The sequence below is a fragment of the Labilibaculum filiforme genome, from assembly GCF_002843315.1.
Taxonomy (GTDB): Bacteria; Bacteroidota; Bacteroidia; order Bacteroidales; family Marinifilaceae; genus Labilibaculum; species Labilibaculum filiforme.
Genome location: NZ_MVDD01000006.1, coordinates 1 through 57,671 on the forward strand (window position 1 = coordinate 1; position 57,671 = coordinate 57,671).

48 protein-coding genes (1 of these 48 running past the window's edge) are annotated in these 57,671 nt (G+C 35.4%); 20 read left to right on the forward strand and 28 right to left on the reverse strand.

What is annotated here, in order from left to right; all coding sequences use genetic code 11:
- Positions 1-295: 295 nt before the first annotated feature.
- Entirely contained in the window at positions 296-523 is a 228-nt protein-coding gene (locus BZG02_RS09570) for a hypothetical protein (protein WP_101261214.1), read from the reverse strand.
- Positions 524-525: 2 nt separating this feature from the next.
- The gene (locus BZG02_RS09575) at positions 526-2,838 is read right to left on the reverse strand and encodes a PHP domain-containing protein (protein ID WP_101261215.1); all 2,313 of its coding nucleotides are present in this window, start codon (positions 2,836-2,838) and stop codon (positions 526-528) included.
- Between the two features lie 1,084 nt (positions 2,839-3,922).
- On the opposite strand from BZG02_RS09575, the gene BZG02_RS09580 reads away from it, so the two are divergent.
- Complete coding sequence (locus tag BZG02_RS09580) at positions 3,923-4,663, forward strand: DUF6261 family protein (protein WP_101261216.1); 741 nt, start codon at positions 3,923-3,925, stop codon at positions 4,661-4,663.
- Between the two features lie 128 nt (positions 4,664-4,791).
- Here BZG02_RS09580 and BZG02_RS09585 read toward each other — a convergent pair whose 3' ends face one another.
- From BZG02_RS09585 to BZG02_RS09620, 8 genes are all read right to left on the reverse strand, one after another.
- A complete protein-coding gene (locus BZG02_RS09585) occupies positions 4,792-5,352 on the reverse strand; it encodes a sugar O-acetyltransferase (protein ID WP_101261217.1) in 561 nt (186 codons plus the stop codon).
- Positions 5,353-5,366: 14 nt separating this feature from the next.
- A complete protein-coding gene (locus tag BZG02_RS09590; RefSeq protein ID WP_101261218.1) occupies positions 5,367-5,924 on the reverse strand; it encodes a DUF1349 domain-containing protein in 558 nt (185 codons plus the stop codon).
- A gap of 67 nt (positions 5,925-5,991) precedes the next feature.
- Entirely contained in the window at positions 5,992-6,642 is a 651-nt protein-coding gene (locus tag BZG02_RS09595; RefSeq protein WP_101261219.1) for an HD domain-containing protein, read from the reverse strand.
- 118 nt (positions 6,643-6,760) lie between these two features.
- Entirely contained in the window at positions 6,761-7,435 is a 675-nt protein-coding gene (locus BZG02_RS09600) for a GOLPH3/VPS74 family protein (protein WP_101261220.1), read from the reverse strand.
- A gap of 122 nt (positions 7,436-7,557) precedes the next feature.
- Positions 7,558-7,800 (reverse strand): hypothetical protein, encoded by a 243-nt coding sequence (locus tag BZG02_RS09605; protein WP_101261221.1) that lies wholly within the window; start codon positions 7,798-7,800, stop codon positions 7,558-7,560.
- A 223-nt stretch (positions 7,801-8,023) separates the two neighbouring features.
- Positions 8,024-9,052: an ATP-binding cassette domain-containing protein gene (locus BZG02_RS09610; protein ID WP_101261222.1), complete on the reverse strand. Its 1,029-nt coding sequence runs from the start codon at positions 9,050-9,052 to the stop codon at positions 8,024-8,026.
- Between the two features lie 170 nt (positions 9,053-9,222).
- The gene (locus tag BZG02_RS09615) at positions 9,223-9,930 is read right to left on the reverse strand and encodes a GTP-binding protein (RefSeq protein ID WP_101261223.1); all 708 of its coding nucleotides are present in this window, start codon (positions 9,928-9,930) and stop codon (positions 9,223-9,225) included.
- Between the two features lie 115 nt (positions 9,931-10,045).
- Positions 10,046-11,332 (reverse strand): ABC transporter substrate-binding protein, encoded by a 1,287-nt coding sequence (locus BZG02_RS09620; RefSeq protein WP_101261224.1) that lies wholly within the window; start codon positions 11,330-11,332, stop codon positions 10,046-10,048.
- A 270-nt stretch (positions 11,333-11,602) separates the two neighbouring features.
- On the opposite strand from BZG02_RS09620, the gene BZG02_RS09625 reads away from it, so the two are divergent.
- The 5 genes from BZG02_RS09625 (at position 11,603) to BZG02_RS09645 (ending at position 18,387) form a co-directional block, all read left to right on the forward strand.
- A complete protein-coding gene (locus BZG02_RS09625; RefSeq protein ID WP_101261225.1) occupies positions 11,603-13,891 on the forward strand; it encodes a T9SS type B sorting domain-containing protein in 2,289 nt (762 codons plus the stop codon).
- A gap of 75 nt (positions 13,892-13,966) precedes the next feature.
- Positions 13,967-14,893, forward strand: coding sequence for an ABC transporter ATP-binding protein (locus BZG02_RS09630; protein WP_101261226.1), 927 nt, complete (start codon positions 13,967-13,969; stop codon positions 14,891-14,893).
- 59 nt (positions 14,894-14,952) lie between these two features.
- Entirely contained in the window at positions 14,953-16,188 is a 1,236-nt protein-coding gene (locus tag BZG02_RS09635; RefSeq protein WP_101261227.1) for an ABC transporter permease, read from the forward strand.
- A gap of 120 nt (positions 16,189-16,308) precedes the next feature.
- Entirely contained in the window at positions 16,309-16,986 is a 678-nt protein-coding gene (locus BZG02_RS09640; RefSeq protein ID WP_101261228.1) for a Crp/Fnr family transcriptional regulator, read from the forward strand.
- A gap of 201 nt (positions 16,987-17,187) precedes the next feature.
- Positions 17,188-18,387: an FprA family A-type flavoprotein gene (locus BZG02_RS09645; RefSeq protein WP_101261229.1), complete on the forward strand. Its 1,200-nt coding sequence runs from the start codon at positions 17,188-17,190 to the stop codon at positions 18,385-18,387.
- Between the two features lie 625 nt (positions 18,388-19,012).
- On the opposite strand, the gene BZG02_RS09650 is transcribed toward BZG02_RS09645, so the two are convergent.
- Together BZG02_RS09650 and BZG02_RS09655 are read right to left on the reverse strand one after the other, a co-directional pair.
- Positions 19,013-19,630: a hypothetical protein gene (locus BZG02_RS09650; RefSeq protein ID WP_101261230.1), complete on the reverse strand. Its 618-nt coding sequence runs from the start codon at positions 19,628-19,630 to the stop codon at positions 19,013-19,015.
- A gap of 145 nt (positions 19,631-19,775) precedes the next feature.
- Entirely contained in the window at positions 19,776-20,969 is a 1,194-nt protein-coding gene (locus BZG02_RS09655; RefSeq protein ID WP_101261231.1) for a pyridoxal phosphate-dependent aminotransferase, read from the reverse strand.
- A gap of 186 nt (positions 20,970-21,155) precedes the next feature.
- Here BZG02_RS09655 and BZG02_RS09660 point away from each other — a divergent pair, with 186 nt between their 5' ends.
- From BZG02_RS09660 to BZG02_RS09705, 10 genes are all read left to right on the forward strand, one after another.
- Positions 21,156-21,680 (forward strand): DUF7935 family protein, encoded by a 525-nt coding sequence (locus tag BZG02_RS09660; RefSeq protein ID WP_101261232.1) that lies wholly within the window; start codon positions 21,156-21,158, stop codon positions 21,678-21,680.
- Between the two features lie 104 nt (positions 21,681-21,784).
- Complete coding sequence (locus BZG02_RS09665) at positions 21,785-23,113, forward strand: DEAD/DEAH box helicase (RefSeq protein WP_218972206.1); 1,329 nt, start codon at positions 21,785-21,787, stop codon at positions 23,111-23,113.
- Between the two features lie 664 nt (positions 23,114-23,777).
- Positions 23,778-24,278 carry a PAAR domain-containing protein gene (locus BZG02_RS09670; RefSeq protein WP_101261233.1) on the forward strand — a complete coding sequence of 167 codons (501 nt, stop codon included), beginning with the start codon at positions 23,778-23,780 and terminating at the stop codon, positions 24,276-24,278.
- Between the two features lie 14 nt (positions 24,279-24,292).
- Positions 24,293-27,355 (forward strand): TIGR02594 family protein, encoded by a 3,063-nt coding sequence (locus BZG02_RS09675; protein WP_101261234.1) that lies wholly within the window; start codon positions 24,293-24,295, stop codon positions 27,353-27,355.
- Positions 27,339-27,818 carry a hypothetical protein gene (locus tag BZG02_RS09680; protein WP_101261235.1) on the forward strand — a complete coding sequence of 160 codons (480 nt, stop codon included), beginning with the start codon at positions 27,339-27,341 and terminating at the stop codon, positions 27,816-27,818. Before BZG02_RS09675 ends, BZG02_RS09680 begins: the two co-directional genes overlap by 17 nt.
- Before the next feature lie 333 nt (positions 27,819-28,151).
- Entirely contained in the window at positions 28,152-28,931 is a 780-nt protein-coding gene (locus tag BZG02_RS09685) for a DUF5675 family protein (RefSeq protein ID WP_101261236.1), read from the forward strand.
- Complete coding sequence (locus tag BZG02_RS09690; RefSeq protein WP_101261237.1) at positions 28,918-29,628, forward strand: hypothetical protein; 711 nt, start codon at positions 28,918-28,920, stop codon at positions 29,626-29,628. Before BZG02_RS09685 ends, BZG02_RS09690 begins: the two co-directional genes overlap by 14 nt.
- Positions 29,629-29,823: 195 nt before the next feature.
- On the forward strand, positions 29,824-30,618 hold the full coding sequence (locus BZG02_RS09695) for a hypothetical protein (protein WP_101261238.1): 795 nt from the start codon (positions 29,824-29,826) through the stop codon (positions 30,616-30,618).
- Position 30,619: 1 nt separating this feature from the next.
- Complete coding sequence (locus tag BZG02_RS09700; protein WP_101261239.1) at positions 30,620-31,051, forward strand: hypothetical protein; 432 nt, start codon at positions 30,620-30,622, stop codon at positions 31,049-31,051.
- Positions 31,052-31,450: 399 nt separating this feature from the next.
- Positions 31,451-31,666: a hypothetical protein gene (locus BZG02_RS09705; protein WP_101261240.1), complete on the forward strand. Its 216-nt coding sequence runs from the start codon at positions 31,451-31,453 to the stop codon at positions 31,664-31,666.
- 89 nt (positions 31,667-31,755) lie between these two features.
- Here BZG02_RS09705 and BZG02_RS09710 read toward each other — a convergent pair whose 3' ends face one another.
- From BZG02_RS09710 to htpG, 6 genes are all read right to left on the reverse strand, one after another.
- Positions 31,756-32,517 (reverse strand): hypothetical protein, encoded by a 762-nt coding sequence (locus BZG02_RS09710; RefSeq protein ID WP_143470446.1) that lies wholly within the window; start codon positions 32,515-32,517, stop codon positions 31,756-31,758.
- 205 nt (positions 32,518-32,722) lie between these two features.
- Positions 32,723-33,502 carry a sulfite exporter TauE/SafE family protein gene (locus tag BZG02_RS09715; RefSeq protein WP_101261242.1) on the reverse strand — a complete coding sequence of 260 codons (780 nt, stop codon included), beginning with the start codon at positions 33,500-33,502 and terminating at the stop codon, positions 32,723-32,725.
- A 3-nt stretch (positions 33,503-33,505) separates the two neighbouring features.
- Positions 33,506-33,895, reverse strand: a complete 390-nt coding sequence (locus BZG02_RS09720; RefSeq protein ID WP_101261243.1) for a rhodanese-like domain-containing protein — start codon at positions 33,893-33,895, stop codon at positions 33,506-33,508.
- Positions 33,896-33,957: 62 nt separating this feature from the next.
- Positions 33,958-34,794 carry a C-GCAxxG-C-C family (seleno)protein gene (locus BZG02_RS09725; RefSeq protein WP_101261244.1) on the reverse strand — a complete coding sequence of 279 codons (837 nt, stop codon included), beginning with the start codon at positions 34,792-34,794 and terminating at the stop codon, positions 33,958-33,960.
- Positions 34,795-34,869: 75 nt separating this feature from the next.
- Positions 34,870-35,163 carry an ArsR/SmtB family transcription factor gene (locus tag BZG02_RS09730; protein WP_101261245.1) on the reverse strand — a complete coding sequence of 98 codons (294 nt, stop codon included), beginning with the start codon at positions 35,161-35,163 and terminating at the stop codon, positions 34,870-34,872.
- A gap of 903 nt (positions 35,164-36,066) precedes the next feature.
- Positions 36,067-38,118, reverse strand: a complete 2,052-nt coding sequence (gene htpG, locus BZG02_RS09735; protein WP_101261246.1) for a molecular chaperone HtpG — start codon at positions 38,116-38,118, stop codon at positions 36,067-36,069.
- A gap of 266 nt (positions 38,119-38,384) precedes the next feature.
- Here htpG and BZG02_RS09740 point away from each other — a divergent pair, with 266 nt between their 5' ends.
- From BZG02_RS09740 to BZG02_RS09750, 3 genes are all read left to right on the forward strand, one after another.
- The gene (locus tag BZG02_RS09740) at positions 38,385-39,182 is read left to right on the forward strand and encodes an ABC transporter ATP-binding protein (RefSeq protein ID WP_101261247.1); all 798 of its coding nucleotides are present in this window, start codon (positions 38,385-38,387) and stop codon (positions 39,180-39,182) included.
- A 12-nt stretch (positions 39,183-39,194) separates the two neighbouring features.
- Positions 39,195-40,841, forward strand: a complete 1,647-nt coding sequence (locus BZG02_RS09745; protein ID WP_101261248.1) for a hypothetical protein — start codon at positions 39,195-39,197, stop codon at positions 40,839-40,841.
- Positions 40,842-41,204: 363 nt separating this feature from the next.
- Positions 41,205-43,838, forward strand: coding sequence for a DUF5686 and carboxypeptidase regulatory-like domain-containing protein (locus tag BZG02_RS09750; protein ID WP_101261249.1), 2,634 nt, complete (start codon positions 41,205-41,207; stop codon positions 43,836-43,838).
- Positions 43,839-43,915: 77 nt separating this feature from the next.
- On the opposite strand, the gene BZG02_RS09755 is transcribed toward BZG02_RS09750, so the two are convergent.
- The 10 genes from BZG02_RS09755 to thrA form a co-directional block, all read right to left on the reverse strand.
- Complete coding sequence (locus tag BZG02_RS09755; protein WP_101261250.1) at positions 43,916-45,178, reverse strand: M28 family metallopeptidase; 1,263 nt, start codon at positions 45,176-45,178, stop codon at positions 43,916-43,918.
- A gap of 237 nt (positions 45,179-45,415) precedes the next feature.
- Entirely contained in the window at positions 45,416-47,380 is a 1,965-nt protein-coding gene (locus BZG02_RS09760; RefSeq protein ID WP_101261251.1) for a dipeptidyl-peptidase 3 family protein, read from the reverse strand.
- A gap of 95 nt (positions 47,381-47,475) precedes the next feature.
- On the reverse strand, positions 47,476-48,297 hold the full coding sequence (locus tag BZG02_RS09765; protein ID WP_101261252.1) for a hypothetical protein: 822 nt from the start codon (positions 48,295-48,297) through the stop codon (positions 47,476-47,478).
- A 48-nt stretch (positions 48,298-48,345) separates the two neighbouring features.
- A complete protein-coding gene (locus BZG02_RS09770; protein WP_245868076.1) occupies positions 48,346-49,539 on the reverse strand; it encodes an aspartate aminotransferase family protein in 1,194 nt (397 codons plus the stop codon).
- A gap of 54 nt (positions 49,540-49,593) precedes the next feature.
- On the reverse strand, positions 49,594-50,301 hold the full coding sequence (locus BZG02_RS09775; RefSeq protein ID WP_101261253.1) for a LytR/AlgR family response regulator transcription factor: 708 nt from the start codon (positions 50,299-50,301) through the stop codon (positions 49,594-49,596).
- 165 nt (positions 50,302-50,466) lie between these two features.
- Positions 50,467-51,150: a TrmH family RNA methyltransferase gene (locus BZG02_RS09780; protein ID WP_101261254.1), complete on the reverse strand. Its 684-nt coding sequence runs from the start codon at positions 51,148-51,150 to the stop codon at positions 50,467-50,469.
- 74 nt (positions 51,151-51,224) lie between these two features.
- Positions 51,225-51,497, reverse strand: coding sequence for an HU family DNA-binding protein (locus tag BZG02_RS09785; protein ID WP_101261255.1), 273 nt, complete (start codon positions 51,495-51,497; stop codon positions 51,225-51,227).
- Positions 51,498-51,968: 471 nt separating this feature from the next.
- Positions 51,969-53,264 carry a threonine synthase gene (thrC, locus tag BZG02_RS09790; protein ID WP_101261446.1) on the reverse strand — a complete coding sequence of 432 codons (1,296 nt, stop codon included), beginning with the start codon at positions 53,262-53,264 and terminating at the stop codon, positions 51,969-51,971.
- Between the two features lie 66 nt (positions 53,265-53,330).
- Entirely contained in the window at positions 53,331-54,257 is a 927-nt protein-coding gene (locus BZG02_RS09795; protein WP_101261256.1) for a homoserine kinase, read from the reverse strand.
- Between the two features lie 25 nt (positions 54,258-54,282).
- Positions 54,283-56,718: a bifunctional aspartate kinase/homoserine dehydrogenase I gene (gene thrA / locus BZG02_RS09800; RefSeq protein ID WP_101261257.1), complete on the reverse strand. Its 2,436-nt coding sequence runs from the start codon at positions 56,716-56,718 to the stop codon at positions 54,283-54,285.
- Positions 56,719-57,479: 761 nt separating this feature from the next.
- On the opposite strand from thrA, the gene BZG02_RS09805 reads away from it, so the two are divergent.
- Positions 57,480-57,671: the beginning of an HAD family hydrolase gene (locus tag BZG02_RS09805; protein ID WP_101261258.1), read on the forward strand. Its footprint extends 459 nt past the window's final position; only the first 192 of its 651 coding nucleotides appear in the window; its start codon is at positions 57,480-57,482; its stop codon lies beyond the right edge, outside the window.

Consider the following 57,671-nt stretch of genomic DNA (forward strand, 5'->3'; position numbering starts at 1 on the left):
CTTTAGGTGGTTTAATGCCTCATCCTGAAATGCGACATTGGTGGGTCTGCTTACAAATGCATCCACCATCTTATTTACAGCATGCAGAACTTTGTTTCGCCGATGTTCTGCTTCTCGGCACACTATGGTTTCGTAGCGGACTTAAAAGCGATAATATTCAAATTACACAATGAGCCAAATTTGCTTCCTTTAAAATAGTCAAATCGGCAGATTTGGCGGTGCCCAATATTAGCTACGATGTTTGGATTTACTATTAAACCGCTATGAACTATACATTTTGTTAGGGCATCGTACTTTATTCTTCAATATCATCAACAACTATTGAATCTTGAACCTTTTTTAGCATTTCATTTATTCTATCTTTCTCTTCGTCGCTAATATCGCCTTCAAAAGTAGAATCTTCAATTTTAGGGTCTGTTAATAATTCCTTTATCATATCAACATAAGTAAAATCAATAGTCGTAGTTCCTTTTATTAATTGAATTGATATATTATCGTTTTCTTTATTAAAAATTAGTTTCATAGCTATTCTTTAAAGTTTTTTAGGTTATACTTCTTTACTCTTTTCTTTATTGAGGGCTTACCACCATCAGTTATTTCAGCAATATAATCAACTATACTCCTAGAGTTCAATTCACCTTCTAACCTGTTGGATTTAATTTCTATTTTTTGGTCGTTATTAATACACAAAACAATATTTTGAGCATCACCTAGCATCGGAATTGTGGCATTGTGAGAAACTAAAATAATCTGTTTCTTGGATTTAATTTTCTTAATTGCGTTTACTAGACCTTCATTGATATAATTTGTTGCTAAGTTGTCTTCTGGTTGGTCAATAATAATCGGAGCTATATCACCTTCAAAACCTAATATTATATCTAAAAGTACAGATGTTCTCCAACCCGCACTTAGGTCTTCAAATTTCTTTCCATTCAAGGTAATTATTTTGTAGTTTCTTTTATTTAAAGACTCAAAATCTGTATAAATCCGTTTCTCAAAATCATCATAGCCTTTAACTTTAGGACTTTGTCCTTTATATTTTGATTTAAATAAAGATTCAGGACTAATATTATCAAAGGAAAGTATTTTGTCACCTGTCTTAAGTAGTTTGTTAATTACCTCAAGTAGTTTTGTTTTATTTAGTTCAAAATCGTTTTCAATGAAGAGTTTATGACCCATTGATTCCACAATCTCAGAATCACACTTTATCGAATACTTGGATACTTTTTCTAGTATTTTATAAAATTTAGAATAGTTTTGAGAATAAATCTTTACACACAAAATGAGTTTTTCAAAGTTTTGTCTTTTTGTTTGTTCCTCTGTATTAGCAGACTTTAAATCCATGTCATAACGTTCTTTTTCTGAATCAATGACCTTTTTTATATCTTCTGCAAAACTTGATGAATCAAAAGCCTTTACAATTTCCTTCTTAAGCTCTATTACAAGCTTCTCATCGTGGCTAACAAAAGGATTAGATTTCAACTTAGCATCAATTTCGTCTAAGAACTCATTGTGTTCTTTAAAATCATGAAGAGAATATTTAATTTTTCTTTTTTCCTCTTCAGTAGGTCGGAATTTATCTATAACGTTCTTTTGAATATCCTTCCTTGTAATTAAACGCGTTAAATATGGGATGTGACTCAATTCTTCAACTTGCTCTTCCAATATTTTCACACATCCAATTAAATCTGTTAAGTCAGTTTTTAAACTTAAAAGTCCTTTATTTACTGTTTGCTTAATCGTTTCATCACCAGGAAAAACCTTTCTAACAATCTCAATATTATCAATTTTGTCTTCTGTCGCATCACTAACCACCTGCATTATATAATTTTGAGATAAATAATGAGGTTTCACCATGGAAGGGTTATTTACATGTAGCTGTTCCACACCAAAAGGAATATACTTACTATCAGAAAAATCACCAATTATTTTATTATACAATGAATCAACAAAAAGAGTTTTCCCTGAAGATGAGCCTCCAATAACAACATTAAGACCTGACGTTAATTCTGCGTCAATATTTATTTTTTCATTATCTAACTTTACCGATTTAATATGTTCAGACCAAATTGAAGGTCTATCATGTGAGTAAACTAATCTTGAAGATTCAGACAACGATAACCTTAACCCACTAAACGTAGGTAAAGCAAACATCCAAGTTGGTATAAATGGTTCTGCTTTTTTTGCTTTTGCATTAGGATAACTATTAACACTATAATTATCCGTACAAGTTACCAAGTTTACAAATTCATTAATCCCGAGCCGTTTAAAGTAATCTTGTGTTATTTCAAGCTTCGTATTACCTCTTGCGGTAAAACCGTCAAACTGATTGTAGTAAATACTTCGCTCAATAGAATTATCAAATTTCACACCTTTTGGAATAGATTTAGGAAATGTTGAATGTGATTGACCCCCATGAGGTAAAATAAGAAAATCATAGCTGTCAAAAGTTTTTATAACTTCCTCCAAGGTTGGAATCTTATCGGCAGTACTAACCATTTTAATAGGATACAATATGTCAAGTTTTAGATTTAATTCATCAATAACATCTTCTGTAATTTCATCGAGATTAAAATAAATATGACAATGATATGGAGGGCATTCTGAGTAATTCCTAATGTGCAACTCAACTCCTAAAAGCAAATTCATCACCTTATTCTTTGCCTCTAGATAAGCCCTTTTGTTAATGATATTATGGTCTGTAAGTGATATTAGATAAGCTGAATCTTTTGAGACACTTTTAATTTTAGTAATCAATGTTTCAATATCATAATTGTCACTCAGGTTATTCGAATCTACTGAGGTGTGAATATGAAGGTCTAAATATATTGCTTCCATTCTTTCTATTTAAATAGTTCGTATTGCTCGTTTCGTATGTGCCCTAACTAGTTAGTAAGTGCTATGGGCTTTATTTCGTTTATATTTTTTTAAAAAGTGTATTTACCGACCCATATAGGGCAGTAATGAACACTTATTATATTCAATGAACGAATCTACAAAACAATAATATCCAATCAAAAGAATCAGGATGATTATTTCACATAGGTAGTATTACTATAAATATAGAGGATCACATTTCGTCGAGAGATTATTGGAGTGCCAAAAATGCCTTTACATTTCGTCGAGAGCTTATTCGAGCAACAAAAACGGCTTTACATTTCGTCGAGAGCTTATTCGAGCAACAAAAACGGCTTTACATTTCGTCGAGAGCTTATTCGAGCGCCAAAAACGCCTTTACATATTGTCGAGAGTTAATTTGAGCGTCAAAAATGGCATTACATTTCGTCGAGAGCTTATTGGAGTGCCAAAAATGCCTTTACATTTCGTCGAGAGCTTATTCGAGCAACAAAAACGGCTTTACATATTGTCGAGAGATCATTTTTACGGTCAAATAGGCCTTTACATATTGTCGAGAGCTTATTCGAGCGCCAAAAAGTTAATTTTCAAGTCGCGAGAGGTCATTCTAGCACCAAAAATGCCTTTACATATTGTCGAGAGACTATTTTAGTGCCAAAAACAGCTTTACACATTGTCGAGAGATCATTTTTACGGTCAAATAGGCCTTTACAAATTATTGGGCGATTGTTCGAGAATCGATATGACCATTTTCTATTGAGGGAAGCTTATTTTAGGCTGAAAAATGTCTTTGCATATTGTCGAGAGGTCATTTGGATGCCAAAAACAGCTTTACATTTTATCGGGAGGCATTTTCTAATATAATCTATTTCCGCAGATATTTATTTATTTTACACACTAAGCATAAAACTAAAACTGACACATTTATTAATAAACTCAAGCATCACACACTATAATCTTATTATCTGCACAATACACGAATACAAATTCTAACTAACTACCTATTGTATTTTACAGTAAATTCCGAACTATTTTATTTATCATCAAAATTAAATTGTAAAAAACAATGGAACAAATTTTAAGTGATTACACAAGCAAACAGGTAGAAAATATTGCCGAAAACATTTTATTTGAGTTTGCAAAAACCGATTGGAGCGCCGATCAATACCTAAGCGAAATTAGCTCGAGACTGTTAAAAAGCCACGGCATTCTTAAAAATTCAATTGGGAAGTTACGCGCTAGTGATTTTACCGAAGAACTATCGAAAAAAGATGCCATTTTCGATAGAGATATTATCTGTTTTAAAAAGTTTGTGGATGCAAACAGGTACATGAGAGATGAGAACAAAGTGGAGGCTGCGACTAAAATTTGGAAGCTTATTGATGCTCACAATCTTAATCTTTATCGCTTAAGTTACGAAGAGCAAACTTCGTCGGCCACCTCGCTATTTGCAGAATTAGACAGGCAGGATAACAAGCTTTTAATTGAAGCACTGATTGGAGCAAGTGAGGCTTTAATCTTGGCAAAAAATTCGAACGATGCTTTAATGAGCACTTATCGAGAAAGTAATGAGGCAAAAGCGACCAAAGAAGATCAAATTGCAGCATCGCTTCAGCGAAAGCAGGTTCGCGATATCATTAATTCAGACTTATTGCCCTATTTGGAGGTGATGATACGGGTAAATCCAGCTACTTACAAAGGAATTTACCAATCAATAATCAAGTATATCGAAGCGGTAAATACGAAAGTTCGCTCTAGATCGACAAAAAATGAATCGGAAACTACACTTGAGCTAGAACAAAACTAGTATCTATCGTACTGATTCCAATACAATTAAAGACGCAAAATTTGAAGTAACCTTCAAGTAATGCGTCTTATTTTTTTTAGAATGCGGGTTCGTCTCCCGAAAAAGCTTCTTTTATAGCAGAAAATGATTTATTGTTCCAGTTCCCGTATTATTCGGCATGGGTTGCCTGCAGCAAAAACATCCGATGGAATATTTTTTGTTACTACACTGCCCGCTCCTATTATGCTTCGGTCTCCGATTGTTACTCCCGGGCAAATTACTGCACTTCCTCCTATCCAAACATCTTCCCCAATTGTAATTGGCTTGGCAAATTCGAGTCCCGAGGCTCTTTCTTTATAATTAACCGGATGCGTGGCTGTATATATTTGCACATTGGGTCCCAGCAAAGTTCTACTGCCAATTGTTACTTTTGCTACGTCTAATATCACGCAATTAAAATTAAAAAACACATGGTCGCCCAAGCAAATATTCGAACCATAATCGCAGTAAAAAGGCACTTGTATATCTAAATTATCTCCGGCATTTGGCAATAATTGCTTCAGTATTTTGGTCCGTTTTTCGCCGGCATCCTCTCTCGAATCATTTAATTCTTTTACAAGTAATCGGGCTTGCAATCGTTCCTCGGCAAGTGCTGCATCGGCGGCATGATACAATTCTCCGGCAAGCATTTTTTGTTTCTCTGTTTTCATTTTAGCCCATCCTGTTAGTTGCCATTTCTAAAATTATCTACCGGTTGATTGCTAAGCGAAAATTCCTCGATAATTCCCTTGCAATTATCGCCTTTTGGCGATTGAATGCCAAATCCGACAGAAATGGATGCATTCATTTCCATTCCAAAGGCTCTTACGAATCTCCATTTTTTTCCATCCAGAGAATAATGCAATCCAAAAAAATTATTTTTTCTGCTTATTCGTAACCAACAACAATTTCCATCTAATAATTCACCATTAGCATCATCCGACCAAGGATCTGTAATCACCGAAACAACATTGTAGCTTTGGTCAACACCCAATTCAACAGCTAATTTTATCCATTTTCGCGTATCTTGCCTCACCATTAAAAATGCGGCATCGAATGCATTACCACCCATACTTGTAAGCTTAGCAAGCATGGTAAAATCTCCCTTTTTTGTTTGATAGTAAAAAGAGGCACTATCCTTCACATATTCTTCATACTTGCAAATAAAATCGGTATTAGCATTCGCATTCAGCTGAAATGAATTGTTTCCTTCGACGATACTGCAAGGATTTAGACTTTCCATATTATTGTAATTTTATAAGTTATTCGGTTCCCAATAAATTGCGACAGAGCGTTCGAAATTCTTTACTTTACTTCCCTTCCCACTCGCTGTAAAACTGATCGAGATACACTTGCATAAAAGCATGTCGTTTTTCGGCCATTGCTTTTCCTGCCTGGGTGTTCATCCGATCTTTTAGCAAGAGCAATTTTTCGTAAAAATGATTAATAGTTGGGGCATCGCTGTTTTTATATTCCTCTTTGCTCATGTTTAGGTTGGGAGGAATGGTAGGATTGTATATTTCGCGGTTTTTGTGACCGCCATAGTTAAAGGTTCTCGCAATGCCAATGGCACCAATGGCATCCATTCTATCGGCATCCTGCACCACATCCAATTCGGGCGATGTAAATTTTTGAGCTTCTTTGCCGCCTTTAAACGAAATGTTGTTGATGATATTCTCTACATGCAGAATGGTCTGCTCATCAACCGAAAGGGAAGAAAGAAATTCACGGGCCAAACGCGGACCAATTTCCTCATTGCCATCATGAAATTTAGAATCGGCTATGTCGTGCAGCAAAGCACCCAACTCCACCACAAATAGGTCTGCCTTTTCGCTTTTCGCCAACTCTTTTGCCGATTTCCATACCCGGTAAATGTGCCACCAATCGTGTCCGCCTTCGGCATCGGCAAGGGTTTTTTTTACGAATTCAACCGTGCTGCTAATAATATTTTCCTGATTCATTTTTATGCTTTTTTGGTATTACGCCCGTGAAGATAGATGTTTTTTGAAATCAGTTCCAAAATAAGCCTTCCCAGTTTAAAAGAGAAAGTAGAATGAGCTTGTAAAATAAAGCTTGTTTTTAATTATTTATGATTGTAGTCGTTGTCAGCATCATTACAATTACCACCATTAATGCTTCGTGAATTTCTTTCACCACATTTCCCACTTCAGAACTTAACTGTGCATTTTCAACGATTGTCTTTATTTTCTTTTCATATTTCTTGGCTCGCTCCTTTCCAAACACTTCTGTATTTAAAGAGCACATGTCTATTAAGCTAATCAGCATACTTTCCTTCATCTCCAAACTACGATCGTTTAAAAGAATCTCATTTAAGCGTTTTCTTAATTCGTTTTCGGGTTTTGCATTTAGGGTTGGGTACTTATCGTTTGAAAATACCCAAAGAATCTTTTCTTCTTTTTTGCTTAAGATACCATCAGCAATCAGTTTCTTTAGTGTTTCCTCTTTAATATAGGCTTCTTTGTTTCCGATTATCTCCACCCAAGCTTGCAGACCTCTTTTCTTTTTTGAGTTTCGTATTTCCTCCATAAAATGATCGAGCAGCATATCATTACAATTCTTATGCGATTTCACCTCTATATTTTTGTCTCGAATCTCAATTTTTTCCTGCAAAGAAAGTTCTAAAATGATAGCTCCAGCCATAGCGTATCCAAACGAAAACGAATCGGCAACAAAACTTCCCTTTTCATCGTCGAGTGCGAGAAGACATAATTGATCCACTAAATTTAAATTCATTGTATTTCCAGTTTTAAGATTAGACTCAATTTGCGAAAAATAACAAAAAAAATCCCAATAGAACAATTAGCTCTACTGGGATTATTTTATAAGATCCACGAGATAAATCTCATGGCAATTCATTAATAACCGATACCTGCAGCCATAATATTATTTGGATCGAATGCATGGCAAGGTGTTACCCCATGTACCATATCGCATTTCGGACAATGTCCTTCAAATTCTTCCATTGTGAAGGTTTCCTTGCAACCATGGCATTCAATATCCAAAGGCATTGGCATTAATTGCTCTGAAAAACCCATCATTCTAACTTTATCAACTACCTGTTGTCCGTTCTCGAAACTTCCTGCGCACCCGTCATGCATAATTTTATCCTCCCTTTAATTAGGTTTGAAATTGGAGATCTTAGAAATTATCCCATTTCAAAACCTGATTTTATAATTTGTATTAATTTCTAATAAAAACACCCCTCTGGCTATCGCCATCTCCCCTCAAAAAGGGAGAACTCTTATACTATCATTTGTTTCTTAAATAAGAAACAAATGCCATGCTATTTTTAATTACTAATTCGTAATTCATAATTACTAATTAGAACCCAATGTCTTCCTTTTTAATGATTTCTCCGTTACGAAGTCTTGTTCTCATGTTTTGAACCACAGCATCCATCCGTTCCAAATCCACCAATAGTTTTCTCTCTTCATCGCTGGTCACAATCACTTTGTGAATTCCGCCATTTTTAATTACGATTCGTTTATCGCCCATTAAAGCCAACATCGGATCGTGAGTTGCCATCAAAACAATCTTTTCTTCACCAATCAATAAATCAAGCGCTTTTTTACGATCGATACCTGCATTCTCAATCTCATCAATTAAAATTATCGGCGACTTACTTAAAATAGCAGTATCTGCAATCATTAATGCTCTCGATTGTCCCCCACTCAAACTTGTGATAGGAGTCGTTAATTCAAATTTTTCTCCGGCAAGCTTATTGGCTTCTTCAATTATCTTCGCAATTACTCCTTCAACATCCTCAACCAATCTACTTTGTGCGTGCAATTCCAGAAACTCATAAACAGTTAAATCCATTACAAAGTTCATATTCTGCGATAGCTGAGCTACTAATTTATGCCCTGAGCTCACCCTCCATTTCTTGTCTCCCATTTCTTCATTCACCAAAATGGTTCGTGAAGTTGGAGTGTCGTTTTGCGCAACCCATTCTATATCGCCCAACAATCTACTTTTACCCGATCCGGTTGGTCCAACAATACAAACAATCTCGCTTTTGCTGATTTTTAATTCCCCAAACTGCTCCGCCTCACCCGATTTATTGGTTCCGGGAAGAATAGTGATGCTATGAACGCCATCCTCCTCATCTTCGCCTAAAAACTCCAACATCTGAGAAATGTAAGTTGTCATCGAAAGCAACAACTGGTCTTTATCAATGGCTCTGTTCTCTACTTCCTCTTCATCATCCAAAAACTTCAGATAATCAATTAATTTTTCGTCAATCTGCCCATTAACCTGAAGCGTGTTCTCCTCAAAAAATCCTGGAAGAAAAGGGTATTGCTCGAATAATTCGGCAATAGTCTGGTTTTGTATATCTTGAACTGTAATCATGTTGTCGATTTTGTAACTGTTATATCGTATTCTAACACTCCTGGATCCCCTTGAAAAGGGAGAAAACCCTGATTTTCTTTTCGCATCTTCGAATCGATTTCTTCCCCTTCCAGGGGAAGTGCCGATAGGCCAAGGGGTGAACTAAACTTGATTCTTTCCTTGATGCCTTTCTACTTTTCGTCCTTCTTGTCGCTCATATCAATTTTGCGAACATTCCCCATTTGGTAGCTTTCGCCAATTCTGGTTTCGCCCAAACAATAGGAACAAAGTGCCGATGGCATCGAGAATCTCAATTTTTCTCCAACCAGAGTCTTTATTTCCACTTTCTCATCGTATAACAAAGTGCTTAGTTCGTAAGCTCCCTGCCCGGTTAATCCATTGATATGCATAATACTTGCGCCCGGATTCACTTGATTTACTCTTGATGCAAACACTTCTCTCTCAGCCTGCGATACAATATCACCCTTTGTAATAACCACAATATCAGCACTTTTTAACATCGGCCCAATTTTCTTTGGTGTGTTAATCCCACTCAAATTATCGATTACACAAACGGCAGTAATGCTTTTCACATAAGGCGAACAACGATTACACAAACCAGCACTTTCGGTGATTAATAAATCCAAACCTTCCTTAATTCCCCACTGCGTTACCTCTTCAATATTACTTACAAAATAATGATCGGGACAAAGTGAACCCGACAATCCCTTCTTTACCTTCACTCCTGCCTTTTCATACAAAATATCATCATCGGTATAAAGGCAATCAAATTTCACCACACCAACTTCTAATCCACGTTTCTGTAACGAATCGATGGTCTTTAAAATCACTGCTGTTTTTCCTGATGAAGGAGGTCCTGAAACTGTAACTAAGTTCATATCTGATGTTGTTTAAATTCTTAATTAATATTTTCGGGTACGCATTACAACCCGCTCTGTCCTTCGGCTCCGCAGAAGCTTTCGGCATTCTCTGAAAAAGGAGAACAGTCAATAATTACTTGCTTGGCGTATAATTCAACGGTCCTAAATTTGCAAACGATTCATCTTGTATCGACTTATTAAAAATTCGTTCGCATTTCTTTATTAAAGTCCCAATATCGTTACTATTAATGTAATCCCAACCCAACCACATAAATTTATTCTCTTTTGGTAATCGGTTGTCAACCTCGGGGTTGATACTTGGAAACAAACCTTGATGCGACAATATCTCACCTACTTTCTTCGATGCAAAGAAATCAACAACATCCTGGGTTTTCTCTAATTGATCCTTCTTTGTCAACATGAAAATAGGACTAATAATAGCTCCATCCTCTGGCCAAACTGCCACCATTGGTCCTCCTTGCTTTATCATCTTGGTAAAGAAATAAGGCATAATGGTAATTGCTGGTCGAACGTTCTTTTTTGTGTGCGATTTTACCATTTGTGCAGGATGCATACTTTCCAACAAACAGGCTCCCAAACCTCTTACTCCTTCTTCTCCGTATGCCTTGTAAATATGCAACAACATGGAATTAAACAAATCGAAATCGCTAATTGGCAAACTTACACTACGTTTAAATTCGGGCTTAAAAATATCTGCCCATGTGCGAGGAATTGGTCTATCGCCTAGTTCGGCAGTGTTTACCAAAAATACCGCCGGCACTACTCCAATCATCGAATAATGTCCTTCCGGATCCTTCAAGGAAATTTCATCGTTATCAAAATCTTTATTCAAACGCTCAAAACCTGTACTATCTTTAAAAACCCCTTGTTTCTTAAATTTCCCCATCAACTTCTCATCGAAGAATAAATCGAAACCGGCTGAAATAAATATATCTGCTAAATTATCGGTGTTCTCTTGGTTAATCACATCATCAATTAACCAATCCAATCCCATCGAAGCAGCTTTTAAATCGTAAACAATTTCGTTAGCATGCTCCTTTTCGTATTCTTGAATAAAAGCATCAATTCCTTCAACCAAAGGAATACGAACCGGACAAGGCAATAAACCCTGTACATGTATTGAATCTGCTTTTTGTGCTTTGCTATTTTGATTCAGGTCGCCATCCACCTGATTTCTGTTTCCATCAATTCCTTCTATCAATAATGCAGAAAAAGTATCCACATTTAATTTCTTCATTTTCAAAGCCAACTCCAAAGAAAGAGATTTACCAAAAATTGCCCTTTTCCCTTCATCCTCCAATTGCTTGAATCCGTTAGAAACAAAAATTTTAATTGTCTCCGGATATTTAGTACAAATGTCAAGCAAACTATCTGTGGTCTTAAAATATTGATTCTCCATTTTCAAACAGAATTTTTAATGATTTCCTGATACAAATGTAGAACTCATCGCCTCCAGAAAATGTAACCAATGTTACACATCTTGAAAATAGCTCCCGAAAAACTAAACAAAATGGGAATCTTTACCGTAAAATACCTGACGAAAGAAAGTTTTACAATGATTAGTGGTTGTTTTTAATAGATTAAAATCGTCCATCCAATTATTTTGAACTATATTTAAATCAGTAAAAATTGATTCTTTTTAGTTCTAATTCCGTAAAAAACGAAAATCATGACCAGATACAAAGCTCTATTCATGCAAAAACTAACAAGATTATTTCTTGTTGCATTGCTACTATGTGTTGCTGTTTCCGGTTTTTCTCAAAACGATACGGTTCGCATTCTCTCCGATTACCAAATCATGTATTGCTCGGCAACCAATGGCAGCGTTTTGCCTATGCAGGAAATACAACTTCCGTTAGAAGGTCCGAAAGGAAAAAAATGGTTTGTAAGCTTTTCAGTGAACAATAGTCCTACAATGATTTTAAATGGCGAAGAAGGGATCAACTTTGCGGAATATATCATGTCTCTCTTTTTTAAGAACACTTCGGGACAGGTAAAAAACTACACCATAGAATTAAAAAAGGCATGGCTGGAAGATTTTACTCCTGTCGTTATTCCTGAAGACCAAAACACAGCAACAATACAGGTGCTGCCTTTAGCAACTCCCGAGGTGGAAGATTATCACCCAAAAGTAAAAATGAACACTTCGCAACAATATGCTGCAAAAATCGGTAAAAATTCGAGCTATTCGGTTTTGGTGCCCGAAGGTGCAAGTTTGCTGAAAAACGAAAGTGTAATTGAGAACAACAGACAAGAACTTAAAATTAGTATAAAATGGCCGAACCACGAAGCAACCAACTATTTTAAACTGATAGAAACAGATGCTTTTGGCTGTAACAGCGACACTATTTTTGCTGGATTAGAAGTGGTGAAAAGTTTTCAGGTTACTTTCGACGAAAACAAAACAATCTGCGAAGGAAGTAGCTTAAACCTGTCTCCCATTATCGATTTACCATCTGATTATTCCTTTTTATGGAGTAGCGGTGAAACCACAAAAGATATTAGCGTGGACAAGGAAGGAAGTTACGAACTTACCGTAACCGATTTGCGCGATAATCAAATTGTAAAAACTAAAGTAGAAGTTATTAGCCAAGCAAGCCCTGTAATTAATATCGAAGATCATGTGGTGATAGATGATGAAAATCCTATTCTCGATATTTTTGAAAAAGGAGCTACCTATTTATGGTCCGATGGTTCTAGCGATTCCGAACTTCCAATCACTAAATCAGGCTCCTATTCTGTAAAAGTAAGCTCTAAAAATGGTTGTTCCTCCACAAAATCATTTAAGGCCAAACTAAAATCGGAACTTTTTGAAATCAACCTTCCGGAAGTAGTTCAAATGTGCGGCAATCAAAAAATCAACTTGAAACCTGGTTTGTCCATCAATCAGGAATACCGATATCAATGGAAAAATGGAACTTCCGAACCTTCCATTACCATCGACAAGGCTGATGAATATTGGGTTAAAATTACAGACCCTGATGGTTTTCAGCAAACTGCCTATACGAATGTAATTTATCACCCCAATCCAATTATCGATTTGGGAACCGACATTACCTTATGGGATGGGGAAAGTGCAATTTTAGATGCGGGAAATGAAGGAGCCAAATTCATCTGGAATACAGGTGAAAACACCCAAACAATAAATGTAAATAGTGGCGGCGTTTTTGTGGTGGAAGTAAAAGACACGAACGGTTGTTTAAATAAAGATACGCTTTACGTTACCCACCGAATTGGAGAAAAATTTGGTCTGTTTTTAGGCGAAGACCATTCCATTTGTGCAGGAGATTCTCTATTAATTATTCCAACAATAGAAGGAAAACCTACACATCCATTGCAATACAAATGGCTCGGACTAGGGAATACAACTCCCGAAGTCTACTTAAAAGACAATGGTCATTATTGCCTGGAAGTAACTGATGCTAATGGTAATACCGAATCGGACTGTTTGGAGATTACTCTTTTATCGACTCCAAAAATTGACCTTGGCAAAGACTTAGAAAGTTATGCAAATAAAAAAATTGTTCTCGATGCGGGAACTCCAAATTGTTTCTATAAATGGTCTAACGGCGATATCACACAAAAAATTACCGTTCAAACCGAAGGCAAATATTGGGTAAAAGTTACTACCGATTCGAACTGTACCGCAAGCGATACCATCGATGTAGCTTTTTTAGAGAATTATCCTTTTGTAGGCTTGCCAAAAGCTTTCTCGCCAAATGGCGATGGTCATAACGACAAACTATTTGTTCGAGGAGAGGATGTAAAAGAAGTAACTTTAATTATTTACAACCGTCTGGGGCACAAACTTTTTGAAACTACCGATGTAAACACCGGATGGGATGGATTTTTTCAAGGTAAGCTGCAGGATATTGATGTGTATATTTATGTACTGGAAGTAACTTTTTTGGATGGGAAAACACTTACAAAAAAAGGAAACGTAGCGCTTCTTCGCTAACAAACATAAAACTATTTTCTTTATTGGATAAGTTGTGTAACTTTAGACTTGTTATTCACTAATCTTCTCTTTTACATGCTTGTTGCAAAAAACCTTTACAAATCCTATAAAGAAGTTCATGCGCTCAATAATGTTTCGCTTTCGGTTCAGGAAGGTGAATTATATGGTTTGTTAGGACCAAATGGAGCGGGAAAAACTACCACAATTAATATTTTAACTTCGTTGCTTAAGCCGAATAGCGGAGAAATTCTTTATCATGGGAAATCCTTGTTCGAAAATCTTAACCAATGCAAAAAAATGATTGGTGTGGTTCCTCAGGAAATTGCGCTTTACGAAGAACTAAGCGCCATAGAGAATTTAAAATTCTGGGGAACTCTGTATGGCATAAAAGGCAAACAACTACAACAAAAAACAGAAGAGCTTCTTTCTTTTCTGGGCTTATCGGATCGAAAAAATCATAAAATAAAAACCTATTCGGGTGGAATGAAAAGGAGAATTAATATTACTGCAGCCCTTCTTCACGATCCAAAAATCGTTTTTATGGATGAGCCAACCGTAGGAATCGATCCGCAAAGTAGAAACCTTATTTTCGAAGTCATTCAAGAGCTACATTCCCGGGGTCTTACCATGATATATACTACTCATTATATGGAGGAAGCCGAGCGTCTTTGTGATAGAATCGGCATTATTGACGAAGGGAAAATTGTTGCTGAAGGAAGTCTTGAAAATCTTAAGAAAGCATCTACTATTAAAGAGGAAATTCATGTAAAGTTTACAAACGCTCCAAAAGAAGACCTCTTGAATATTAACAATTCGTTTCCTAACCAAGTTTTAGTTCAGGAGAATCAACTGGTTCTATCCACCTCACAAGCCAATACCGATCTCCCAAAATTAATTCAATTGTGTACGAATGCAAATTTGCCTTTGGAACATCTTCAGGTAAAAAACTTAAGTTTAGAGAGTATCTTTCTGGAATTAACCGGGAAATCCTTACGGGATTAAAGAAAGCATTCCCATTCACTATTTTACTATTCACCATTCGACTATAAACCCCCAAAAGCATGTTTACAATCGCATTGAAAGGCATCCGACAATATTTTAAAGACCGTACCGCAGTTTTACTATCCTTATTACTACCAATCGTATTAATTACCATTTTTGCTTTGATGTACGGAGGAATCGGCAAATCTGAAAAATCCCGCCCTATCACCCTTTTGTTCACGGATCAGGATAATACCGAACTTTCGAAAGAAGTATACTCCACTTTAAACGAGCAAAGTGGAATACAACTTCTCACCACAAACTATGATGAAGCAAGTAAGCTTATTAAGAAAGGAAAAAACAGCGCTGTTCTTGTTCTCTACAAAGGCTTTCAAGATTCGGTGGAGGCCGGAAATAAAATTCCTATGGAACTGTTTTACGATGAAGCCAAAGAAATTGAAATGGGGCTAATGCAACAAGCTCTATGGTCGAACCTTTTTGGCATTACCATGAAAAAAGGAATGAAGGGGAAAGTAAATAGCTGGATTCGTGAAAAAAATCCAGACTTAGATACCACTGAACTTCTAGATATTCAAGCCAAAATTGATGAGCAGTTTAGCGATTTCGAACAATCGGAAGATTCCGAAACCTTGGAAGAAAACTCAAACTTACCAATGACTGCAATAGTAAGCGAAGAAAAAAATGGGAACCTCGGACTAATTCAAGCAATTGCCGGAGTCGCCATCATGATGTTACTATTTAGTGTAGCTGGTAGTGGTGCTTCCCTTCTAAAAGAAAAAGAAGATGGCACTTTTCGCCGGCTATTGGTCGCCCCTATCTCGCCATCGAGTATTTTATACGGAAAAATGCTATCGACTCTATTTATGGCCATATTACAACTCACCGTAATGTTTTTGTATTCGTGGCTCGTGTTAGGATTGGATATTTTTATTAACCTTCCGGCTTTACTCTTAATGATTCTCGTTACAGCAATTGCCTGTTCCAGTTTCGGAATTTTTATGGCTTCTATCTGCAAAAGTAGAAAACAGGTGGAAAGTTTATCAACTCTGGTAATATTGGTAATTTCGGCACTTGGCGGTAGTATGATGCCTCTTATTTTTATGCCTGCAATCATGCAAAAGCTAGCCGTTATTTCTGTTAACTACTGGGCAATAGAAGGCTTTTTCGATATTTTCTGGAGACAACTTCCGCTCTCGGAAATTTATCCCAAACTAATCGTTTTACTGGGAATTGGCATTTTATTTACCACCATTTCGGTGGTTAGTTTCAAAAGAAATTTGCTAAAAATGGTTTAGAAAGACGGGATTAAAATTTGAAGAAGGCTGAAGATCTTCGAAAATTAAGACCAATTCATCCCCTATTCTTTGCAAACTGAGAAGAAACAGCTAATATTGAGAGGAAATTAAAAATTCATCATGCCAATGCTATATCAACAACTTTCGCAATCGCCAGTTTTTAGAGGTATTTCTCCCGACGAAATGGAAAATTTGCTGATCGACTCTCAATATCAAATCAAAAAATTCTCAAAAGGCGACATGCTCGCTTTTCGCGAGGATAAGTGCGAGAATCTGATGATTGTTTTAAAAGGAAGTGTGAAAGGTGAAATGCTCGATCCATCTGGAAAAAGCATTAAAATTGAAGACATTATGGCGCCCTACCCGATTGCTTCGGCTTTCTTGTTTGGTCAGCGAAATGAATTTCCGGTAAACGTAACGGCAAACGAGGAGGTGGAAGTTTTCTATCTATCGAAAAACTCGGTAATCGAACTCTTTCAAAAAAATAAGGTATTTCTTACCAATTACCTAAATTCCATATCCAACAGAAGTCAGTTTTTAGCCAACAAACTAATGTTTTTGAATTTTAAAACAATTAAAGGAAAGTTGGCGAACTATCTTTTAAAACTTGCCGCTCCTGATAAAACATTCATTACCTTACCAAAATCGCAGGCCGAAATGGCTAACTTTTTTGGCGTTACCCGCCCTTCGTTTGCTCGAAGCTTAAAGGAAATGGAACAGGAAGGTTTAATTGAAATCAACAGAAGAGAAATAAAAATCCTAAATAGGCAAAAACTCATCCGACTTTTACAGCAATAGGTAAGAAATGTGAAAGAAGATGCTGTAGAAGTATTTCCAAAATAAAAATATTCTTAATTTTGTGCACTGTAAACAAATTGTTCTGTTTTTTTTGATCTAAATCAGAGCACATGAGATCTTAAATTCACATTCCTGCTCTAAATTAGTTGCAACAATGAGATAGAAAGGTCTGAAAATGCTAATTCGACAAAACTTTAAAGAATGCACAATAAAAACAACATTACTGACAAAATTTTCTGGGTAGGAACAAATGACCGAAGAACACAGTTATTTGAGAATTACTGGCCATTGCCAAAAGGCGTAGCTTACAATTCCTATGTTATTGTTGATGAAAAAATAGCCATTGTAGATACTGTTGAAAAAGGTACTATGGATGAGTATTTAGACAACATTAGCGAAGTATTGGATGGTCGCAAAGCAGATTATTTGATCATTAATCATATGGAACCAGATCATTCAGGATCTATTCGTTCTCTGGTAGAGCGATATCCTGACATGAAAATTGTTGGAAACAAGAAGACTTTTCCAATGCTGGAGCGTTTCTACGGAATTAAAGAAAACCTTCTTGAAGTTCAGGAAGGAGATCAGATTAATTTAGGTGCACACCAACTAAATTTCTATATGGTTCCAATGTTACATTGGCCAGAAACCATGGTTACCTTCGAATCGACTAATGGCATTCTTTTTTCGGGAGATGCTTTTGGTGCTTTCGGAACTTTGGATGGTGGTATTTTCGATGATGAATTGGATTTGGATTATTTAGATGAAGAAATTAGCCGCTACTATTCCAATATTGTTGGAAAATATGGTCGGCCAACTCAAAATGCACTGAAAAAATTAGCTGGATTTGATATTAAAATGATTTGTGCTACTCATGGTCCAATTTGGAGAAGTCATGTAGCCGATATTATTGCAAAATACGATAAGTGGAGTCAGTACAAAACCGATGAAGGTTGCGTAATTGTGTATTCTTCGATGTACGGAAATACCGAAAAAATGGCTGATAACATTGCTCGTCAGTTGGTTAAAAAAGGAATTAAGAAAGTTCGTATTCACGATTCTTCCAAAACACATCCATCTTATATCATCAACGATATTTTTAAATACCGCGGTGTAATTTTAGGTAGCTGTGCCTATAATGGTGATGTTTTCCCAACCATGGAGACAGTAATTAATGAATTAGAACACATTGCCATTAAAGATCACGTTTTGGGTGTATTTGGTTCCAAGTCGTGGGGCGGTGGCGGATTAAAACGCTTGAATAAATTTGCTGAAGATATTAAATGGGAAACTATTGAGGCAACACCAGAAGCGCTTTGTGCTCCTAATGCCGAAGATTTTGATCTTTGCGAAGCTTTGGCTGAAGGAATGGCAAGCCGTTTAAAAGAACTTTACAAATAGAAAATTAGTACTCGATATATTGGACTCCTCCACTTTTGGGGGAGTTTTTTTGTGTTTGAAACAAAGGATCATTGTTGACGGTTAAAACATATTTATCCCCTACTGGGAAGGATACCAATTGCACCTTATTTTATAATCTGCTCAAATGTAGAATTCGAAATTGAGACCGGGACCCGTATAGTGAAGAATGCGTTAAAAACAAAAAGCTGTTTGAACGCAGCGAGTAGCATTCGAACTAGTAACGGGTGGTTGAGGACGTTTTCGATGATTTTTTGTCTACTTTTTCATCCAAAGTACCGAACGAAGAAAGATCATGAATACCTGTTAAAATTAAGAATGAATCAAAAGTAGAAGCCCGTCTGGCTTGAAGACAAAACATAAAGCCTGAGAAAAGCAAGCTTTAAAATATCGATTTTGCAAGTTGATACGATAAAAATGATACAACCCACCTATTTATATAGCATTCAAATACCATCAAGTGGATTAAAAAATAATTTCTAATTGTGTTGATTAATAATCGATTGATTATTCTCTCAATTTAATCAGAATAATATTATGGTGCTCAGCACCTATTTTACGTCTATGCAAGCTTGCTACAAATATCTCGGTACTCGGTACCTTTCCATTAAAATACAATCCCTAATTGCAGGCGAATAAAATCATAATTATCCGAAAAGTTTGCACTAAAACCAATATTACCACTAATATCGGGTCCCATTTCCCATCTTATTCCACAGGAAGGAACAAACCAAGCATTATAATTCAATTTCCGATCATCATTACAATTGGAATAATAGAAATCATCTTCATCTTCCGAAAGAATAATAGCTAATGCCAAAGATATTAAATCGGTTCCTGCACCAAAATAGGGTTTTACTTTTCCGTCACCTAAAAATATTTTGGCATGAATGAGCCATAAAAAATTAGTCTTTTCAAAATTCAAATCACCAGCATCACCATTATCAAGGTAATCTCGCCAAGAGGTAACGGTAAATTCAGTACCGAAATACAAATTATTCGAATTTACACCCAAATCTAAACTAAAAGCAGTCCCCGATTTTGCAAAATATTTTGCCTTTCCGAGCGTCCATGCAGTACCAAAATTAAAACCTATCTCAAAACTATCTTTTCGGTCGATATTAATCTCATTTTTCTCAACTGGCTTTGCATAGGTATATTGCGCGACAGAATAGTTGGCAAAAAAACTAAAGCTTATTACTAAAAAAAGAAGTTTATTTTTCATGATTGACCTTTTATGAATCTATTTCATAAATAGGACAACTAATTACCTCCGTTCACTTAAGCAACTCACTATTATTTTATCAGAAACGAAAAATGGCCATCCCGTTTAAAACGAGATGGCCTTTCCAATATATTATTTTGATAGATTACTTCAACTTCTCAACCGATGCTTTAATTCTGCGAATAGCATCCGCCATTTGCTCTTCGCTGGTAGCATACGATAATCGCAAACATTCAGGAGAACCAAATGCCTCACCTGTAACGGTAGCCACATTAGCATCTTCCAACAAATACAAACTTAAATCGGTAGAATTGTTAATGGTATAAGTTCCATTTGCTTTCCCAAATAGTTGAGAAACTTTAGGAAATAGATAGAATGCACCGTTTGGCTCACGAGTTTCGAAACCTGCCACTTCGCGTAACTGAGCTAAAGCCAAATCTCTTCGTTTGTGAAAAGCTTCTCTCATGGCTACAGTAGTCGATTGATCTCCTTCTAAAGCTGCTACAGAAGCAATTTGTGCAATAGAAGATGCTCCAGATGTCATTTGACCTTGTAACTTATTACATGCTTTTGCAATCCAAAGCGGAGCTGCAATGTAACCAATTCTCCAACCTGTCATAGCGTAACCTTTCGAAACGCCGTTAATCACAACTACCTTATCAAAAATGTCGGCAAACTGCGCAATACTTTCATGAGCCCCAACATAATTGATGTGCTCATAAATTTCATCCGAAAGAATCGTAATATCAGGATATTTTGCAAAAACATCCGCCAAGGCTCTTAATTCCTCTTTTGAATATAAACTTCCCGTTGGATTACTTGGCGAACTAAATAAAAAAGCCTTTGTTTTTGGTGTTATTGCAGCTTCTAACTGTGCTGGAGTAATTTTAAAATCCTGCTCAATAGGCGCGTAAACAAAAACATTAATTCCGTTAGCTAACTTTACAATTTCGCTATAGCTTACCCAATATGGCGAAGGAATAATAACCTCATCTCCATCGTTTATAATACTCAGAATAACATTGGTGATAGATTGCTTAGCTCCATTCGAAACTACAATTTGATCGACAGTATACTCCAAATTATTTTCACGTTTCAGCTTATTAACTACTGCCTGACGCAACTCAATATACCCCGGAACTGGCGAATAATGAGAATAATTATCATCAATGGCTTTTTTTGCTGCCTTTTTTATGTGATCTGGAGTATCAAAATCAGGTTCACCTACACTCAGATTGATAACATCAATCCCCTGAGCTTTCATTTCTCTACTTTTTTGAGACATAGCAAGAGTTGGAGACACTTCCATTCCTGCAATTCGATCCGAAACTTTCAACATTGTTAATTAATTTAGGGATTTAGTAAATTGCTTAATACATTTGTGTTTGTTGTTTTTTCCCCCTGATAAACAAAATAAACGGTGTGATTAGTTTATCTTCGAATTATCAATTCAGTGGATAAAGATACAGTTTTTAAATACATAGGAAATCCATAAACATCGAAAAATCTAAAGAAACTATTTAAAATGAAAGACATTTTTGAAATTAGTAAGTATATCCTGCCTTCGTTGGTAGTTTTTGCAACAGCTTATTTGTTAATTAAACAGTTTTTAAAACACGAGGAACGTAAAATAAAACATCAAATTTTATTGAAGAACCAAAAACAAATAACTCCAATAAGACTGCAAGCTTGTGAGCGATTAATTATTTTTCTGGAACGAATTCATCCCGAATCATTAATTATTCGAGAAAACACCAACAAATTAAGCAGTTTAGATTTGCAGCAAAAATTAATTCTTGCCATTCGAAACGAATACGAACACAATCTTGCTCAACAATTATATGTTACCGATGAATCGTGGTTATTGCTAAAAAATGCCAAAGAAAATACCATCCGATTAATTAATACCGAAGCAGCACAAATAGCTGGCACCGATTCCTCCATTGCTTTATGCAAAGCAATTATCGAATCGCACATGCAACAACAAAAACCTGCTATCTCCGTCGCAATTTCAGCATTAAAGAAAGAAATTCAGCAAATCTGGAATTAATACGAAGCACTGAATAGTCATCCAAATAAGGAGGATAAACAAGGAAAGCACTTTAATGTCGGTTTATTTGCCTATTTTTGCACAAATTTTCAAATACCATAGTAATGATTTCATTTGACGACATCAAATTAAGCAAACAAATTAGAATGGCGCTTGACGAGGCGGGATTCGAGAAACCAACAGAAATACAAGAGAAAGTATTTTCCCCTATTCGTGCAGGTAAAGATGTAATTGGGATTGCCCAAACAGGTACAGGTAAAACCTTGGCCTATTTGATGCCGATTTTGATGAAGCTAAACTATGCCCAAGGATTCGATCCAAGAGCCTTAATTATTGTGCCAACCCGTGAGTTGGTATTGCAGGTAATTGAGACTATTGAACTACTTACTCCTTTCATAAACATTAGAGCCGTTGGAATTTACGGTGGAGTAAATATCAATACACAAAAAGAAAAACTGTACGAAGGAATTGATATTATTGTAGCAACACCAGGTCGTTTAATGGATATTTACATGACTAGAATCCTTAAATTTACACTAATTAAAACCCTTGTTGTTGATGAGGCCGATAAATTAATGGATTTGGGTTTTATGCCTCAGCTAAAAGCAATTTTCGAAATTATTCCAGAGGTGCATCAAAACCTTCTATTCTCAGCAACATTTTCGGATACTATTGCTCAATTAGCCGACGATTTTCTTATTAGTCCAGAACGTGTTGAGGTTGCTCCTCAGGCTTCTACAGTTGAAAACATTCATCAAATTCAATATCAGGTCCCTAATATTTTAAGTAAAATCGCACTTTTAAAGCACCTTTTAGAGGATAAAGAGGTATTTAAAAAAGTGATGATATTTACCGAGACTAAAAAGAATGCAGATAGAATTGTTGACCGTTTGGAAGATTTCCTAGGCGAAGACTTAAGTGTAATTCACTCGAACAAAGCACAAAATACAAGGATTAAAGCTTTAAATAACTTTAAAGATGGAACTTCAAGAGTATTAGTTGCTTCGGATGTTGCCGCCCGTGGTATCGATATCGAAAATGTTAGCCACGTTATTAACTTCGATATTCCTTCGGACTACGTAGAATACGTTCACCGTGTTGGTCGTACCGGTCGTGCCGAGAAAGAAGGTACCGCTATTAGTTTTGTAAATGCCGCCGAGGAAGAATTAATGGTAAAAGTAGAAGCCTTAATTAAGAAACCAATCGAAATTGGAGCGGTTCCTATCGAAGTTGTTTTTACCAGCCAACTACTTGAGGATGAAAAAATTCAAACTCGAAATATTAAAATAAAAAATACCATTCGCTTAGACTTATCCAGTGGTGCCTTTCATAAAAAAGCTGCAAAAAACATGAAAACCCCATCGGGTTCCAAAGGCAGACAAAAGGGTATTGAGAATAAGAAACGAAATCGTAAAAAGAAATCGAAGAAATAGTAAATATCACTCCACTAGTTGGTAAGCTAGAATTATTTATGCCGTTTCATTCAGTTGGAACGGCATTTTTTTTAGGGCGTGTCCCTCACTTCTTCGGGTCAGGCTTTTCACTGCAACTCCTCGCCTGATTGCTTTCGTGTTTTATATCAAAAGCCACACAGCGCTACCACTTATTTCCTCTCTCAAATTTTGAAGCCAGGCTGTGGGGTTTTCGCTACAATCCTTCACGCTGCATCCTTGAGTATTTATGCCCCTTTTTATGATAAAACTCTAGCCTATTTACAATCTTTTTTCGCTTAAGGCAATAGTTTTTTTATGGTTCAACAGCCTAAGTTATTATAGTATTACGATAATTTCTTATAGGATTAAAAACACACAATTAAACCAAACAACAGGAAACTAAAATGCCAATATATCAGAACAATACACACATACATCCTAATAGAATATTTTGCACAAAAGACTTATTGTGTGGTAAAATACACACTTTAATGTGCTTATTGTAAATTGTTATATAAAGTAGAATACTTATCTTAGAAACTTTATTTTTGTAATCCTTTTTCATTTAACTACTAATTAGTAGGCAAGCGAAACTATTTTTACAAAAATTTAACCATAAACAAAGTCGATTACTCGCTATTCTTAGTTTAAATAGAAAAGTATTATGGCAGGAAAACCAATTGCAACAGTAGGTAGTATGCACGTTTGTCCGATGTGCAGTGGACTTGTGCCCCATGTAGGTGGACCAATAGCAGGTCCCGGAGCACCCAATGTATTAATTAACGGAAAACCCGCTGCTCTTATGGGCGATATGTGTGTTTGCGTTGGCCCGCCCGATGTGGTCGCTCAAGGAAATCCATCCGTTTTAATTAATGGCGTACCCGTTGTTTGTCAGGGCGATATGACAGCTCATGGTGGCATCGTAATGTCTGGCGAAGCCAACATTCTTATCAGCACCTCTACCCCCAACCCCCAAGTAACCAGTCCAATTCAGGAAATTCCTTTTCCCGAAATAAGTATTGCACAAAAACTGGCTTCAAGCGTGGTAGAAATTGTGCGTGGCGATAGTCCCGCAAACCTTCAGGAAGCACAAGAAAATCAGGAAACATTGCGGGAAGAGGCGAAAAAGCATGGTTTTTTACCAGATATTGATTTTAGCCATTAATTAAAGAGTCAATTATGAAATTTGTATATCCAGTTACTCCTAAAAACGGAAATGATGATAAACTGTTTTATTTAAAAGGTGCATCCAATAGAACCGGTTATTATCCTATAGGACGAATGAATACCTGGCATGGTGGAATTCATTACGAAGGAGATAATGCAATACATGCGATTTCCGATGGCAATATCATTGCATATAGAGTCTGTTCAGATATCGACAAGGATGGAAAAAAGAGATCCTTCTCCAATAGTTTTGTATTGATTCAGCATCAGTACGAAAGTCCTAACAAACAAAAATTATGCTTTTATTCCCTGTACAATCATTTGTCTTTTTTTCAGGAAATGATTGGCAATAAAATACCAGCTATTTTTAAAGTTAATGCCTATTCGGTAAAAGATACAGCTAAAGATACCAAGGAGGTAAAAGGTGCTAAAATAAAAGATGCAAGTGGTAATTTATTAGCCATAGCACCAATGGGCACTAAGCTTAAGTTTCTGGCCGATGATAAAGATAAGGATAGAAGAAAAGTTGAGTATAAAACACCCAAAGGAAAGTCTATTGTAGGTGAAACTTATGTGGCAAAATTTAACACCGTACAAATTGTTGATGCAACAAGTGGAGAGGTATTAGCAGAGAGTTTTAAAGGCAATGATGGAGATAACGAATATGGTGCGAATCTTTATAAAGAAGCAAAAAATAGTTCAGAAATTAAGCAACTTATAGTAAGAGGTAGTTCTATTGAAATTGCAAAAGAAGATCGTGGCAAAACAGGATGGTTAAAAGTTACTAAAGTTGGAGATGAAAAAGTAAGTGGCTACTGCAATAGTGGTGCTTTAAAAAAAGTAGACGTATTCACGCTTACCAACGATCAATTAGACACTGTGGTAAATCCTTGTATAGAAGTTAAAGCTGGTGATATTATTGGTTTTACAGGGAAAAATGGATTTGAAAAGCAGGAAGCCTATCGAGGAGTTCATGTGGAGGTATTTACGCCAGATGACGTAACTAATTTTTTAAAAAATGAAAATAAAGATGGCGATAAAAATAAGAACTTTACAAAACTGACAGAAGGAACGGAGCTTAAAAAGAAGTACCCTTTACAAGTGATTAAAAACACTCCCGTAAAAAAAACAGGGAAAACTACTGAAGCTTATACAGAGGTCGAACTTGAGAATCTTGAAGTAATTGTTAATGATAGAGGATTAGAATTGCCTGAATATAATGGTGGATTCTATATTTTCAAAGACTCCGGCTCGAGTAAAGTTGCAAATACTAGTGCGCTTGCCAATTTCAATAAAATAGTAGGCGATATAGCTAAAATGGGTGATACAGTAAAACTTGAAAAAGAGCTTGAAGGAGTTCAGAGGCGAGTAAGCTATATAAATGTAAATAAAGGATTTACATTTTGGGTAAAAAGTGAAGATATAGAAGAAAAAACACTAAGCTTTACGATACAACAAGCTTCGGCAGTTAAAGCTACGAGCCAAACTACCAATACATCTAATGTTGCGGTGCTTGCACCCCCGGCACCAAAAAGTACTGTTGAAACGAAAAAATACAATAGGCTCAACAAAGAAATATCGGAAGTATATCTGATTGCACCTGACGAGAAAAATGTAAATACCAAAATAGTAGCCGATGTAATTGTAAATATAAAAGAAGGCAAAATTTATAAAGACAAGGATGAAAAGGAATGGTATTTGCTTGAACCTATAGGAGTACAAAAAAACGGAGTCGCCATTAAGTACAAAGGCTTAGTTTGTAAAGATGATTTGGAGGAAATTTTTTCGCCCTACGATTGGACTAAGTTTGGATTTGAGCTAAAAGAAGATACTGCTAACAACTATATTTACAGTTTAGATAAACCAACAAGTTTTTTCTCGGACATCTGCAAAATAGTAGATGAGGATGGCGATGGTATATTGGAACCATACGAACTACAAAGAGCTTTAAGCAATCATTATACAGCTGATAAACTCTCTCATTTAGTTTGTAAACATTTTAACGAGTGGGCCTATGGGAGTAAATACATTGCAGGTTTAGTTGATGAGTACGATAACTTTTTTAAAGAAGCAGTTAAAAAAGACGCAAAAGGAAAAGCTTTAGCCAATCAGAAAGAATTAGATGAAATAAAACAGGAGCGTTTAGATGCTCTAAAAGAAAAAGTGTCCGATTTAGAAATTTGGGAAGGTGTTGAAATTCGAAAAAGTAGCTACCGAACTAAATTTGTGAATGGTGCCCTAATGAGCTCGCCGATCACTTTTGGAGGATACCTAATTTATAAATATGGGAAATGGGTTTACGAGCGAATGGCTTATGGCGATAAAAAAGAAGAAGAAATACCTTTAAGCCCATTCCCTATCGATAATCCAGTGGTTACCCATTTTCACCCCGTGGCTTTTGTGGAGCAGATGAGGAGGATTACTGCGCTAACCACCCCTCCATGGTTAGTCGTAGCCTTGAGTGAAGCTAAAATTGCAAAGGCAACTCACGAGGATAATAAACCTACTATTCAAATGGTTAAAAAATATCATAACTATTGTGGTATTAAAGATAATCCAAAAACATTAAAAATAATCGAAGATGAAGATTTATCATGGTGTGCTTCATTTGTGAATTGGTGCTTGGATCAAACAGATTATAAGGGAGCAAAATCAGCCGGTTCACAAAGTATACTTTGGAAAGAAGGAACTCTATTTAAAAGAATAAAAGAACCTATGTTTGGAGCTATTGTAGTTATGACTAATCATAGAAAAGATAATGGTAAAAAAACAGGTTTTGGCCATGTTACATTTTTGTACGGAACTGATATTGATGGGGATTTACTATGTTTAGGAGGTAATCAAGGTCAAACTATTAAATTTTCTAGATATAAAGCCAAAGGAATTAGTGGTACCCTAACCATGGATATTGGAAAGGACAAAAAAGTAGCTTTAGAGCAAAAATTTAATGGCTATTTTATTCCAATAAACTATCCCGAAAATTCAAATGGAAATTTAATGACATATAATCTAACAGAATTAAATAATCAAATATCAAAAGGTATTATAACATTACAAAATGAACAAACTAGGTAAAATTTTAATCTTAGCTTTTTTAATTATCAGTTGTAAAAACACTACTGAACAAAGCATAAAGAATGACACTTCTATATCTACAACTTCTGAAGAAGTAGTGAATCAAAAAGATACTTCAAAAATAAATGAAATTAATGTAGATGATTTTCTCAAATACGTAATAAGGATAATTGTCGAAGGTGATCAAAATGAAATTGAATCTGTTTTATTTTTCCCTTTCGAAGGGTATACAGTTGGAGGTGAAGAAATATCTTATTCTGATTTTGAAAGTTTTATATTTTCAAGCGAAGTGTATGAAAGTTTTATAAATCTGAAATATGCTATTAATATTGAATCTGATAAGGTAAAAGAAATGTATTGGATTGATATAAAAATGCCTAATGGATATGAATTCAGTAACACATATAGAATTATTAAAGTAGAAGAGGAATTTAAGTTTGCAGGCATGCAGTTACCTTTTTAAATAATATAGAGCACTATCCCACAAATGGCTAAATAAAATTTTAAGTTTAGGCATTTAAGCCTGAGTCTTCAATCCCAAATAAAAGAGGCTGAATCAATATCGATTCAGCCTCTATAATTTTTTTGTGATTTTCGAAGATCATTAGATGGTGCTTTTTTACAACGCCATGACTTCAGCTTTTTTGAAGATTGGAATACAGTCCTTTATAATCAGTGATAGAAATATAACTTTTTTAAAGAAGCAGTAAAAAAAGACGCAAAAGGAAAAGCTTTAGCCAATCAGAAAGAATTAGATGAAATAAAACAGGAGCGTTTAGATGCTCTAAAAGCAAAAGTGTCCGATTTAGAAATTTGGGAAGGTGTTGAAATTCGAAAAAGTAGCTACCGAACTAAATTTGTGAATGGTGCTCTTATGAGCTCACCAGTTACTTTTGGAGGATACCTAATTTATAAATACGGAAAATGGGTTTACGAGCGAATGGCTTATGGCGATAAAAAGAAAGAAGAAATTCCATTAAGCCCATTCCCTATAGATGACCCAGTGGTTACCCATTTTCACCCTGTGGCTTTTGTGGAGCAGATGAGGAGGATGGGAGATGATCCTTATACAATTAGGATAACAAGAGAAGCAGAAAGGTGGACAGGAACTAATAAGAGTAGTATGACATTTGGAACTTTTGTGTTTGGTAGCCTTGAAGGTTTTATTTGTGAACCATATGGAGATGAAACAACTGAAAGAGGAAAAGATAAACGTATTCCTGCAGGAATTTATAATGTAAAATGGCATGTTTCAGGCAATTATCCTAAAAATAAATATACATTACAACATAAACTTGGGAAAAAATGGCATTTAGATTATCCTTCTTTTAAACATGGAGTGTTGCTTGTATACAATGAGAGTGTACCTCAAAGTAGAGGTATTTTAGTGCATGCAGGACAAGATGGTGGATGGACTGAAGGATGTATATTACCAAGTAGCAAGCAAGATAGAAATTTAGATAAATGGAATATGACAATGGCAGATTCTGTAGAAACCTTACATAAAATTTTTAATCAAATAGAAGAAACGGGAATTGAAAACATTAAACTTGTTATAACAGATGAAACAGAATAAAATTATTTTGCTAATACTTATTTTCTTTAATTGTTTTGTATCTCAAGCCCAAAACTGTACGATCAAGGATGTGCTTGAAAAAACAATAATACAGGATGTTAAGTATTCAGAATCTAAGGAAGATGTTAATTTAGAAAGTGTTCTAAGATACGATCAGCATGAATTTATTGGTTTTATCGGTCATAAAAAGAAACGATTACGAATAAATTTTACTTCCATAATTATAGATGATGAAACTAAGAAACTTTTTTTTGTTAAAGGAGCAACAACAGTACGTAATACAAACTTGAGATCATTTAGTGGTAGCTTCACAGTGAAAAATCATTTTGTATTCCTTGAGCCAATTGATGATTATGCAATTAATAAAAAAGGGAAATATGGTTTTTCAATACTGGAATATACATTAGCAGAGGATCCACGGTTGTGTTTCACAGGAACTTTTAATGGCAAAATTTTGGTATGTTGGTATAAAGATGAAGAAGGAAATACTACCTACTGTGATTTGTTTGATGGTTATGATGGGAGTCGGAATTATCAATTTATAGGAACGTGGACAAGTTACAAAACGAATAATTCATCAATTTGTAATTGGGGGCAATATAGAATCCCATGTTCGGGAGATTTAGATGTTGGAGCTTCTGAATTTATGCCAAACCCAAAATACAATAATGTTGGTTGGGGAGATTATGTGCCATAAATCTAATAACTATAATTGTTATTTGGATTATTTATGCGACTATGTTCCTTGCAGAAGCTTGCGCCGAAATGTTCCCAATATAATAGGCAAAATATAAATAAGATAGAAAAGCCACACTTGTTGTGGTAGCCAAAGGCTAAATTTGTAGTATCACATGAAATAAAACAAGAGCGTTTAGATGCTCTAAAAGCAAAAGTGTCCGATTTAGAAATTTGGGAAGGTGTTGAAATTCGAAAAAGTAGCTACCGAACTAAATTTGTGAATGGTGCCCTTATGAGTTCTCCGATTATTATGGGGGAATATCTAATCTACAAATTAGGAAAATGGGTCTACGAGCGAATGGCTTATGGCGATAAAAAGGAAGAAGAAATTCCATTAAGCCCATTCCCTATAGCTAATCCAGTGGTTACCCATTTTCACCCTGTGGCTTTTGTAGAGCAGATGAGGAGGGTTTTTTTGAAAGAAGATATTGATCTTAGAAAACGTGATAAATGGCAAACACAATTTGATTCAAAATTTGGAAATAAGGACAAACAAAATGTTGCATGCTGGAGATCCTGTATGATTGTCCTAGCCAATCATAATGTTAACGGAGGAAATTTAGTTAATGGTACTGCTCTTTTTCAAATTGCCACAGAATCTAACAATAAGTTAGTTGTAGATGAAAATATTGCAAAAAAAAGCATTGAGTATATTGATGAACAATTAGAAGCGGACAAACCAATATTAGTAGGAGTTGACCATACATATAAATACAAAGGTGGTTTTAATAATGACTTAACAACAGATCATTTTATTGTGTTAGCTGGAAGATCGAGTGATACTCAAGGATCATATTATCTCTTTTATGAAGTTGGAACTTCTTTTGAACGATATGGAATTAGTAATGAAAACAAGCTTTATATTCAGTCGGATAATTCATTAAGAGGATCAACTGCTTATACATCAAAACATAAGTATACAGTTACTCAAGTAAGAAAAAATAATTGATATGAGATTAAAACGTTATTGTTTGTGGTTAATGATCACATTATCACTTTCTTGTCAGAGTCAAGAAGTGAAAAATAAAAAAGGAGATGATTCATTTAGTATAAGAAATTCAGAATGGATTGAGGTTGAAAAAAAAGGTGATGATTTTCAACCATTATCCTCTGAATGGATAAGAAAGATTGTTGTTACTGAAAATGAAATACAATTAGATTTAATGGAATCATCTCTGTATAAAATAGAAAATATTGAAGACTTAGAGAATGGTGTTAAAATTTCCATTCATAATGTTGACTGGTATTATAAAGTTACTTGGATTGATTATAAAAAGAAAATTTCTAAGTGGGATTATACATATAATGGAAATATTGAGAGGAGTTTCTCTTATTACGCTATAATTAAAAATAATTTACAACTTATTGAAAAGTATGAATGAAAATAGTTAATAGGAAAGTATAGATAAATAATTGACACTGTCCCCCCTACCGCACGAAACGAAGTACGATGCAATCAATCCTTTCGTGTGGTAATAACTGATAAACAACAAATACAGCTTGGCATAAATGTCAAGCTTTTTTGTATTCTTGAATTTATGGTATCCGTCTCCGCAATAGCGCATAGTTTCTTGAGAAAAAACTTTTGATTTTTACATTCTTAAAATTCACATAAAAAGGATGTACTATGATTTTCAATTTTACGGCCACGACACGTTTTTATTTTTTTCGCGAACCAGTAGATATGCATAAGGGAATTCATTCGCTTTATCATCTGGTAAAGACTTTAGGTAAAAACGAGGGAACTATAACCAAATGCTAAATTTGTAAATGGTGCCCTTATGAGCTCACCAGTTATTTTTGGAGGATACCTAATTTATAAATATGGAAAATGGGTTTACGAGCGAATGGCTTATGGCGATAAAAAGGAAGAAGAAATATCACTTAGTCCATTTCCTATAGCTAACCCAGTGGTTTCCCATTGGAATAGATACATTTGGCTGGACATTAAATTAAGCCCTTATCTTTACGTTAAGAAAAGTAAAACGGAAGTATGATAAAGAGTTCAAGACGATGCTTGTGAACCTATGCTTAAGTGGACGTAAATTTACAGAAGTGGATCTGCAACAAAAAACTGAACTTTAAATTAATGGATAAAAATTCCTAAACCATAACAATTGCTTTCATAGTCCTTACTTTTATAGAATAAAGAAGCCTTAAGGTGTTTCTTAAATGAATATTGAAGTCCTGCCCAAATAATCGTATTTGGTTTTGGCTCCACAGATTCTTTATTCATATCGTAACGCGCAAAACACATCCAATTTTTATATAAAATACAATTTCCAAAAATTGAAAAACCAAATTGATCTTCGTCTGCAATTTCATTATTGCTGTTTTTTCTCGCCACTTCTAAACCTAAACTACTCGTTCTTAATTTTTTGCTAATAAAAAAAGCAAGCGTATGCTCAAAATGATCCTGTAAAGAAATCAGATTAAACAGTCTGAACGAACAAAAATTTGTAGTGAATGTTTGCCCTGCCATTAATTGATACTTTTTGGAAGAATCATCTATAGGCGTATAGTATCCCGAAGAAATCGCAACATCGTATGAAAATCGATTACTCAATTTATGCTTAAGCAAGACCCCAACATTTCGATTTTTGCCATAGTTAAATTTATTTTGGAATGTTTTGCTGACATATCTTAACTGCCACATTTTACGCTGATACTTAAACTGTTCTGAAACAAGCAGACCAGTCAAAATAGATAAATTTTGATTGTGATATTGTAAATAAGCTCTTTTTAAATAGGGAGTCCTATTGTAGGTTCTATTATTCTCTTTTACATATGTATCTCCCGCCAAGCAAACAGTAAAATTTTTTAATAGCTGTTGCTGATATACAATCAATGTTCTTTTAATTTCAGAATCGGATTTTAACTGGTGCGATGTTTCATTGTTAAAAGTGGTATTTGCGAATAATTGAAATTCTAACGAATAGTTTTTCTCTTTTAAACTGTCCTGTTGAGCATTCGCACTAAGAGCATAAAAAAAAGAAAGCAACAAAAGAAAAATACTTCTCCTGCTACTTTCCACAAATCTCTTAGTATTAGAGTTATTGAAAAACATTTATAATCATTATTACAGACGCAACCAATTGAGTTCCTGCAAATAAGTATTTTAAATTCTTAGGTTTTGATTTCAAAGCCATTTTAGCCCCTAAAAATCCACCTATCAAACCTCCTATAGCAAGAGGAATAGCTAAATGAGGAAGAAAAATTCCTGCTCCAAGATGTCCAAAAAATCCGGCAGCAGCCGAAACGGTAACTAAAGTAGTGGATGTACCAACAGCAATGTGCATTGGAATATTCATTGTAAGAAGCATTAGAGGAACTAAAAAAGAACCGCCCGAAACTCCAACCATACCAGAAATAAACCCAGTTAATAGCACTATAGGAACAGTTACCAAAAGGTTTACTTGATATTCTTCCCCATTTGATTGTAATGAGATAACCCATTTACGATCGCTTTTAATTTGTTGTTTTGGTTTTCGCAACATCAACAAAGCTGCAAAAAACATCACCACTGCAAATATTCCCTTCAGCCACTTTTCGTTAAAATATTGACCTAAAAATCCTCCACTTAAGGCCGAAACAAAAATCAGTATTCCCAACAGAATAATTAACTTCCAATGATTCATTTTTTGCTTGCTAAAAAGAATCGTTGCCATGAGAGAGGAACACATCAAAATAAATTGTCCTGTTGAAGCAGAAATATTCATTCCAACACCAGATAGTACCAAGGCAAGCACATAAAAATTTCCACCTCCTCGTCCTGTCATGGTCATTAAAAAGGCAATTAACATGATAACGACAGCTAATATCCAAACGTTCATGTTTTATTTATTAAGTGTTTTATATAATTTTCCAGGCATTACAGCAGCCATCAATGGAGGGTAACCACCAAGAATAATTTTTACATCCTTATACCCTTTACTTTTTAAGTAAACAAAAATGATCGTTGCCCGCACACCCGCTGAACAGAAAATACCAATCGTTTTGTCTTTAGGTATTTCATTTATTCTTGTTGGAATTTCATTGGTTGGTATCTCTATAACTTTACAATGATGCGACAAAGTTAACTTTACCGTTTCCTGTTCTTCCTTTGCTCTTACATCTAAAAAAACTGTATTTTCAGCAGAAAGGAATTGTTCTACTTCCATTTTGTGTTCTCCATTTCCAAAATATTGGAAATCCATTTCACCGATCACTTTTTCTAAATCGTTCATATATAACTTATTAAACAGACTTTACAATAGAATTCTGATTTCATTCTTGTTTCTAGTCCTTTTTACTTTTTATCCATCATCTGGTAATGAACATCACCAAACAAACTGTGTCCAACGGTCTTATCGTGACATGATGTACAATTCATTTTTCCTGTAGAATTTCCTAATTTACCATGTCCTCCATGACATGCCATGCATTCATTTACGGTTTCATTATTCTGATAATGGGTTACAAAAGTATTATCGAAATAAGAATTAAGCATTTCAACCGTGTGAGCAGTAACATCAGCAGTTAAGCGACGACAGCGTTCTACGCGTTCTTTACTGTCTATTCTGTACCCTGTTTTTTTAACCCATTTAGCGGCAGAAGCATGACAAAGTACCGATTCTGAAATGGAGGTATTTGGTGTAAAATCAAAAGTTGGCTCAACAGGTTTAAATGTCGGAAAGGGATTCATTTCGTACCAGCAAAGAATTTCAGATGTAAGAATATCCCTTATTTTTTTGTCGTCAATTAGTAATCCAAAAATGGCCGTAGCTCCATTTAAAGATCCACAAATTGTTCCTGTTCCTCCAATACCGCCATGTCCGTATTTCATCATATGAACAGGAAAGGATGTATAAGGAGCTCCTATTTTCTCACCCAACTGAGCAATTATACTACTAAAAACCCCATACATACAGCTCCCAATATTGAAATTTTCGTATGCGTGAGCTGCTGTTGTTGCAGGATCTAAAATTGTATAATTCCATTCTGTTTCGGCAGTATTGGCTTCTACTTTTTTGGGTGAAATTGCCGGACCTTTTTCCGGTTTAAATGCTTGGGTCAGTATTGTAACACCTGCCGCTCCTGCAGCAATAGTACCTGCTACCAGCTTGATAGCATTTCGTCTTTTCATCTCTATCTAATTTGTAAATTGGCGTAATAGCCAACTTCTTGAGCACAAAAAATTCTACGTAATCATGTAAAACTTCTATTTCTTGTTAATTACTTTGTTAGCACAATGCATAAATTCAAGAACGCAAGGAATCATTAAGCGGTAATAAATAAAGTTTTTTACTTTTTCTCCTTTAATTATTTTGTTCTTTTTAAGAATATCAAGATGCTTCGACATTGTGGATATGTCAACACCAACCAACTCCGTTAACTCTTTTACCGACAGCTTTTTATCTTTCACTGCATGAATTATAAATAAGCGAGTTGGATGTGCTAAAGCTTTAAAAACCTCAGCCTGTTCTAAAAATTCCTTTTCTATGTCATTGTTCATAATCCCTACTTTTTAAGTGCTGATTGCTTTAAATCTAGCATAACTCCATCCGTTTATGCCATCTGCGGTAAACCCAATTGTACCTTTACACTGTAGTTTTTTCATTTCTTCGATTTTCATTTCGGCTTTTCGATGATTTTACATCTTAAGCATTTTTCTATTTGGCAAAATTGCAAAATAGATTTCAACTTCCAAAATAATCTTCGATATTTCTTACCAACTACTTCATACTACTCTACAAATGAAATTATTGAGACCAACATGGCCTATTCATTAAAAGAAGACAGATTTGGTCCTTTATATTTTTTTTCAGATAAAAATCATTGTGTTCTTCGTACCGTCCTTCGTCACCTTTGTGGTTAAGTGGTATTTACTTTATTACCATTCCGACGCAAAAAAGTCATGCTTTCCGAATGTCATTAAATTAAGACCTAAAACGACCTTCACCACTTGCGCGGTCGTTTTCAAAATTATTTTTTGTGCTTGACCCACGGTCAGTCTCATTTTTTAATTGTTTTTTGGATCAAACCCACGATCAGATACATTTTAAAATTATTTTTTGACCTCGACCCACGATCAAGTCCATTTTTTAACTTCTAAAACGACCTTCACCACTTGCGTAGTCGTTTTTTAAGTTGTTTTTCGAGCTTGACCCGCGATCAAAGCCATTTTCTGAGTTGTTTTTCGAGCTCGCCCCACAATCAAGTCCGCTTTACCAATTACAAAAAACAAATAATTGTTCTCCTACTCTTTTTCTTACCGCCAAGTTGATTAATAGCTTCACGCTCCTTTCTTCAAACCATTGCAAGCAGCAAGCGCTGGCCTTTCACCGGCATTTGCTAAAACAAAAAAACAGCCGAACGATTATAGTCCGGCTGTTTAATTTTATAGGTTTACGACTAATTACTTAATCATATCCACACTTCGTTTTACAAATTTTGCTAACTCGGCGCCTTTCAGCATATTGTTGGCAAGCAATGCAAGGTCGATTAATTGTTTCACCAATTGATTGTCTTTGCCATATCCTTTTAGCAATGCTTCTTTTTCAGCATTTACTTCTGAGATATGCTTTTGAACCTCGGCCATTTTATCTTTTTCCTCCTGAGGAACTTCGTCTTCTTTCTTGTCCTTTTTCAAAGCATCCAATTGTGCTCTCTCCTCTAAAATTGGAGTTAATTTTGCCGAAACCTCAGCAAGTTTCCCACCCATTTTAGCATCTTTATCGGCAAGGATAGTTGCAATTAAAGCATGATCGGAATTCACTACCAAATTGTAAGAATCAGGCATTTCACCATAAAATCCCATTCCAGCATTCATAGCAGCCATATCTTTCATACGACGCATAAATTCCGATTGCGTAATTAGTAATGGTTGAGCCTCTTCTCCTAATGCTTCAAAAGCAACAATATAATTTACTTTTCCCGAAGGTAAATGAGCATTGAAAACAGGAATCAAGTCATTTCTTTGAGCCTCGGAAAGCTTCGATGCTTTCACCTCATCCTTCTGAATCAATTTGTCAATAATATCAGAATCAACACGAACATATTTTGTAGTTGGTGTTTTTTGCTCCAAATGATTAATCAGGTGATTATCTAACTGGCTATCCATTACCAAAACATCATATCCTTTTGCTTTTGCAGCTTCAATATAAGTATATTGAGCATCTACATCTGTAGCATATAAAGTAATGATATTGCTTTCCTTATCGGTTTGATTTTCTTTAATAATCGCCTCATATTCTTCTAAGGTAAAATACTTTCCTTCGGTATTTTTAAATAGCATGAATTTTTTAGAACGATCGTAGAATTTCTCTTCTGTTAGCATTCCATACTGAACGAACATGCGCAAATCATCCCATTTTTTCTCGAAGTCGGCACGGTCACTCTTAAAAATTTCGAATAAGCTATCCGCAACTTTTTTAGAAATATGATTCGCAATTTTCTTCACATTGCCATCACTTTGCAGGTACGAACGAGAAACGTTCAATGGAATATCCGGAGAATCGATTACCCCATGCAAAAGTGTTAAAAATTCAGGAACAATTCCTTCTACCGAATCGGTAACAAATACCTGATTGCAGTACAATTGAATTTTATTTTTTTGAATTTCAACACTATTCTTAATTTTTGGGAAGTACAATACTCCTGTCAGGTTAAAAGGATAATCAACATTCAGGTGAATGTGAAACAAAGGATCCTCGCCCATTGGATACAACTGACGATAAAAATCGTTGTAATCCTCGTCCTTTAAATCTGCTGGTTTCTTCGTCCAAGCCGGATTTGTATCGTTAATAATGTTGTCTTCATCCGTAATTTCTTCCTTACCATCTTTCCAATCCTTTTTCTTTCCAAAAGCAATTTCGATAGGTAAAAACTTACAATATTTGTTCAACAATTCCTGAATACGACTTTCTTCCAAAAAACCTTTTTCCTCTTCCGAAATGTGCATTACGATATCGGTTCCTCTTTCTGTTTTTTCAGCCTTCTCCAAAGTAAATTCCGGATTTCCTTCACAGCTCCATTTTACTGCTTCAGCACCCTCTTTGTGCGAAAGTGTAATAATATCCACCTTATCGGATACCATAAACGATGAATAAAAACCCAATCCGAAATGACCAATAATAGCATTCGCCTGATCTTTATATTTATCCATGAACTCTTCCGCTCCCGAAAAAGCAATCTGGTTGATGTATTTTTCAATCTCTTCCTGAGTCATACCAATTCCTTTATCCGAAATAGTAATCGTCTTGGCTTCCTTATCGATATTTACTGAAACTCTTAAATCACCAACTTCTCCCGTAAATTCACCGGTCGAAGCCAAAGTTTTCAATTTTTGAGTCGCATCGACTGCATTGGAAACAATTTCACGTAAAAAGATATCGTGATCTGAATACAAAAACTTCTTAATGATTGGAAACAGATCGTTACTGGTAACACCAATTTTTCCTGTTGACATAGTTATATCGTTTTTAAATTTTGAATTACAATTTTTCGGAGGGGAATAATCAAAGCCTATGCCAAGTGATTTTTTCTGTCAATTAGACAGTAAATAAGAAATAAATACCGGATACTGTCAGTTTAGCGCAATAAAACGTGTAAAAACAACATTTACTCTATCATTTTATGCCTTAAGTCGAAAAGCTTAACAATAACCCTACTAAAAGTTGACTTAAATCATTTGAATCTCTAATTTTATGTCACACAAAACGAAACCAATATCTTATGCTGGAAAAATTACCTGCAATTATCTCTATTCGTAATCTAGAGAAAAGCTACCAAAATGGCAGAATCGAAAATAAAGTGCTAAAAGGCATTGACCTAGAAATAAAACCAGGACAAATTATTGGCTACATCGGGCCCAATGGAGCTGGAAAATCGACTACCGTAAAAATTTTGTGCGGATTGTTGCCCGATTTCGAAGGAGATGTGGAAATTTTAGGCTTCGATTTACGAAAAGATGCAACCGAAATAAAAAAACACATTGGCTACATTCCCGAAAATGCCGCACTTTACGATACTCTAACGCCTCGAGAATATCTTCAGTTTGTAGGAGAATTGCACCAAATAAATCCAAATACTATCCCAACAAAAATTGAGAAATTACTCGATTTATTCGATATGAAAGATCATGCCGATGAACGCCTCAACTCCTTCTCGAAAGGTATGCGACAAAAAATCCTAATTATCTCGGGGCTTATTCACAACCCTAAAATCATTTTTATGGATGAACCCTTGTCAGGATTAGATGCCAATTCGGTAATTATTGTAAAAGAGATACTTACTCAACTAGCGAAAGAAGGAAAAACTATTTTCTATAGCTCTCACATTATGGATGTAGTCGAGAAAATATCCGATCGAATCATCCTCATCGATCAGGGAAAAGTAGTCGCCGATGGCAGTTTTGCGGTACTAAACGCAAAAGATCATAGCGGATCGCTCGAGAAACTCTTTACCGAACTAACCGGTACCACCGGACATAGTGCAAAAGCAGAACAAATTATTAACGCATTCGAAAACTAAAACCGGGAGAAAATGATAGGCTATATCCTACTCCCTTTTCGGGGAATCATACGCGCCATGGGAGTCGATTTCGACCAATTGTGCAGCATTTTAACAATTAAAATTCGCATGGACAATCGAAGAAGTTTGTCCCTTTCGAAGAAAAAAACAGAATCGAACAATCAGCTTTGGCTGCAAAGTTTGGTTTATGCATTTCTGGGAGGAATACTAGTAGCTTCTCTTTCGAAGATAGAAAGCATTCTGGTTACTTACACCATCTTTTTTGCCTTTATCATGATTATGATTGCCATGCTGATGATATCGGAATTTACAACTATTTTAATGGATACCAGAGACAATAATATATTAATGCCTCGCCCCATAAACAGCCGCACCTTGGTTCTGGCAAAAATATTGCACATTGCTTTTTACATGCTTCACCTCAGCTTCTCTTTATCTTTGGTTATGCTTGTAAGCACGCTAATTAGTCATGGTTTTGTGGCTAGCCTCCTTTTAATATTGCTCCTTGTACTTAGTGCTCTTTTTACCTTGTTTTTAACCAATATTTTCTATTTGGGATTAATGAATGTGGTGAATGGTCAAAAATTAAAAGATATCATTGTCTATTTTCAGATAGTCATGGCCATCCTTTTTATGGGAGCATACCAATTAGTGCCACGAATGATGGAGATGTATGATCTTAGCAATATTCACATGAATATAGAGTGGTATTCCTATCTTATTCCGCCCGTATGGATGAGTGCTGGTATCGATGCTTACATCAGCACCAATTACACATTAACCTCCCTTATCTTTTTCCTATTGGCTCTTTTTGTTCCACTCATCAGTCTATTCTTTGTTATCAAAGTTCTGGCGCCAAAATTTAACAAAGCTTTATCGCAATTAGACACAGCAAGTAACAAAAAAGTAAAATCGAAAGTTGAAACTAAGAATAAAACTAATTTTATTGACCAATTAGCTACTCTTTTCACTAAAAATAGCGAAGAAGCTACGGTATTTAAAATGGTATGGTTGATGAGTGGTCGCGAACGAAAATTTAAACAAACGGTCTACCCTGCTTTCGGATACATTTTTATTTTCATCCTCATGTTTCTCTTAAAATCGAACGAAACATTCAGTTTAGAAGCATTGGCTGCCAGTAAAAAATATCTATTCTTTATTTACATGCCTATTTTCCTAAGTTTTGCAGTCACCCAAAATCTTTGCTACAGCGATCAGGCAAAATCCTCGTGGTTTTACCGCGCTTTGCCATTGGCACTGCCAGGAACTATTTTGAGAGGTTCCTTTAAATCGGGCATGGTGAAATATTACCTGCCGGTTCATATTGTCATCGCCATAATTTGCCTGTTTATTTGGGGATATTCCATACTCGACGATTTAATTTACAGCGCTTTGTGCATCATTTTGCTCACTTCATTAATACAATCCTGGCAACAACCACAATTGCCTTTCACTGCCGAAAGAGAAACTCAAGATATAGGTGGAAATTTTGTAAAAGGAATTTTATTATTGCTGTCAATAGCAGTAATCGGCGGTATTCATTACGGATTAAGTTTCCTTCCGTACAGTGTTCTTATAGCCATCCCAATACTGCTAACTTTAGTCTATCTCAATTTCCGATCCTATCGAAAAATAACTTGGGAGAAAGTTCTGAATTAGAACCAAAAACTACCTTTTACGAACTGGTTTTTATTTTGATATTTAACTACTTACATTTTAATAATAAGCCGTTAAAAAAACATAAATAATAGTCTACCTTTTATTCGTCATCCATTTTTTATCTAAATTCACATTTACTATTATAAAATATATTGTTCTATTTCTATTCAATACTTAAATAACACTATATCTTTTTCTAATCAATCAATTTAAAACTTATGACAGGCAACCATATTCCTAAAAAATGCATTACTACTAAATAGAGCCGCTAATAATTGTTTACAAATACTGAAATAAAAAGTATAAGTGTAACAAAAATAAAAACGAAGCCGTCACATAAAAATTACAAGTAAAACCCAAATCATGACAAAAAATTTACTCCTTTTATTTTTTTGCCTTTTATCTTTTTCAGGATATTCTCAACAACTTACGGGTACAATATCCGATACCGATGGAAACGCAATTCCCTTTGCCAACATTTATATAAAGGCGCTTGCCACCGGAACCACCTCAAATATAGATGGCAAGTATCAATTAGAACTGCCAAAAGGAGAATGGGAACTTCAATACCGGTATTTGGGTTTTAAAACCAAAGAAGTAAAGGTGAACATCCACGACAAAGATGTGGAATTGAATGTTGCTCTTGCATCTCAAACCTATCAACTAAAGGAAGTTAAAGTGTTAGCCAGTGGCGAAGATCCTGCCTATTACGTAATGCGAAAAGCAATCGCTATGGGCGATTATTATACCAAACAGGTTAGCGAGTACGACAATACTGTGTACTTAAAAGGATCGGGAAAGATTACCAGCGTTCCTCGACTTTTTAAAAAGAAATTAGCAGAACAAGATATTACAGAAGGCAAGACTTTTGTAACCGAAAACATATCAAAAATCCACTTCGAATTGCCCGATAAAATTGAGGAGGAAGTAATATCAGTTCGTTCATCGGGCTTAGGTGAAGACACCAACCCAATGCAATTTATTACCGCCAACTTATACGATACCAAGCAGGATGGATTCATCTCCCCTTTAGATAAAACAGCATTTTCGGTTTACAAATTTGAGTTGGAATCGGTTTTTGAGGATCAGGACAGAATGATTAACCGAATTAAGGTAATTCCCAAACGTAAAGGGAAAGATTTGTTTCGTGGCTTTCTGAATATTGCCGAAAATTTCTGGAACATTCATTCTGCAGATTTAAAACTCTCCTTACCAATGACCGATGTGCACATGCATCAACTATATGCTCCGGTAAGCGAAAGTGTTTGGATGCCGGTAAGTTTCGATTTCGATGTGAATTTTAAAGGCATGGGCTTTGGCATGAATATGGTTTATGTGGCTTCGATTAAAGATTATAAAATCGTTTTAAACCCCAATTTAGATCATGATTATTTAAAGCAACAAGAACTTGCTCGAAAACAAGAGGCTGAAAGTGTTAATGATCTTACAAATCAGAAAGAATCTGAAATACTATCTGTTAAAGAGAAAAAACGGAAGGATGAAATTCAAAATCTTCTCGAAAAAGACGACATGGACAATTCGGACATGCGAAAGCTATACCGATTGATGGAAAAAGAAAATCAGGATAAGCGAGTAGAGAAAGTGAAAGAACCTTTGGAAATAAAAATCGAAAAGCTGAAAATTGCCAAAGATGCCAAAGACAAAGATTCATTATACTGGACGCAAATGAGACCCATCCCCTTATCGGAAGATGAAAAAATAAGTTTTACGAAAAAAGATTCGATCGAAATTGTTCGTAATACTCCCGAATACAAAGATTCGGTGCGTATCGCAAATCGGAAATTTAAAATGAAACATGTTTTGTTTGGCAAAACGTATCAGTACAAAGAAGAAAATGCTAGCCTTTCTGTTCCAGGTCTTCTTGCCTTCGATAAAATTTCCTACAACACCGTTCAGGGCTTTACCTTCGATGCTCCTTTCCTTTATTCAAAAAAAGATACTTTAGGACATTATTTCGAATTAAGATCCACCCCAAGCTACGCTTTCTCGAGAGAACATTTAGATTTTTCGATTGGAAGCAGCTACCGTTACAATGGAATGAAAAGAGCTTGGATTGCTTTTGAGGCTGGAAGTAAAGCTGTCGATTTTAATGAAGACTCGGGAATCAATCCGATGCTGAATGCAATGACTTCATTATACTATAAAGACAATCATTTAAAATTGTACGACAAAAACTATGTGAGTATTTGGCACGAATACGATTTGGCAAATGGATTAAACCTCTACACCGAATTGGAGTACGCCAATAGAAAACAGCTTTACAATACCAATAAATTCTATATCACGGGTCCGAAAGAGAATGCCTACACGCCCAATATGCCAGCAGGAGTAAATCCTGAATTGATTCGAGACAACAAAGCGTTCACTTTTATTGCCGAATTGGAATACACTCCTCGCCATAGATATACTGTAAAAAAAGGGGTTAAAAATATGGTGAATTACCATTCCCAACCAATTTTCGGTTTGCTATACAAACAAGGAATTAAAGATGTTCTCGATTCGGAAACCGACTATTCCTTGCTGGAAGGCTCGGTAAAACAAGCTTTTGATATTGGCTTTAACGATCGAATCGAATACAATGTGAAAGCTGGTAGTTACTTATCGAACAAGCAGACTTTCTTTGCTGATTATCGTCATTTTAACACCAGCAAACCAAGCATAATGCTCGGCAGTAAATGGGATACTTTCCGATTATTAGATTACTACCAACACTCAACAACTGAGGATTATTTGGAAGCACACGTACAATACTCATCGGATCGGTTTCTGCTAAAACGATTACCAATATTGAATAACTCATTGGTAATTCAGGAAAAGTTATTTGCCAATTACCTGACTCATGCCGACAAACAAAATTATTGGGAAGTTGGTTATGGCTTATCGCAAATATTTCTTTTGTTAGATGTAGAAGTATTCTGGAGTTTCGATGGAAAGAATCACCGAGATACTGGAATTAAATTGAAGTTTAATTTGTAAAAACAATACAAAAACGCAAACCTGACAGGTTAAAGTACAACACCAAAATAACCTGTCAGGTTTCATAAATAGTCTAATTATTTCATTTCTGTATAGTCTCTCACCAATTTAAAAATCCCTTCGAACTGTGTGTAGGGTAATTTATCGGCAGTATCGGTTGTTTCATGATAATCTGAGTTATCGCCATGCGTGTAAAAGAAAACTGCTTTTACCCCTTTCTCGTGAAAGGAAGCATGATCGGAAGAAGAGGATTCTCCTGTTCCAAACATTTTAAACACGTATTCTTTTTCTTTATTAATGGCATCAAATTTCGCCATTTCACTAGGAACCATTTTCCCATTAATAACATATATCCCTTCCGAACCAGTTGCCACCATGTCAAAATTAAGATTGATTTTGGTTTTATCTAAGCCAATCATTGGATTTCCTGCATAATGCTTAGAACCTAACAATCCCGCTTCTTCTCCACTAAACAAGGCAAATACCAGTGTGTAGTTAGGTTTCTTTTTTAAAGATTTAAAATGTTTTGCCAAATTCAAAACCATGGCTACACCGCTGGCATTGTCGTTTGCTCCTGGATACATATTATCCCCAAAATGTCCTAAATGATCGTAATGTGCCGAAAAAACAATACAGGTATCCGATTTTCCCGGCAAATAACCAATTAAATTCTGCGTTTGATAGTCTTCAATAAATTCGCTTTTTATATCGTAAGTAATCTTCTTTGCATCAGCCGAAATCACATCCGACTTTACCATGAAAGTTGTATAATCAACTGTTTTGGTTCGTGCAGAAAATTTTAATTTCCCATCAATCAGCACAATGCCTTTTGCATCGAACACATTCTTTTTTAACATGCTTTGAGCGAAATTATACAAATCCTTATTATTTAATCCTGTTGAATCGATTGCCAAAAACGAATTGGAATGATCTTTCTTCATAAAATCGCCCAATACACGAGAATTGGTTAAAACTTCCTTTGTAATCCATGTTAATTGGGACTCTCCTGCACACGATTTTGCATTTGGATTCACGATGTATTCACTTGCAGCCACTAACTCTTTCCCATCCAAAATTAATTTAGGATTTTCGGGATAAGTATTAATCGAAGTGGTATACGGCTGATAATAATTATCCGAAAAGCTTTCTAATCCAATGCTCTTCATCTCTTCCGATAAATATACAGCCGCAATACTATCGCCTTTATTCACATAACCACGTCCGTGAAATTCTTTAGAACTTAATTTTTCGACCAACTGTTTGGTATAATTCATATCCTGTGCAAAAGCACTGAGACAGACTAATCCAAGGCCAGCAAATAGGGTAATTCTTTTTATCATTTTTTGTCTGATTTAGGTTGTGCTTAAAATTAACAAAAGATCGTTTAAGCAAGAAAACCGATAATGCTTATTCGACAAACCCGCACATTTTCAAGATGAAAAAAGGAGATGAAAAATCATCTCCTATATCTTATACCAAATGGACGTTAGTCTTGACTGGTATAATGCCGATGTATGTTGAGTTGGATCGTAAATGAGCTTGCAAATTTATGCTTCATTACGAAACAACAATCGGTGTTAATTAATTGTTGGTAGAAAAGAATATCTCTCTCCATACTCAAGCATCTGCTCCATAAAATCCATTGGATAGGTAATGCGTACATCTACCATTTTATCTCCTTCGTAAACCGGTTGGTAATCTGGATTAATAAAACCTGCATAAGCGGCCAAATTCAGTTTTTCAAATCGTGCCTTTACTTCTGCATGCAATTTTGCATCTACTTTAACAGCATAATCTTCCACCAATAGTTTTCCTGCTTTAAAATCTCCTTCCGATTTTATCCGTTGCACTTCCTTCAACAACTCACCAAACAATAACCTAAGCTTCTGATAATCATCTACCACAAAATAACTTTTGCCATTTTCATGAACTTGCTTAATTACCTGCTCTGCTTGGCCTTTTTTGTACACCCACTTCGCAATTAACTGGCGATTTCTCATGTGCGATTCCTCAATATCTTTTCCCAACTCAATTCTAGTTAGTTGAGTAATTAATCCATTACGAATATATCCATCGTATTCTGCCTTAGCAACCTCCAAGCTTGGCATTAATCCTAATTCTACCATTTTAGGATCCATCATGTAGTACAATGCAAATAAATCGGCACGAGCCTCTTCCAAGGTCGAATGGTAATTTTTTAAAGCATCCATCCCAACTCCCGGCAATAATTGTCCCGATCCATGCCCTAAACATTCGTGTAAATCAGTATGTAAATTACCTCCTAAATATCCATGCTCTTTGGCCCGTTCCACTTCTTCTTTGCTGTAAGCAAATTCTTCAATCATTCCACCTTTTAAGGAAGATTGATGGTAGGCGTGGGTTATATTATCGATGGTTACGGACTTACTTCCATGCTCTTTACGAATCCATTCTGCATTTGGCAAATTAACTCCAATAGGCGTTGCCGGATGGCAATCGCCTCCCAACATAGCAACCGTAATTACCTTTGCACTCACTCCTTTCACCTCTTTTTTCTTAAATCGCTCATCAACAGGAGAATTATCCTCGAACCATTGTGCATTATCGGAAATAATCACCGCACGTTTTGTTGCTTCTCTATCTTTAAAATTTACCATGGATTCCCAACTAGCTTTAATAGCTAAAGCATCGCCATAAACTTCTATAAAACCATTTACCACATCTACATGAGCATCTAAATCTTTCACCCATAAAATAGAATAGTCATCAAACGTTTTTAAATCACCAGTCTTATAAAACGCCACTAATTTTATCAATGATTCTTTTTGTAACTCACTATCTGCAACAGGAATCGCTTTTTCTAACCAAAACACAATCTGTTCAATTGCAGCAGAATACATTCCTCCTACTTTCCATGTTTTTTCAATCAGTTTCCCATTTTCCTTCACCAACTTGGAATTCAATCCCACAGATATTGGCCGTTCAGGATCTCCCTTTTCCATTTTAGCGTAAAATCCCTCTACTTCTTTCTCAGTAACGCCCTCGTAATAATTATTCGCAGAATCTTTTATTAAATCCAATTCAGGATTCAATACCACTCTTTTTGCATCTACCGCTTCATCGAACAGCACAGGAACCAGTCTTGTTAACAAACCAATTACATCTTCTCCTTCCAACAACGGTAACAATTCGTAATTTGTATTGCTCAACAATTCCCCAAAATACTCTTCGGAAAACTCTGGCATAAACTTATCCATCGAATAATGATGATGAATTCCATTCGAAAACCAGACTCTTTTTGCATACACCAAAAAGTTTTTGAATCCTTCAGATTCGCGATCACCATCGTACGATTTTGCGATAGCTTCTAAAGTACGACGAATACTTAGGTTATTTTTATTGTTTTGATCGAACAGAATATCGCGACCACAACGTGCAGCTTCCGCCAAATAGTAAATCAATTCTTTTTGACTTAAACTTAACTCCGAAAATCCGGGAACCTGGTATCTTAATATTTTTATATCAGCAAACTGTTCGGTTTGATATTGAAATGTCTCACTCATAAGTCACTATCTATTAATTCTATTGTAAACAAATCTGTTTATTCCTTTATCAGGATATTTAAAATCAAAAAAAAGGCATTTAAATTGATAAGCATTCACTTTTTTACTCGCATATTTCTTACATCAATATTTTCTATCAACACCCATTTTCCTTTCTGATACTCCAATGCATCGTAAGAAAAATCGGGTCCGTAGTATTCAAATTGATTCTGATACTTTGGTAAGGATGGTGCCAAATGATCAAATATAATTTGTTCCTCTTTTTCATTGTACTGAATAGTCATTCTGGCCTGTTTGGCATATTCAAAAACAACCCTATTCAGCATTTTTCCCTTCCAAAAAATAACAGGTGCACCAAATGAAATATTCCCATTATCATCAATTGTAAGCACTTCAATCACCTTCTTATTGGTCTGAAAATTATTTCCATCCCACCCCAATAAAAGATAAGAACTTGTTCCTTTCCTTTTAAACGGTATAATTTGATAGTACAAGCCTCCTGGCCAATCTTCCGTTTTGTACTGATGAAACATGTCTGTCGCAACAGCGGAATCTGTTAAAACTTCTAATTGAATGGTATCTTTTTGTTTGATTTGCAACAAGCCAAAATATCGATACGTTCCATCACTCAGCACACAATTCCAATTAAAAATTCGAAATTTCTGATCTGTAGAAGTCAACTTTCCCATTTTAGATAATTCTGAAAACGAATAATCAAAACTCATCTCGTCAGTCAATACATCCGTAAATAATTTTTCAATCTCTTTACAGATACTAAGTTTTAACGAATCCATTTTCGCTTGAACCAGATTTTCAAACTTCGCTTTAATTTCCTGTTCCTTTTCTACAACATTAGGCTGAGAAAACAAATTCAAATTGGTAAGCACAAAAACAAATAAAACCAGCAATTTTCTCATCAATTTTTTTTTAGTTTTCTTTCGTTACGGGCCCACTTTCGTGGATGTTTAAACTTTGACTTTATTCATAGCCTGAATCAGCAAATTGGATGCATGATGAATTTCCTCATCGGTAATATTTAAAGGAGGTGCAATTCGAAATGCTCCTGCACAAAAAAGGAAAGGATCCATCACAACTCCAAGCTCATAGGCTTCCTTCATAATTTTAAGCATTAACTCCTGCGATTCCACAATTACAGCAATAAAAAGCCCCAATTGACGAAATCCTTTCACCATCGGATGATCTTTTAATAATTGCACAAAAAGCTCTCCTTTTCGTTGCACATCGGCAACTATGTTTTCTTCCAAAAGCACCTCCAATGCAGCTTTGGCTGCAGCACAACAAACCGGATGTCCTCCAAAAGTTGTTATGTGCCCTAACATTGGATTGCTCTTAAACGTGTCAAGTATTTTTTTATCGGACACAAATGCCCCAATTGGCATTCCTCCTCCCATTGCCTTCGCTAAACAAAGAATATCCGGAACCACATTAAAATGTTCGAAAGCAAAAAGTTTGCCGGTTCTGCCAAATCCCATTTGAACTTCATCAAAAATTAGTAAAGCTCCTTTTTCGGTACATCGTGCACGTAAAGTATGAATAAACTCTTTTGATGGAATTATCATACCTCCTTCAGATTGTATTGGCTCTAATATTACACAAGCGGTTTTATCCGAGATTTGATCCAAATCCAAAATATTCCCAAATTCTATCATTCGAATATCTGGTAGTAATGGTCGAAAAGCATTTTTCATCTCTTCGTCACCCAATACACTTAATGCACCATGTGTACTTCCGTGATAAGCATTTTTAAAGGTGATAATCTCCGTTCTACCCGTATATCTTTTGGCTAATTTTAACGCTCCCTCGTTGGCTTCGCTACCCGAATTTACAAAATAAACAGAATTTAGACGCTCTGGAAGTTGATCGGTTAATAGCTTGGCAAATTGAACTTGAGGTGTTTCGATAAACTCACCATACACCATTAAATGCATGTATTTATCTACCTGATCTTTTATGGCTTGTTTCACTTTTGGGTGACCATGCCCAAGGTTACTAACAGAAACGCCCGATACGAGATCCAAATATGGCTTTCCGTCCGGGCTGTACATATATATACCTTCTGCCCTCTCAATTTCCAATGCAATAGGAAAATCGGAGGTTGTAGCTATGTGCTGCAGAAATAATTGTCGATTCGTAATCATAAACAAGATTTTTATTAAAATACAAAATTCAATAAAAATCCTGCTATAAAAAAACTATCGTGTCATTAAATTAATATCTCCTAATAATTTATCGCGATAAGATTTTCCGATTGGAATTGCTTTTTGACCGCCTTCGGTTTCAATTACAACCGAATTATCCTCAATAACACCAATTTTACTCAAATTAACGATATAGGAACGATGAATTCGAGAAAAACGAGTAGCCGGCATCTTTTCTTCAATTGCCTTCATAGTAAAATGTATGGTGTATTTTTCATGATAGGAATTTACCACCACATAATTCTCCAGAGCTTCAATCCATAAAATATCATCGTAATTCAAACGAACCAATGCCGAATTACTTTTTATGAAAATCTCATTTTTATCCTGCATAAAACTTTCGCTGTTTTTATAGCGACGATTTGCTTTGCTAACCGCTTTAAAAAACCGACTATAACTAATAGGTTTTAAAAGATAATCGGTAACATCGTACTCGAAAGCTTCTAAAGCATACTGCTCTTTTGATGAGATAATAATAATTTGAGGAGTGGTACTTAAGCTATTCAAAAATTCCATGCCACTCATTTCAGGCATTTCAATATCTAAAAATATCAAATCAACAGGTTCGTTTTTTTTGATATTATTTATGGCTTCGATTGCACTTGGGTAGGAAGCTCCAAATGATAAAAAATCTGTTCTTTCAATATAACTTTCAACTACTTTTCTCGAAAGTTTATCATCGTCAATTACAACACAGTTCATATAGTGGTAGTTAATTTTATTGAAAATAGGCAAATAAATCGTATTTATCTATTCCAAGGTAGTTTTCATCAAAAATAACAATCTTTTTACCATTTCCGAAATATTTGACTAAAATATTCTGGCGTTGAAAATTTAACTTAATCTAATTATTTCCAATCCCCTCTCCTATTGATTGTTTGCGATAAATTTTTCGAGCAATTCATCTCCTGATCTTACTGATCTTACCAACCAATCTAATTTCAACTTTAGCTTTTCATTTTCAGACAATTGCCAGTCAATAGCTGATCGTCGAAGTTCGGTTGCCAAATGATTTAAAACAATGGCTGCTGAAACTGAAATATTAAAACTTTCGGTGAAGCCATACATTGGAATTTTCACAAATTCATCGGCATTATTCATCACTTCATCCGATAATCCGGTAAGTTCTGTTCCAAAGAAAAAAGCCGCCTTTCCTTTTTTCAAATCAAAATCGGGCAAAAGAATATCATTTGCATGAGGACTTGTAGCAACAATCCTATATCCCTGCTCTTTTAATTTTGAAATTGTGCTTAAAGTATTTCTTTTCTCCTTATTGTATCGATACAAATCCATCCACTTCGTTGCTCCCATTACAACATCAGGATTAATATGGTATTCATTATAGTTTTCAATGACATGCAAATCTTGAACACCAAAACAATCGCAGGAACGAATTACTGCACTTGCATTTTGAGCTTGAAAAATATCTTCTAGAACAAGGGTAATATATCTGGTTCTGTTTTCAATATTTTTATTGAGTAAGTCAATCCGCTTTTCACTACTAAAACCTTCCAAAAAATGAATAGCCTTTTGTAATAACTTCTTCTCCATGCGTGAAAAATTTGAAACAAAAAAAAGGAGGTATTATTAATACACCCCCTCTAACATCTTTTGATTACAATTATCTATTGTACAGAGTCTCCTAACTCAGAACCAGCTTTGAATTTGATCACTTTTTTAGCTGGAATATTGATTGGCTTACCAGTTTGAGGATTTCTACCAGTTCTAGCATCACGCTTAGAAACAGAAAATGAACCAAATCCTACAAGTGCTACTCTATCATCACCTTTTAATGCTTCAGTAGTAGTTTCAATGAAAGCATCTAGTGCTTTTTTAGAATCAGCTTTAGTCAAACCAGCTTTGCTTGCAATTGCATCAATTAATTGAGCTTTGTTCATAACTTTATAAAATTTTAGGGTTAAAAATTGCTTTAAATTTGAATCATATACAAATATAAAGGATTTCTAATGGTTTGCAAATTTCCTTAAAGAAAAAATAAGAATTTTAACCTTTCAAAGATCACAACATAATAAAAGAGGTGGATTTCACATTTTTCCCAATAAACAAATAAAAGCAGAAAGTGAATTAAATCATAACACTATTCATAGTCGTTTTTTATTTAACCAATTATAAAACAGATCTCGCCCTAATATCTAATTATGAACAACAAAACTTATACATAAATCACAATTACAATACTTTCTAAATAACTACATATCAACACAATGACCAATGTGTGAAAAGTAAAACATGTAACTTCTTAAAATCCACTACATGCCACTTAAACCATATCTCATAATGATATGTGTCAGTATGAGATGATTAGTACCAAAAGGCTTTTCATAAGAAACAGTAAGCTCTACAACATCCTATTTAAGGAGAAGAAAGCTTTTAAAATCTAAAAAATCCTTACTTATTAAAATACTCTTTTTTTCTTTCCCTAAACACTCCTGAAGATAGGAAGGCACACTAATTTCGGTATGAAGCACTTTTTCAACGGTATCCTTAAATTTTGCTGGATGTGCTGTTTCTAAGAAAACGCCTACTTCATTTTCCTTATTTAAGTATTTTTTTAGCCCTAAATATCCAACGGCTCCATGCGGATCGAGAATATAGTTACTCCTATTATATACATCCAATATTGCCACCTGTGTTTGTTCATCCGAAAACCAAGCTCCTTTTACGTCCTTAATAATAGATGCATGGTTTTCCTGATACAACTCCATCATACGTGCAAAATTACTAGGTGCTCCAACATCCATTGCATTTGAAATGGTTTGAACCGATGCTTTGGGTTCATATTCTCCAGTGTTTAAATAGTCGGGCACCACTTTATTAGTATTTGCAGCTGCAATAAATGAATCAATTGGTAAACCCATCTGTTTTGCCAGCAATCCTCCGGTAAGATTTCCGTAATTTCCACTAGGAACCGAAAAAACAACTTTCTTGGTAGTTGGTTGTAATTGAGCCCAAGCATAAAAATAATAGAAACTTTGTGGCAATAAGCGAGCAATATTAATTGAATTTGCTGAAGTTAAATTCAACTTGGCATTTAAATCATTATCGCCAAAAGCTGTTTTTACCAACGCCTGACAATCATCAAAAGTACCATCTACCTCGAGAGCGGTAATATTTTGTCCCATAGTGGTTAGTTGTTGCTCTTGAATCTTACTCACCTTACCCGCAGGATACAATATAATTACATTTACTCCAGCAACCCCTAAAAAGCCATTCGCCACCGCACTTCCGGTATCCCCCGAAGTGGCAACTAAAATTGTCACTACTTCCTGATCCTGTTTGGCAAAGGCACTTAGGCATCGCGACATGAATCTAGCTCCTACATCCTTAAATGCGCAGGTTGGACCATGAAACAGCTCTAAAGTATTCACTCCCTCTTCGATTGGCACAACAGGTATCGGAAAATTAAGTACTTCTTCCGTAATTTTCTGTAAATCAGCATCTGAAATATCGTCTCCCACAAAATGCCTGGCCACTTCGAACCCTATCTCGGGCAGACTTAAAGTTGGTAAGCGTTTAAAAAAATCATCGCCCAAGTTTGGTATCGAAACTGGAAAAAATAATCCATTATCAGGCGCAAGCCCTTTTATTACAGCCTCCTTAAAGCTATAACGCATTTCTTTATTATTTGTACTAAAATATTTCACAAGTATATCCTTTCTTCCTAATTCTTGAATCAAAATCTATTCGATTTCTTTACTAATTATCTTTACTTACAGAATTTTCACTCCACCTTCACTTACTTTGGATACGTATATTTTGTAATCCAACCCGGTACGTTTATAGACCGTATCCATAGCGGCTGCGATAACATCTGCGGATTCCTTTCCATTCGCTAATGCAAACACCGATGGTCCCGATCCAGAGATACTACAACCCAATGCTCCAGCTTCCATAACAGACAGTTTTAATTCATCAAATTCTGGAATCAGCACCTTTCTTTGTGGTTCCACAATATGATCCTCCAAAGAACGACCAATTAAATCGTAATTAGATGTATATAATCCAGCCATTAAACCAGCCACATTCCCCCATTGACGAATCGCTTTTTTCATAGAGACTTCGGGTGACAATATTTCGCGAGCTTCTTTGGTCTTGATTTCAATTTGAGGATGAATTACCGCACACCATAAGTCATTAGGTGGCTGAATATGAATCACATCCAAGGGATTATATCCACGAATCAAACAGAAACCACCTAGAGTTGCAGGTGCCACATTATCGGCATGAACATCACCAGAAGCAACCTCCTCGCCTTTCATGGCAAATTCAACCAACTGCATTCTACTGTATGGCTTGTTCAATAGCTCATTTACTGCAACAACGGCACCAGCAGCACTTGCCGCACTTGATCCAATTCCACTACCCGGCTTAATATTTTTAATGATCTCGACATCAAACCCCTGATCGCTACCCAAATCATCCAACAAAGCCTGAATGGCCACACCGGCAACATTTTTCTTTGGATCGGTAGGTAAATCCTCGTAATCTTTTACCGCTTGTATACTTATTTTATGCTGATCATTTTTGCAAATAATCATTTCGTCGCCCACTCCATCGATGGCAAATCCTAATATATCGAACCCACAGCCAACGTTAGAAACGCTACCTGGGGCAAAAACTTTTACACTATCTGACATGTTATACTATTTTCTTTGTAGGTGATTAATTACTGGTAATTCTAATGATATCGCCAAAAATTCCTGAAGCGGTTACTTCTGCTCCAGCTCCGGCTCCTTTAATAATTAATGGCTGATCGTTGTACCACTTCGTTTTTAAAGAAATCACATTGTCTTTACCGTGAATATCATAAAATGAATGATCGGGTGTCACCTCTTTAAGTCCCACTTTGGCCTTGCCATTTTCGAATGAAGCAATATAACGGTATCTGATATTTTTTTCCTCCATCACAGTTCTCCATCCCTCAAAATAATCATTATGAGCTTCCAGATCACGAATTAAATCGGCAGCTGTTTCTCCATTCAAACAAGATAATGGAATCATAGGTTCATGTTCAACATCATTCACCTCTAACTTATAACCAGCCTCACGAGATAATATCAAAAGCTTTCTTAACACATCCATTCCGCTTAGGTCGATTTTAGGATCTGGCTCGGTAAATCCTTGCTCCATTGCCATTTTTACGGCTTCTACAAATGATTTTCCATTATTAAATTCATTCATAATGAAATTTAAACTTCCAGAAACAACGGCATCAATACCTACAATTTTATCGCCGGTATGAATTAAGCTGTTAATTGTGCTAATTACTGGCAAACCAGCTCCCACATTACTCTCGAACATGAATTCAACATTATGCTTTTTTGCAGCAGCTTTAATTCTCATGTAATTATCGAAATCAGAAGATGCCGCAATTTTATTACAAGCTACAATTGAAACCGTAGCATTTAAAACTTGCTGATACACCTTACTAACTACCTCACTTGCAGTAATATCTACAAATACTGAATTTCTCAAGTTTGCCTGATCCATTCGCTTCACAAATTCCTGCAAATTAGCTACTTCCGATTCTTTCTCTAATTTCTGCTTCCAATCTTGAAGCATATTTTCATCTTTAGCGAAGTACATTTTTCGGCTATTAGTCACAGCACGAACAATTAGTTGCAAACCTTTCTCTTCTAGCAGGTAGTCGTACTGGTTTTTAATAAACTCTAAAAGTTTTCCTCCTACATTACCAACTCCAGCAATGTATAGGTTCACTTTTTTATAGGTTGAAATAAAAAAGTCTTCATGAATAACATTTAATACTTTTTTCACATCAAAAGTGGGAACCATGAAGGTGATATTTAATTCATTCCCTCCTTGTGCCATGGCACGTATATTTACACCATTTTTACCAAGTACACTGAATACTTTTCCAGAAATACCAGGAGTATATCCCATATCTTCACCTACAACGGCTACAATAGATAAATTTTGCTCTACTGCCGGTTCATTCACTAAATTCATTCCAATTTCCATTTCGAACTCCGAACGAACTGCCTCTATGGCTAATTCCCTATCATCTTCATTAATTCCAACACTCATACTCTGCTCCGATGAAGCCTGAGTGATTAGAACTACATTAATTTTATTTTGCGCTAAACAAGTAAAGAAACGTGATGCAAATCCACTGATTCCAACCATTCCGCTACCCGAAAGAGTAAATAAATTAATATTATTTATAGAAGAAAGTCCTCGAACGATAGAACGTTCGCTTTTAGGGCTAGTAGTGATTAAAGTTCCCTTTTCGTCGGGTGCAAATGTATTTTTAATACGAACATCAATTTTGTTCTGTAAAACTGGAATTAATGTTGGAGGATAAATCACTTTTGCACCAAAGTGAGACAATTCCATTGCCTCTTGAAAAGACATTTGCTCGATTGGCAATGCCTGCGATACTAATCTAGGGTCGGCAGTAAACATGCCACTTACATCGGTCCAAATTTCCAATTCGCTACAATTTAATCCTGCGGCTAAAATAGAAGCTGTGTAATCCGATCCACCTCTTCCGAGCAATGTCATTTCTCCTTTTTGACCAGAAGCTATGAAACCAGGAAATACAGCAACCTGAAAGTCTACCTCTTTTACTGCTTTCAGATTCTTATTGGTTTGTTCGACATTTAGAAATATTCCCTTTCCATTCTGTGTTTTGATATACTCCCTTGAATCAAAAAGGACAGTTTGCATTCCACACTGTTTTAGGTAATCCGAAAAAATAAGCGCTGATAATAACTCTCCCGCCCCCATCACAGCATTTTTTACTTTCTCAGAAATTTCCTCTAAAAGATACACCCCTTGAAGTAATTCCGCTATTTCATCAAATTTATTTGACGCTCCTACTTCAACTTCTGCAGATAAATTAAGCTCTTTAATTACTTGAAAATGCCTTTCCTTTACCTGCAAAAGCGATTTTTCGTACTCTTTACTCCTTTTACTGGCCAAGTTGATACATCGCTCCAGCTCATCGGTAACTCCACCAAAAGCCGAAACAACTACAACTTGCTTACCATTGGCATAATTCCGTTTAATTATTTCCTGAACACGCTTACAATTCTCTGAATTGGAAACTGAACTTCCTCCAAATTTTAAAACCTTCATTGACTAATTTCTTAAGATAGATTTCCTTCCGTACAAATGTCCAGTCGTCCATCGGTTGATACAAATTTTGGTTACTAGTTATTTTGCTTTGTTATTAATGAATGCTCGTACAAATCTAATTATCGGATAATTAGTTAACGTACAAGGTAAAAAATACCTTATGGTTTTGAGCAATCAACTACTCACCTGTGGCGATATGTAATAATTCAACCCCCTAAAGGGTTGTGGTTGTAGTTGTGATTATTGTAGAAATAGTACAAATAGAAAATTTAGACATAGACGTTTCCATGTTGTTACCCAACATGTTCATTTTAATCGCTATGTTATTTATCTGTTTCAAGAAAACTATTCCACCTCTTTAAGAATTTCAAATATATGCTTTTTTTTTTCTTATACGCATCATTCCTAAAGGATTCTTTTGATTATTATTACTCTTTTTTGATATGCTCACCCTCTGCAAACGATATCATTCGATTTATTTTTACTTTACATTATATTACTTCCAACTATTTTCAGTCCTAATCCTCCCTGAATAAATCAATTTCAAAAGAATATTGCAAACCATGTTTCGCTTCAATTAATATCCTAATTTACTAAAGATGATTCAAACAATTATTTGTTGCCCAAAATTATCATCTCGTGCATAGCTGAAGATGCATTAATATCGGAAAAACAATTAACACTAAAAATTCCCCAAATACCTTTGCAAAGCTAGTCTTAGTTTACAATATTTGCACTTCATAAACTTAACCAAGATTGTAATGATAAAAGGAGTAATTTTTGACCTTGATGGCACACTTGCCAATTCCATTGAAGATATTGCTGATTCAATGAATATTGTTCTTACAGAAAAAGGATTTCCAACACACGACTATGATACGTATAAAACTTTTGTTGGTAATGGACTAAAATCATTGGTTGAAAATTCCTTACCTAATTCGGCAAATAACGAA

What these genes read in the sequence shown, in the direction of transcription:
- BZG02_RS09680 (WP_101261235.1), top strand. Translation starts at nt 27,339, where the DNA reads ATGAACAAACTAGGTAAAATTTTAATCTTAGCTTTTTTAATTATCAGT.
- BZG02_RS09670 (WP_101261233.1), top strand. Translation starts at nt 23,778, where the DNA reads ATGGCAGGAAAACCAATTGCAACAGTAGGTAGTATGCACGTTTGTCCG.
- BZG02_RS09750 (WP_101261249.1), top strand. Translation starts at nt 41,205, where the DNA reads ATGACAAAAAATTTACTCCTTTTATTTTTTTGCCTTTTATCTTTTTCA.
- BZG02_RS09590 (WP_101261218.1), bottom strand. Translation starts at nt 5,924, where the DNA reads ATGGAAAGTCTAAATCCTTGCAGTATCGTCGAAGGAAACAATTCATTT.
- BZG02_RS09700 (WP_101261239.1), top strand. Translation starts at nt 30,620, where the DNA reads ATGAGATTAAAACGTTATTGTTTGTGGTTAATGATCACATTATCACTT.
- BZG02_RS09780 (WP_101261254.1), bottom strand. Translation starts at nt 51,150, where the DNA reads ATGGAGAAGAAGTTATTACAAAAGGCTATTCATTTTTTGGAAGGTTTT.
- BZG02_RS09585 (WP_101261217.1), bottom strand. Translation starts at nt 5,352, where the DNA reads ATGAAAACAGAGAAACAAAAAATGCTTGCCGGAGAATTGTATCATGCC.
- BZG02_RS09620 (WP_101261224.1), bottom strand. Translation starts at nt 11,332, where the DNA reads ATGGAGAATCAATATTTTAAGACCACAGATAGTTTGCTTGACATTTGT.
- BZG02_RS09705 (WP_101261240.1), top strand. Translation starts at nt 31,451, where the DNA reads ATGAGCTCACCAGTTATTTTTGGAGGATACCTAATTTATAAATATGGA.
- BZG02_RS09715 (WP_101261242.1), bottom strand. Translation starts at nt 33,502, where the DNA reads ATGAACGTTTGGATATTAGCTGTCGTTATCATGTTAATTGCCTTTTTA.
- BZG02_RS09640 (WP_101261228.1), top strand. Translation starts at nt 16,309, where the DNA reads ATGCCAATGCTATATCAACAACTTTCGCAATCGCCAGTTTTTAGAGGT.
- BZG02_RS09760 (WP_101261251.1), bottom strand. Translation starts at nt 47,380, where the DNA reads ATGAGTGAGACATTTCAATATCAAACCGAACAGTTTGCTGATATAAAA.
- BZG02_RS09795 (WP_101261256.1), bottom strand. Translation starts at nt 54,257, where the DNA reads ATGTCAGATAGTGTAAAAGTTTTTGCCCCAGGTAGCGTTTCTAACGTT.
- BZG02_RS09755 (WP_101261250.1), bottom strand. Translation starts at nt 45,178, where the DNA reads ATGATAAAAAGAATTACCCTATTTGCTGGCCTTGGATTAGTCTGTCTC.
- BZG02_RS09720 (WP_101261243.1), bottom strand. Translation starts at nt 33,895, where the DNA reads ATGAACGATTTAGAAAAAGTGATCGGTGAAATGGATTTCCAATATTTT.
- BZG02_RS09665 (WP_218972206.1), top strand. Translation starts at nt 21,785, where the DNA reads ATGATTTCATTTGACGACATCAAATTAAGCAAACAAATTAGAATGGCG.
- BZG02_RS09595 (WP_101261219.1), bottom strand. Translation starts at nt 6,642, where the DNA reads ATGAATCAGGAAAATATTATTAGCAGCACGGTTGAATTCGTAAAAAAA.
- thrA (WP_101261257.1), bottom strand. Translation starts at nt 56,718, where the DNA reads ATGAAGGTTTTAAAATTTGGAGGAAGTTCAGTTTCCAATTCAGAGAAT.
- BZG02_RS09770 (WP_245868076.1), bottom strand. Translation starts at nt 49,539, where the DNA reads ATGATTACGAATCGACAATTATTTCTGCAGCACATAGCTACAACCTCC.
- BZG02_RS09730 (WP_101261245.1), bottom strand. Translation starts at nt 35,163, where the DNA reads ATGAACAATGACATAGAAAAGGAATTTTTAGAACAGGCTGAGGTTTTT.
- htpG (WP_101261246.1), bottom strand. Translation starts at nt 38,118, where the DNA reads ATGTCAACAGGAAAAATTGGTGTTACCAGTAACGATCTGTTTCCAATC.
- BZG02_RS09575 (WP_101261215.1), bottom strand. Translation starts at nt 2,838, where the DNA reads ATGGAAGCAATATATTTAGACCTTCATATTCACACCTCAGTAGATTCG.
- BZG02_RS09765 (WP_101261252.1), bottom strand. Translation starts at nt 48,297, where the DNA reads ATGAGAAAATTGCTGGTTTTATTTGTTTTTGTGCTTACCAATTTGAAT.
- BZG02_RS09615 (WP_101261223.1), bottom strand. Translation starts at nt 9,930, where the DNA reads ATGAACTTAGTTACAGTTTCAGGACCTCCTTCATCAGGAAAAACAGCA.
- BZG02_RS09650 (WP_101261230.1), bottom strand. Translation starts at nt 19,630, where the DNA reads ATGAAAAATAAACTTCTTTTTTTAGTAATAAGCTTTAGTTTTTTTGCC.
- BZG02_RS09660 (WP_101261232.1), top strand. Translation starts at nt 21,156, where the DNA reads ATGAAAGACATTTTTGAAATTAGTAAGTATATCCTGCCTTCGTTGGTA.
- BZG02_RS09610 (WP_101261222.1), bottom strand. Translation starts at nt 9,052, where the DNA reads ATGATTACAGTTCAAGATATACAAAACCAGACTATTGCCGAATTATTC.
- BZG02_RS09675 (WP_101261234.1), top strand. Translation starts at nt 24,293, where the DNA reads ATGAAATTTGTATATCCAGTTACTCCTAAAAACGGAAATGATGATAAA.
- BZG02_RS09775 (WP_101261253.1), bottom strand. Translation starts at nt 50,301, where the DNA reads ATGAACTGTGTTGTAATTGACGATGATAAACTTTCGAGAAAAGTAGTT.
- BZG02_RS09745 (WP_101261248.1), top strand. Translation starts at nt 39,195, where the DNA reads ATGATAGGCTATATCCTACTCCCTTTTCGGGGAATCATACGCGCCATG.
- BZG02_RS09785 (WP_101261255.1), bottom strand. Translation starts at nt 51,497, where the DNA reads ATGAACAAAGCTCAATTAATTGATGCAATTGCAAGCAAAGCTGGTTTG.
- BZG02_RS09580 (WP_101261216.1), top strand. Translation starts at nt 3,923, where the DNA reads ATGGAACAAATTTTAAGTGATTACACAAGCAAACAGGTAGAAAATATT.
- BZG02_RS09690 (WP_101261237.1), top strand. Translation starts at nt 28,918, where the DNA reads ATGAAACAGAATAAAATTATTTTGCTAATACTTATTTTCTTTAATTGT.
- BZG02_RS09625 (WP_101261225.1), top strand. Translation starts at nt 11,603, where the DNA reads ATGACCAGATACAAAGCTCTATTCATGCAAAAACTAACAAGATTATTT.
- BZG02_RS09645 (WP_101261229.1), top strand. Translation starts at nt 17,188, where the DNA reads ATGCACAATAAAAACAACATTACTGACAAAATTTTCTGGGTAGGAACA.
- BZG02_RS09630 (WP_101261226.1), top strand. Translation starts at nt 13,967, where the DNA reads ATGCTTGTTGCAAAAAACCTTTACAAATCCTATAAAGAAGTTCATGCG.
- BZG02_RS09635 (WP_101261227.1), top strand. Translation starts at nt 14,953, where the DNA reads ATGTTTACAATCGCATTGAAAGGCATCCGACAATATTTTAAAGACCGT.
- BZG02_RS09570 (WP_101261214.1), bottom strand. Translation starts at nt 523, where the DNA reads ATGAAACTAATTTTTAATAAAGAAAACGATAATATATCAATTCAATTA.
- BZG02_RS09740 (WP_101261247.1), top strand. Translation starts at nt 38,385, where the DNA reads ATGCTGGAAAAATTACCTGCAATTATCTCTATTCGTAATCTAGAGAAA.
- BZG02_RS09600 (WP_101261220.1), bottom strand. Translation starts at nt 7,435, where the DNA reads ATGAATTTAAATTTAGTGGATCAATTATGTCTTCTCGCACTCGACGAT.
- BZG02_RS09605 (WP_101261221.1), bottom strand. Translation starts at nt 7,800, where the DNA reads ATGCATGACGGGTGCGCAGGAAGTTTCGAGAACGGACAACAGGTAGTT.
- BZG02_RS09655 (WP_101261231.1), bottom strand. Translation starts at nt 20,969, where the DNA reads ATGTTGAAAGTTTCGGATCGAATTGCAGGAATGGAAGTGTCTCCAACT.
- BZG02_RS09725 (WP_101261244.1), bottom strand. Translation starts at nt 34,794, where the DNA reads ATGAAAAGACGAAATGCTATCAAGCTGGTAGCAGGTACTATTGCTGCA.